This window comes from Phytoactinopolyspora mesophila (assembly GCF_010122465.1).
GTDB lineage: Bacteria > Actinomycetota > Actinomycetes > Jiangellales > Jiangellaceae > Phytoactinopolyspora > Phytoactinopolyspora mesophila.
Map to the genome: position 1 here is coordinate 118,729 of NZ_WLZY01000009.1, position 57,671 is coordinate 176,399.

General features: G+C 67.4%; 44 protein-coding genes, 1 tRNA gene and 1 pseudogene (1 of these 46 running past the window's edge). 8 read left to right on the forward strand and 38 right to left on the reverse strand.

Translation table 11 applies throughout. The annotated features are described in order from the left end of the window. Positions 1-161: 161 nt before the first annotated feature. Positions 162-2,245, forward strand: a pseudogene (gene pta / locus F7O44_RS23100) (phosphate acetyltransferase). A 131-nt stretch (positions 2,246-2,376) separates the two neighbouring features. On the opposite strand, the gene F7O44_RS23105 reads toward pta, so the two are convergent. After that, positions 2,377-3,333 (reverse strand): LLM class flavin-dependent oxidoreductase, encoded by a 957-nt coding sequence (locus tag F7O44_RS23105; protein WP_222851621.1) that lies wholly within the window; start codon positions 3,331-3,333, stop codon positions 2,377-2,379. 105 nt (positions 3,334-3,438) lie between these two features. On the opposite strand from F7O44_RS23105, the gene F7O44_RS23110 reads away from it, so the two are divergent. Beyond that, positions 3,439-4,650 (forward strand): acetate/propionate family kinase, encoded by a 1,212-nt coding sequence (locus F7O44_RS23110; RefSeq protein WP_162452669.1) that lies wholly within the window; start codon positions 3,439-3,441, stop codon positions 4,648-4,650. Here the strand turns inward: F7O44_RS23110 and manA are convergent. The 11 genes from manA to F7O44_RS23165 form a co-directional block, all read right to left on the reverse strand. Continuing rightward, entirely contained in the window at positions 4,637-5,818 is a 1,182-nt protein-coding gene (manA, locus tag F7O44_RS23115; protein ID WP_162452670.1) for a mannose-6-phosphate isomerase, class I, read from the reverse strand. The two genes, F7O44_RS23110 and manA, sit on opposite strands and share 14 nt — an antisense overlap. 87 nt (positions 5,819-5,905) lie before the next feature. Continuing rightward, entirely contained in the window at positions 5,906-8,824 is a 2,919-nt protein-coding gene (locus tag F7O44_RS23120) for a TIM-barrel domain-containing protein (protein ID WP_162452671.1), read from the reverse strand. A gap of 13 nt (positions 8,825-8,837) precedes the next feature. Then, positions 8,838-12,170, reverse strand: a complete 3,333-nt coding sequence (locus F7O44_RS23125) for a TIM-barrel domain-containing protein (RefSeq protein WP_162452672.1) — start codon at positions 12,168-12,170, stop codon at positions 8,838-8,840. Positions 12,171-12,256: 86 nt separating this feature from the next. After that, entirely contained in the window at positions 12,257-13,270 is a 1,014-nt protein-coding gene (locus F7O44_RS23130) for an SIS domain-containing protein (RefSeq protein ID WP_162452673.1), read from the reverse strand. A 2-nt stretch (positions 13,271-13,272) separates the two neighbouring features. Further along, positions 13,273-13,515 (reverse strand): Trm112 family protein, encoded by a 243-nt coding sequence (locus tag F7O44_RS23135; RefSeq protein WP_162452674.1) that lies wholly within the window; start codon positions 13,513-13,515, stop codon positions 13,273-13,275. A 64-nt stretch (positions 13,516-13,579) separates the two neighbouring features. Further along, the gene (locus tag F7O44_RS23140; RefSeq protein ID WP_162452675.1) at positions 13,580-15,025 is read right to left on the reverse strand and encodes a phosphomannomutase/phosphoglucomutase; all 1,446 of its coding nucleotides are present in this window, start codon (positions 15,023-15,025) and stop codon (positions 13,580-13,582) included. A 60-nt stretch (positions 15,026-15,085) separates the two neighbouring features. Further along, positions 15,086-15,541: a MarR family winged helix-turn-helix transcriptional regulator gene (locus tag F7O44_RS23145; protein ID WP_162452676.1), complete on the reverse strand. Its 456-nt coding sequence runs from the start codon at positions 15,539-15,541 to the stop codon at positions 15,086-15,088. 47 nt (positions 15,542-15,588) lie between these two features. Further along, the gene (locus F7O44_RS23150) at positions 15,589-16,608 is read right to left on the reverse strand and encodes a S1C family serine protease (protein ID WP_162452677.1); all 1,020 of its coding nucleotides are present in this window, start codon (positions 16,606-16,608) and stop codon (positions 15,589-15,591) included. Positions 16,609-16,754: 146 nt separating this feature from the next. Beyond that, entirely contained in the window at positions 16,755-18,170 is a 1,416-nt protein-coding gene (lysA, locus tag F7O44_RS23155) for a diaminopimelate decarboxylase (RefSeq protein WP_162452678.1), read from the reverse strand. Next, complete coding sequence (gene argS, locus F7O44_RS23160; RefSeq protein ID WP_162452679.1) at positions 18,167-19,825, reverse strand: arginine--tRNA ligase; 1,659 nt, start codon at positions 19,823-19,825, stop codon at positions 18,167-18,169. The genes lysA and argS overlap by 4 nt, the downstream gene beginning before the upstream one ends. Further along, positions 19,822-20,118: a helix-turn-helix domain-containing protein gene (locus tag F7O44_RS23165; RefSeq protein ID WP_162452680.1), complete on the reverse strand. Its 297-nt coding sequence runs from the start codon at positions 20,116-20,118 to the stop codon at positions 19,822-19,824. Before F7O44_RS23165 ends, argS begins: the two co-directional genes overlap by 4 nt. Positions 20,119-20,172: 54 nt before the next feature. Between F7O44_RS23165 and map the strand changes: the two genes are divergently transcribed. Beyond that, on the forward strand, positions 20,173-20,946 hold the full coding sequence (gene map / locus F7O44_RS23170; protein ID WP_162452681.1) for a type I methionyl aminopeptidase: 774 nt from the start codon (positions 20,173-20,175) through the stop codon (positions 20,944-20,946). A 74-nt stretch (positions 20,947-21,020) separates the two neighbouring features. Then, positions 21,021-21,096, forward strand: a tRNA-Arg gene (locus tag F7O44_RS23175). 167 nt (positions 21,097-21,263) lie between these two features. Here F7O44_RS23175 and F7O44_RS23180 read toward each other — a convergent pair. The 9 genes from F7O44_RS23180 to F7O44_RS23220 form a co-directional block, all read right to left on the reverse strand. Then, positions 21,264-21,848: a dihydrofolate reductase family protein gene (locus F7O44_RS23180; RefSeq protein WP_174255975.1), complete on the reverse strand. Its 585-nt coding sequence runs from the start codon at positions 21,846-21,848 to the stop codon at positions 21,264-21,266. 181 nt (positions 21,849-22,029) lie between these two features. Then, positions 22,030-22,671: a LuxR C-terminal-related transcriptional regulator gene (locus tag F7O44_RS23185; RefSeq protein WP_162452788.1), complete on the reverse strand. Its 642-nt coding sequence runs from the start codon at positions 22,669-22,671 to the stop codon at positions 22,030-22,032. After that, positions 22,668-23,897, reverse strand: a complete 1,230-nt coding sequence (locus F7O44_RS23190) for a sensor histidine kinase (RefSeq protein WP_162452683.1) — start codon at positions 23,895-23,897, stop codon at positions 22,668-22,670. Before F7O44_RS23190 ends, F7O44_RS23185 begins: the two co-directional genes overlap by 4 nt. Positions 23,898-23,916: 19 nt before the next feature. Then, positions 23,917-25,254 (reverse strand): FtsX-like permease family protein, encoded by a 1,338-nt coding sequence (locus tag F7O44_RS23195; protein WP_162452684.1) that lies wholly within the window; start codon positions 25,252-25,254, stop codon positions 23,917-23,919. Beyond that, a complete protein-coding gene (locus tag F7O44_RS23200) occupies positions 25,254-26,003 on the reverse strand; it encodes an ABC transporter ATP-binding protein (protein ID WP_162452685.1) in 750 nt (249 codons plus the stop codon). The genes F7O44_RS23195 and F7O44_RS23200 overlap by 1 nt, the downstream gene beginning before the upstream one ends. Before the next feature lie 124 nt (positions 26,004-26,127). Continuing rightward, a complete protein-coding gene (araA, locus tag F7O44_RS23205) occupies positions 26,128-27,636 on the reverse strand; it encodes an L-arabinose isomerase (RefSeq protein ID WP_162452686.1) in 1,509 nt (502 codons plus the stop codon). Between the two features lie 15 nt (positions 27,637-27,651). Further along, positions 27,652-28,311 carry an L-ribulose-5-phosphate 4-epimerase gene (locus tag F7O44_RS23210; RefSeq protein WP_162452687.1) on the reverse strand — a complete coding sequence of 220 codons (660 nt, stop codon included), beginning with the start codon at positions 28,309-28,311 and terminating at the stop codon, positions 27,652-27,654. Next, a complete protein-coding gene (gene araB / locus F7O44_RS23215; protein WP_162452688.1) occupies positions 28,308-29,978 on the reverse strand; it encodes a ribulokinase in 1,671 nt (556 codons plus the stop codon). Before araB ends, F7O44_RS23210 begins: the two co-directional genes overlap by 4 nt. 70 nt (positions 29,979-30,048) lie before the next feature. Further along, complete coding sequence (locus F7O44_RS23220) at positions 30,049-31,041, reverse strand: LacI family DNA-binding transcriptional regulator (protein WP_162452689.1); 993 nt, start codon at positions 31,039-31,041, stop codon at positions 30,049-30,051. Positions 31,042-31,318: 277 nt separating this feature from the next. Here F7O44_RS23220 and F7O44_RS23225 point away from each other — a divergent pair, with 277 nt between their 5' ends. Beyond that, positions 31,319-32,269: a LysR family transcriptional regulator gene (locus F7O44_RS23225; protein ID WP_162452690.1), complete on the forward strand. Its 951-nt coding sequence runs from the start codon at positions 31,319-31,321 to the stop codon at positions 32,267-32,269. A gap of 63 nt (positions 32,270-32,332) precedes the next feature. Here F7O44_RS23225 and F7O44_RS23230 read toward each other — a convergent pair whose 3' ends face one another. The 10 genes from F7O44_RS23230 to F7O44_RS23275 all read right to left on the reverse strand — a co-directional run bounded on the left by F7O44_RS23230 (position 32,333) and on the right by F7O44_RS23275 (position 46,304). Continuing rightward, a complete protein-coding gene (locus tag F7O44_RS23230; RefSeq protein ID WP_162452691.1) occupies positions 32,333-33,238 on the reverse strand; it encodes an EamA family transporter in 906 nt (301 codons plus the stop codon). A 220-nt stretch (positions 33,239-33,458) separates the two neighbouring features. Next, entirely contained in the window at positions 33,459-35,711 is a 2,253-nt protein-coding gene (locus F7O44_RS32070) for an LPXTG cell wall anchor domain-containing protein (protein WP_162452692.1), read from the reverse strand. Between the two features lie 380 nt (positions 35,712-36,091). Further along, the gene (locus tag F7O44_RS23240) at positions 36,092-37,684 is read right to left on the reverse strand and encodes a S1 family peptidase (RefSeq protein ID WP_162452693.1); all 1,593 of its coding nucleotides are present in this window, start codon (positions 37,682-37,684) and stop codon (positions 36,092-36,094) included. 3 nt (positions 37,685-37,687) lie between these two features. Further along, complete coding sequence (locus tag F7O44_RS23245; protein WP_162452694.1) at positions 37,688-40,045, reverse strand: Ig-like domain-containing protein; 2,358 nt, start codon at positions 40,043-40,045, stop codon at positions 37,688-37,690. Between the two features lie 243 nt (positions 40,046-40,288). Continuing rightward, positions 40,289-41,035 carry an aldo/keto reductase gene (locus F7O44_RS23250; protein WP_162452695.1) on the reverse strand — a complete coding sequence of 249 codons (747 nt, stop codon included), beginning with the start codon at positions 41,033-41,035 and terminating at the stop codon, positions 40,289-40,291. An 11-nt stretch (positions 41,036-41,046) separates the two neighbouring features. Then, positions 41,047-41,733, reverse strand: coding sequence for an ABC transporter ATP-binding protein (locus F7O44_RS23255; RefSeq protein ID WP_162452696.1), 687 nt, complete (start codon positions 41,731-41,733; stop codon positions 41,047-41,049). Further along, a complete protein-coding gene (locus F7O44_RS23260) occupies positions 41,724-42,743 on the reverse strand; it encodes an ABC transporter ATP-binding protein (protein WP_162452697.1) in 1,020 nt (339 codons plus the stop codon). Before F7O44_RS23260 ends, F7O44_RS23255 begins: the two co-directional genes overlap by 10 nt. Beyond that, positions 42,740-43,690 carry an ABC transporter permease gene (locus tag F7O44_RS23265; RefSeq protein WP_162452698.1) on the reverse strand — a complete coding sequence of 317 codons (951 nt, stop codon included), beginning with the start codon at positions 43,688-43,690 and terminating at the stop codon, positions 42,740-42,742. The genes F7O44_RS23260 and F7O44_RS23265 overlap by 4 nt, the downstream gene beginning before the upstream one ends. Beyond that, positions 43,683-44,636, reverse strand: a complete 954-nt coding sequence (locus F7O44_RS23270) for an ABC transporter permease (protein ID WP_162452789.1) — start codon at positions 44,634-44,636, stop codon at positions 43,683-43,685. Before F7O44_RS23270 ends, F7O44_RS23265 begins: the two co-directional genes overlap by 8 nt. A 78-nt stretch (positions 44,637-44,714) precedes the next feature. After that, positions 44,715-46,304 carry an ABC transporter substrate-binding protein gene (locus tag F7O44_RS23275; RefSeq protein ID WP_162452790.1) on the reverse strand — a complete coding sequence of 530 codons (1,590 nt, stop codon included), beginning with the start codon at positions 46,302-46,304 and terminating at the stop codon, positions 44,715-44,717. 104 nt (positions 46,305-46,408) lie between these two features. On the opposite strand from F7O44_RS23275, the gene F7O44_RS23280 reads away from it, so the two are divergent. Further along, entirely contained in the window at positions 46,409-46,759 is a 351-nt protein-coding gene (locus F7O44_RS23280; protein WP_222851623.1) for an ArsR/SmtB family transcription factor, read from the forward strand. Positions 46,760-46,822: 63 nt separating this feature from the next. On the opposite strand, the gene F7O44_RS29485 is transcribed toward F7O44_RS23280, so the two are convergent. Further along, positions 46,823-47,731, reverse strand: coding sequence for a DinB family protein (locus F7O44_RS29485; RefSeq protein ID WP_162452700.1), 909 nt, complete (start codon positions 47,729-47,731; stop codon positions 46,823-46,825). A 49-nt stretch (positions 47,732-47,780) separates the two neighbouring features. Here F7O44_RS29485 and F7O44_RS23290 point away from each other — a divergent pair, with 49 nt between their 5' ends. After that, positions 47,781-48,770: a helix-turn-helix transcriptional regulator gene (locus F7O44_RS23290; protein ID WP_162452701.1), complete on the forward strand. Its 990-nt coding sequence runs from the start codon at positions 47,781-47,783 to the stop codon at positions 48,768-48,770. Positions 48,771-48,861: 91 nt separating this feature from the next. Next, on the forward strand, positions 48,862-49,230 hold the full coding sequence (locus F7O44_RS23295; RefSeq protein WP_246221387.1) for an MmcQ/YjbR family DNA-binding protein: 369 nt from the start codon (positions 48,862-48,864) through the stop codon (positions 49,228-49,230). A 12-nt stretch (positions 49,231-49,242) separates the two neighbouring features. Here the strand turns inward: F7O44_RS23295 and F7O44_RS23300 are convergent, their stop codons facing one another. The 6 genes from F7O44_RS23300 to F7O44_RS23325 form a co-directional block, all read right to left on the reverse strand. After that, positions 49,243-50,271 carry a phosphotransferase gene (locus F7O44_RS23300; protein WP_162452703.1) on the reverse strand — a complete coding sequence of 343 codons (1,029 nt, stop codon included), beginning with the start codon at positions 50,269-50,271 and terminating at the stop codon, positions 49,243-49,245. A gap of 72 nt (positions 50,272-50,343) precedes the next feature. Then, on the reverse strand, positions 50,344-51,189 hold the full coding sequence (locus F7O44_RS23305; RefSeq protein WP_222851625.1) for an alpha/beta fold hydrolase: 846 nt from the start codon (positions 51,187-51,189) through the stop codon (positions 50,344-50,346). A gap of 93 nt (positions 51,190-51,282) precedes the next feature. Next, the gene (locus F7O44_RS23310; RefSeq protein ID WP_162452704.1) at positions 51,283-51,861 is read right to left on the reverse strand and encodes a TIGR03086 family metal-binding protein; all 579 of its coding nucleotides are present in this window, start codon (positions 51,859-51,861) and stop codon (positions 51,283-51,285) included. Positions 51,862-52,024: 163 nt separating this feature from the next. Then, entirely contained in the window at positions 52,025-54,583 is a 2,559-nt protein-coding gene (locus tag F7O44_RS23315) for a polynucleotide kinase-phosphatase (protein WP_162452705.1), read from the reverse strand. After that, positions 54,580-56,001: a 3' terminal RNA ribose 2'-O-methyltransferase Hen1 gene (locus F7O44_RS23320; RefSeq protein ID WP_162452706.1), complete on the reverse strand. Its 1,422-nt coding sequence runs from the start codon at positions 55,999-56,001 to the stop codon at positions 54,580-54,582. The genes F7O44_RS23315 and F7O44_RS23320 overlap by 4 nt, the downstream gene beginning before the upstream one ends. A 122-nt stretch (positions 56,002-56,123) precedes the next feature. Beyond that, positions 56,124-57,671 carry the 3' portion of an FAD-binding and (Fe-S)-binding domain-containing protein gene (locus F7O44_RS23325; RefSeq protein ID WP_162452707.1) on the reverse strand. It continues 1,290 nt past the right edge of the window, so only the last 1,548 of its 2,838 coding nucleotides appear in the window; the start codon falls outside the window, past its right edge — the gene reads right to left on this strand; its stop codon occupies positions 56,124-56,126.

Genomic DNA, 57,671 nt, shown 5'->3' on the forward strand with positions numbered 1-57,671 from the left:
GTCCCCCGCCCCCCCCCCCGGTGAGCGCCAGGGGGTTGGGGTTCCCACCCGCCACCCACAACCCACTGACGATCACCTGTGAGCAACCACAACCCACTGACGATCACGGGGAGGGGTGGGATGGTAGGCGGGCTTACCGCTCGCGGGCTAGCCTCGGGAACGTGGCCAAGAATGTCTATATCGCTTCAGTGACCGGCGAGACCGGGAAGTCCACGGTGGCGCTCGGCGTCCTGACCGCGTTGACGCGCAGAGTCGGCCGGGTAGGCGTCTTCCGGCCGATCGTGCGCTCCGCCACCCCCGCGGAGCCCGGCCGGCACCCGGACTACGTGCTGGAACTGTTGCTCGATCACGACGACGCCGACCTGCCGTACGACGTGTGCGCCGGGGTGACCTACGACGACGTCCACGCCGACCGGGACGCCGCGCTCAGCACCATAGTCGAGCGCTATCACGAAGTAGCTAGGCAATGCGATGCCGTGGTGATCGTCGGCAGCGACTACACCGACGTGGACAACCCGACCGAGTTCTCGTTCAACGCCCGGATCGCGGCGAACCTCGGCGCACCGGTGCTTCTGGTGGTGAACGGCCGCGAGCACACCCCGGAGAACGTCCGAGCGGTGGCCGACTCCGCCGTGACCGAGCTGAAGGCCAACTCCGGTCAGCTACTGGGCATCGTGGTGAACCGGGTGGATCCGGGGTCGCTCGATGCCGTACGCGACGCCGTGAGCTCGCCATCGCCGGTATACACCCTGCCCGAGGAGCCATTGCTGTCGGCGCCCACGATGGCCGATCTGATCGGTTTGGCGGCGAACTCTACCGGGGCGCGCCGGACCGGCTAGGCCGGGAAGTACGTGGGTTCGTCGTGGCGGGGATGACTCTGCCGCACGTCCTGGACCGGTTGGTCGAGGATGCCGTGGCCATCACTCCCGCCGACCGCTCAGACGTGCTGCTCGGCCTGCTCATGGCACATGCCTCGAGAACATTCCCGAGCCTGGCCGGCATTGTGCTCAACGGCGGATTCGAGCTGCCACAGCAGATCGTCCGGCTGATCGACGGACTCAACGTCAACCTGCCTATCCTCACCATGGATGGAGACACCTTCGCCACCGCCACCGCCCTGGCCGGGGTGCGGGGCCGGCTCACCAAGGACGCCACCCGCAAGATCGAGACCGCCCGCACCCTGTTCGACGAGCACATCAACGACATCGAACTGCTCGACCTGCTGGATGTCACCCGCAGCAATGTCGTGACACCGCTGATGTTCGAGCACAGGATCGTCGACCGTGCCCGCTCGGACCGGCGGCACATCGTCTTACCCGAAGGCGAAGAGGAACGGATCCTGCGCGCGGCCGATTCCGTGCTCCGCCAAGGCATCGCGGACATCACACTGCTCGGCCGGCCCGAACGCGTGCAGGCGATTGCCATCAACGCGGGCGCGGACATCTCCGCCGCGCAGATCGTTGACCCGCAGCTCAGCCCATGGCGGGAGCAGTTCGCGGAGAAATACGCCGAGTTGCGCGCCCACCGGGGTGTGACGCTCGAGGGCGCTCGGGATCAGGTCGCGGATGTCTCCTACTTCGGCACCATGATGGTGCTGATGGATCTCGCCGACGGCATGGTTTCCGGTGCGGCCCACACCACCGCGCACACCATCCGGCCGGCGTTCGAGGTGGTGAAGACCGACACTGGGGTCTCAACGGTGTCGAGTGTGTTCTTCATGTGTCTACGCGACCGGGTGCTCGTGTACGGCGACTGCGCCGTCAATCCCGACCCGGATGCCGAACAGCTGGCCGACATCGCGATCTCGTCGGCCCAGACCGCGGAAGATTTCGGCGTACCCCCGCGCGTGGCCATGCTTTCGTACTCGACCGGCGAGTCCGGTTCCGGCGCCGACGTAGACAAAGTGCGGGCCGCCACGGCGCTCGCCCGCGAGCGGCGCCCCGACCTGTCGATCGAGGGACCGATCCAGTATGACGCCGCGGTGGACGCCGGTGTGGCCCGCACCAAGCTGCCGGACAGCGAAGTAGCGGGCCGCGCTACCGTGTTCATCTTCCCGGACCTGAACACCGGCAACAACACCTATAAGGCGGTGCAGCGCAGTGCCGGCGCGGTGGCGGTGGGGCCGGTCCTGCAGGGATTGCGCAAACCGGTCAACGACCTCTCACGGGGCGCTCTCGTGTCGGACATCGTCAACACGATCGCGATCACCGGAATCCAGGCCCAGACCAGCGACGCGGAAGACTAGATGGGCGCGGCACATAGAGTCTCCCCTCGCCCAGCGGACTCGCTCGTGCCTCGCTCGCCGATGCCCGCCACACCATGGTGAGACTCTATGTGTCACGCCCAGTATGCCTTGCGCCTTCACGTCAGTGCTGGTCAGCGACTTGCGAGTGTGATGACGTCTTCAAGATCGTGTTTGGCGATATCCGGATCCGGCGCTGGGTACATACCGATGCTATGCACTCCGGCAGCTTCCAGCGCCTCGATGTGCTGCATGGCATCGTCCATGGTGCCGATGGGCGCGAGCTCGGTCCACCAGTCCGGCGGCATGGTCACCAGTCCGTCGACGCCGTGCTGGGCAAAGCGCGCCAGGAGGTCGTCGCAGAATGGGAGCGCCCGGATGCCCGGCGACGGGTCGTCGAGCAGCCCCGCCAGCCACGGCGCCATGGTCCGGTAGGCGCTGCGCCGCTCCTGCTGGACACAGATGACGGAGAAGACGGCCACGTGGAAAGGATCAGGGTGGCCGGCCTGCTCACGGGCCCACCGCACGTAGGACGGGCCGGCCGGTTCGGCGAGGACGACGCCCCCGGCGACACGCCCGGCCATGGCCAGGGACTTCGGCCCCCGCACACCGGCGAGCAGCGGCGGCACGGGGTCCGGCGGGTGGTACAACTGGACGTCGTCGAGATACACGTGCTCACCGTGCATGGTGACCCGTTCTCCGGCGAGCAGCCGCCGCACCGCGACCATCACTTCTTCAAGCGTGCGCACCGGCGACGAGGGACGTACGCCCATCTGCGCCATCCACGATTGGACGCCGTGCCCGATACCGGGCAGCACCCGTCCCGGCGCCAGATTGCACAACGTGGCGATCTCCATGGCCGTGACGGCGGAGGTACGGGCGACCGCGGGAAGAATGCCAATGCCTACGGTGAGTCGCTCACTCACCGACAGCGCCGAAGCCGCCAGACTTACCCCTGCGGTATAGAAACAATCCTCGATCACCCAGAGCTGGTCGGCTCCATGATCGAGGCGTCGGGCAAAATCGGTCACCAATGCGGCCGGGAAAGTCCGGTCGAAACACATGCCGATGCGGGTTCGTGTCGTCACCATGCCGAGACCGTATCGGGAGAGACTGACAGAATCGGAGAAAGACGCAGAGCCTCGCCATCAGGGCGGCGAGACAGCTGTTCAGAGACACACATTCGGGGTGTAGTGATGAGCGCAACCGTGCTCGTGCTCAACTGTGGATCGTCGTCGATCAAGTACCAGCTCATCGACGCGGACAACGCCAATGTTCTCGCCCGTGGTCTGGTGGAACGCATCGGCGAGGACGGCGGGCACGTTCGCCACGAGGCCGGCGGCTCCGTCGTCGATCATGACCTCACGCTCGCCGACCATCAGGCCGGCCTGAGAGCCGTACTCGATACGTTCGAGGAGCACGGCCCGGCGCTGGCCGACTCGAACATCGCCGCCGTGGGCCATCGAGTGGTGCACGGCGGCGAACAGTTCTCCGGCCCGGTGATCATCGACGACACCGTCGAGGACACCATCGACGGATTGTCATCGCTGGCTCCGCTGCACAATCCGCCGAATCTCGCCGGCATCCGGGTGGCCCGGCAGGTGCTGGACAACCTGCCGCACGTAGCCGTCTTCGACACCGCTTTCCACCAGAGCCTGCCGCCCGCGGCCTACACCTACGCGATCGGCCGCGACGTCGCTCGGCGGCACCACGTCCGGCGTTACGGGTTCCATGGAACATCGGTCGCCTACGTCGCCGGCGAGGCCGTCCGGTTCCTGGAACGCGATGCGCAGAAGACCAATCTGATCGTTCTGCACCTGGGGAACGGCGCGTCGGCCACGGCGGTGCGCTCCGGCCGCTCGGTGGACACCTCGATGGGACTCACCCCGCTGGAAGGGCTCGTCATGGGATCACGCAGCGGCGACATCGACGCCGGTGTGCTCCTGCACCTCGCCCGGGAAGCCGGCATGTCGTTCGACGACCTCGACGATCTGCTCAACCGCAACAGCGGCATGGTGGGTCTGACCGGCGAGCGGGATCTGCGCGAGGTTCATCGGCTGGCGGGAGAAGACGACGAGGACGCCATCCTGGCTCGCGATGTCTATTGCCACCGGATCCGCCGCTACGTCGGGGCCTTCCTGGCCGTTCTCGGTGAGACCCACGCCATCGTGTTCACCGGCGGCGTCGGCGAGAACGACGCCTGGGTGCGCTCACGCTCGCTGGCTGGCCTGCGCGGACTGGGAATCGCGGTGGACCACGTCCGCAACGCTTCCCAAGGTCCCCGGGCGCGTTACATCTCGCCGGACGGAGCCGGCACGGCGGTGCTCGTCGTTCCCACCGACGAAGAACTGGAGATCGCCCGGCAGACGTTGTCGACGGTGGGCGAGCTGACCATCAGCCCGGGGTGACCGTGAAGGCCGTACCGGTGCCGGAGACGACGACGTCCGGCTCCGAAGCGGGAACGAACGCGGCCTGCCCGGAGCGCAGCTGGAGGCTATCGCCGGCGTCTTGCGCCGAGCCCGCCCGCACGGCCACCGCGCCGTCGACGACGAGCACAACCCGGGGCCCGCTGCCACTCGGGCGGATCTCCTCAGCATCGAGCTGGAGCCGGGCCAGGCGGAACTCGTCGAGCCCGGGAACCGGGTAGACCTGCTCACCCGCCTGGGTGTCCTGAGGCACGATCAGCATCCCGCCGTCGGGCTCGTAACGCAGAATACGCAACACCTCGGCCGCGTCCACGTGTTTGGGGGTCAAGCCCGCGCGAAGGGTGTTGTCCGAGCTGGCCTGCGGTTCGACCGCGAACCCGGACAGATACGCATGCGGCACACCTGCCGCCACGAAAGCGGCCTCACCAGGATTGAGCCGAATGCGGCGCATCAGCAACGCCAGCAAGAGGCCGCGGTCGTCCGGATACGTCGCCGCCAGTTGGTCCACCACCGCGAACGGCTCATGACTCGAGTGCGCCCGGGCTTCGTCGGCGAGTGTGCGTGCTATCCGGACAGCTTCGGACTCGGGCAGGCTCAGCCAGGCCGTTACCAAGCGCCGCAGCCCGTCGCCCTGCCTGAGCATGGCGATGGCTTGGGTGAATTCTTCCCGCCCGCTGAGTTCCAGCGCGGCGGCGACCTCGGCCGGGTCACGGAACCCGAGTAGGGCTTCGAACTCGGTGAGCGCCACGACCATCTCGGGTTTGTGGTTACGGTCCTGGTAGGAACGCTTCGGCGACCCCAGCGGTGTACCCGCGGCGTCCTCGGCGTCGAACCCCTCGGCGGCCTGCGCGATGGTGGGGTGAGCCTGGATGGACAGCGGACGCTCGATGGCGAGAATCTTCAGCAGGTAGGGCAGCGCGGCCCCGAACCGGTCGAGGACACCTGGTCCGAGCGCGCCAGCCGGATCGGCGGCGATGTACTGGTCCAGCGTGCGCCCGTCACCCGCGACGACGGAGGGCGAGCCCGGGTGCGCGCCCACCCACAGCTCGGCTTGAGGGTCGCCGGTCGGGTCCAGCCCGAGCAAATCGGGGATGACCGTCGCCGATCCCCACGCGTACGAACGCACCGGATTCTCGAGAAGTACAGCCACGGTCTGCCACTCTACTTTGCGCGCTGAGGCCCGCTACCCTCGAATCCCACGCCGGGCGCGAAAAGGCTCGCGCCCGGGGCCGTGACACTAGAACTGGCCGGTAGTGGTTCCGCCGCTGCCGGAGGCCGGGGTGATCGCGACGTTGTTGGCTCCTGGTTGCCACTGGTCAGCGACCTCCGGATAGCCGTCCTCCGCCCGCTTGATGCACTTCCATTCGACGGTGGTGTTCGGCGGGAGATTGCCGATGGTGCCGGTCCAGGTCGGATACGAGCTGGGCTCCAGCTTGACCGCGCTGGCCGGGGACCACGCGCCGAGCCGTGGCACGCCGCCGACGGCGTACACCGACTGGCCGATAGTGGTGGTGCCGTTCTCGCAGACGAAGTCCAGCGTCACCGGCTGCTCGCCGAGAGTGAACTCGAAAGTCTTCGATGACGCCACACTCGTTTCGCCGGACTTGGCGACCACCAGATTGCCCCCGGCGTTGAACCAACCGCTGGCCGCCGCGTCGAAATCGGCCTGGTTGTCGTGCCGGGTGAGAAGTGAACCGTTGAGAGTGACCGACGACGCCTGAGTGTCCTCGACCACCAGTTCCACGATGTTGTCCCGTGCGGACGGAGCACCGGCGTAACCGCCGTCGGCCGCCCCTATCGTCACGGTCGCGGTCGATCCGCTGACCTGCTGGCCCAGCACCGTCGTTCGCACCGCGCCGTCCGCGTAGGCCACGGTTGCGCCGTCGTCCTCGTACAGCGTGAAATCGCTCGCGGTCTCGTCGGCGTAGACGCGGGTGACGAGCTCGTCGCGGGTGCTCGAGTCCAGCCGCCGGCCGTCGACGTTCATGCTCTGCTCATCGACGTGCATCCGGGGAATCACCGCACCGGCCCGGGCGAACGCGGGCAGCCGGAAATCCCCGTTCACGTACAGCGGGACGTCCTCGATCCACTCGCCGTCGCTGTGGAACCACTCGTTCGTGTGGTAGTTGATCCACGAGCCTTCCGGCAGGTAGATGTTCCGCTGCCGCTCACCGGACCCTGCGACGACGCCCACGAGCAGGTCCCGGCCGACCAGCTTCTGGTGGCCCATCTCGCGGACCTCCGGATCGTCCTGGTGGTAGTACACCAGCGGCGGCACCACCGGCTCGCCGTACCGGTAGGCCCGGTGCGCGAGTGAATAGTAGTAGGGCGTCAGCTCGTAGCGCTGCCGGATGTTGGCCAGGTTACTGTCCACGTCACCGATCTCGGCCGGCGAGGTGTGCTCGCAATTACACAGATTCTCCGCGTGCGGGCGCACCGGCACCTCGAACCACGAGCCGTTGGCGAACCATTGTGTGTACAGCTCATCGAGGTCGGAGTCGAGCATCTCACGCCGGAAACCGCCGATGTCCGAGCCGTAGTAGTCGACGCCGGACATGGACATGTGCATCTGGGTGTTCTGCTGTGCCGCGAGCGCGGTCAGCTTCGTACCGATGTCGGCCGACCACATCGCGGCTCCGTGCCGCTGGATGCCCGCCGCCCCGGACCGGGTCAGCAGGAACGGGCGCTGCTCCTCCTCCGCCGCCGCGTACCCGCGAGTGATGCTCTCGGCCCATTTGAGGTTGTACATGTTGTGATAGTCGGCGTGGGCGTGTTTGCCGGGTAGTACCCCGGCCGTCCAGTCGTTCGGGTTGTACATCTCCGGCTCGCCGAGATCGAGCCAGTGGCCCAGCACCCCGTCGTCTATCAGCGCCTGGCGTTTGGCGGCGTGCCAGTAGTCCCCGGCGGCGTCGCTGGTCCAGTCGATCATTCCGCCGCGGCCCCACCAGTCGTTGTCGGTCAGGTAGACCGGGCCGCAAGTGGAGCAGCCGTCCCGGACCAGATGACCGCGTGCTTCCATGTCGGCATGCTCGGCCAGCGCCCGGCCGATATAGGACTCCTCGATGGTCATGATCCCGACGCCGTCGTCGGCTTCGTAGTCAGCAATCCGGCCGGCCGGATCCGGGAACGACGACGTATCCCAGGTCATCGACCCCATCGCGGTGTGGTCGGATCCGGAGCTGACGCCACCGAACCAGTACAGGTCCAGCACGAACCCGTCGACCGGGAACTCCTCGGCCCGCAGCGCGGCCAGCCGGTCGTCGACCTCGGCCCAGCTCTCATAGCCGAACTCCGACACCCAGAGCCCGAACGCCTTCTTCGGCGGCACCGGCGGGTGACCGGTGAGTTCCATGTAGTCCTGACGCAGGTCGGGCAGATCCGCACCCGTCATGGTGTACCAGCGGATCTCGTCCCCCCACGTGCGCACCGACCACGGGTCACCGGTGAGATCCCACTCGGTCTTGTACACCTGGTCGAGAAACAGCCCGTAGCCGGTGCTGTCGGCCCCAACCGCGAACAGCACCGGGATCTGGGTGTTGCCCACCGGGCCGTTGTCCGGGTCGTAGACCATGGCGTTTCCGAACTGACCACCCGGTGAGCGGACCCGGCCCACCCAGTCGCCGTCCGCGCTGCCACCCTGGAAGAACTGCTGGCCGAGACCGTAGGCGTTCTCCATCCCTTCCTTGGTGATGGAGAGGCCCTTCCAGTCCTGGGCCAGGTCGAGCGGGCAGACGGTGTGCAGCACAACGTCGGGGGTGTGCGTGGTGTCGGTGACGGTGGCGCACAATGTGGAGCTGTCCACGTCGATGCGCATGTCAGCGGTCGACAAGGTGGTGCCGTTCTGCTGGAAGGAGCTCGGGCCGGCGTAGTCGGTCTTCGCCACCTGGTCGGTGGTGAACAGCGGCGAGCCGGTTCCCGGGCTGGGGCTGACCCCGGAGACCTCGAAGTGCGCGAGGTCGTCGTCGAGGATCTCGACGATCAGGTAACTGTTCCCGGCCGTGAACTCCACCCGTTCGACGCCGGACTGTTGTGTGGTCGCCGGAGTGGTTCCAGCCGGCTGGGCCGAGGCATCGGTCGACGACGGCGCCAGCGACACGGCCAGCACGCCGGCTGTCGCGAGAATTGCCAGCGACGACGTCCGTCGTAGTGCACGCATCTGGGCTCCCCTCCTACGGCCGGGCGAGAACGAGGTGGTCGAGGTTGATCGCGCCGGTGTCGCCTGACTCGTAGCCGATCCGCACGGTGCGGGATCCCGCGGCGAGGCTCACGTCCAGCGTCGCCTCTCCCCAGTCGCTCCAACTGCCCATACTCGGCAGGGACACCGTGCCCACGACCTGTCCGTCCACCCGAACCGTACGGGTGGCGGTGGAACCGGTCGCGTTGGCGTAGCGGAATCGCAGCCGATGCTGGCCGGTGGCGTCGGCGTGCACGTCGAACTCGACGGCGTCGCCCTGCGCCTCGAACTGGTCAACGAAGCCGGTCCCGGTGAAGCCAGGGTGGTTGTTGTTGGCCGCCGTGCTGACCTGCCCGGCGAACTCCGCCTCATAGGCGGCTTTGTCCACGCCGGACAGCACGACGTCGCGCACCGTCGAAGCGCTCGGCAGTTTGACGTGGGTCAACTGCTGCACCGGATCCCAGTACCAACCGTCGGCCGACGAGACGAGTGCGGCCAGGCTCGACCGCTGCGCCAGCGCACCGCCGCCAACCGTCACAGCGGCCGGTGTAGTGCTGGCGACCTGCAACGTCACAGCTTCACCCAGCGCGGGCACAGCAACCTCCACCTGCTGCGCGGCCCAGTTCTCGGCGGCTGTGACGCTCCGGTGCACACCCGCGTCGTCGTCGAAATACTCGTACGACGACGCACCCGACGGGTACACCCGGAACACCAGGTTGGTGTGTGTCTCGACGTCATTGCCGACTCCGCTGCCGAGCTGGTAATCATCACCCAGATCGAGCGGGATGATGGCGCCCGGCCGGGCGTAGACCGGAATGGTGTCCGTTCCCGCGTGATAGGTCTTGACGCCGGGGCCACTGAAGTGGCCACCATTCCAGAGGTCGTACCACTCGCCCTCCGGCACGTACAAGTCCTTCGCCGATGTTCCGGCGCTGGTGATCGGGGCGACCAGCAGCTGCTCGCCGTACATGTACTGCTGGTCCCAGCCGGCCGCGTCGTTGTCATCCGGGAACGCCAGGCTCATCGCCCGCATCATCGGCACGCCGGAGTCGGCGCTGCGCACCGCCTCGGTGTACGTGTAGGGCATCAGGTTCATCCGGACGTTGGCGAAGTGCCGGAAGATCGGGATCACGGAGCTGTCGCCGGTGCGGGCCTGCACGTTCCATGGGGTACGTGCCTCCGAGGGACTCGGGTCGGCCTTCTCCGAGTGGTACTGCATGATCGGCGAGAACGTGGCCTGGGCGGTGGAGCGTAGATACAGTTCCGCGCTGGGGAACGGACCGGTGAATCCGGCCAGGTCCCACGCCCAGAACGGCACACCAGACTGCCCGGCGCTGAGCCCCGCCCGGATCGCCTCCTGGAACGCGCCGAACGTCGACGTCTGGTCCCCCGCCCAGAAGATCGAGGATGTTTGTGCGCCCGACGTCCCGGCCCGGCTGAAGATGGTGCCGTCGTTGCCGGTCTTGGCCTGTACCTCGTCGTTGTAGGCGTCGAGGTACGAGTTCGGGTACGCGTTGTGCATCTCAGCGCCGTCCCGGCCGTCGGCGAACTCCAGGTCACGACCGAAGATGTGCTCGCCGCCGTCGGTCTTGAACCCGTCGATGCCGATGTCGTCGAACAGGTAGGAGCGTTTGCTCATCCACCAGTCGGTGGCGTCGGGATCGGTGAAGTCGGGGACCAGACTGTCGCCGAACCACTGACCGCTCGGCACCCGGTAGTCGCCGCCGTGACCGCTGCCGACCACAAAGCCCTCGCTCTGCGCATAGCTTCGGTCGTTGAGGTGCTGCTGCGGCGGTACGGGCGGATTGGTGTCGAAGTTCTCCTTGAGCACCGGAATCTGCCACAGCAAGACCCGGATGCCTTGATCGTGGGCGTCGGCCACCATGGCGGCCGGATCTCGCCAGGCGGTACCCGGTGGGAAGGTCAGATCACCGTAACTCAGGCTGTCGGCGCCGGGCGTCGGCTGGTACTCGGCGCCGTGCCACACGTAGAACGTGGCCTCGTCACTCCATTGCTCCAGCACCATCACCGAGTGGGGGATGTCGTGCTGTTCGATGGCGGCCAGCTCGGCCTCGATCTCGTCCTGGGTGTTCCATTCATTGGCCGAGGCCCACAGTCCGAATGACCACTTCGGCGGCAGCAGCGGCCGGCCGGAGACCTCGGTGTAGGCGTCGACGATGTCCTCCGGAGAACCGGTGAACACGTAATAGTCGAGGGTAGAGTCCAGCGCGCCCCCGGTGTCGAGGGTGAATCCGGCCATGTCGGCCAGGTGGGTGCCGAGGTTGAAGATCGAGTAGCGAGTGCTCGGAATGTACACCCCGTAGCCGGCCGAGTTCAGGAAGAACGGCTTGGACAGATAGGTCCGCCCGACGCTGCCCTGGTCGAGGTACTGGTTGTAGACGTAGTTGTGCACGTCATGACCGCGCTGGTCCAACCGGTCGTAGCGCTCGCCGAAACCCTCGAACCGTTCGCCGCTGGGTGTCAGGTAATGGTCTTCGATCTTGGTGACCGTGGTGGCGCCGTCGCTGGCCCAGCCGATGTTGTGAAAGGCGGCGGGGTCGTAGTGACGGGTGATCAGCGTGCTGCCGTCGCCCTCGTAGACCGAGAGGCGGAACGGGTTCTTCTGCACGCTGAGCACCAGGTCGCTGGTCGCCATACGCAGCTCACTCGCGGAGTCGGTCACCGTGTAGCCGGTGCCGCCGGAGATGTCGAGGCCGTTGCCGGTCGGAGCGACCTGCATGCGGAAGCTGTCCGGGCTGGGGAATGCGAACCGGATCTTGGGAGTGAAGTCTCCGGCGCTGTCACCGGTGGTCACGTCCACGGACGTGCCGTTGTCCGTCACGGCCGTGACGTCGGTGACGTGGCTCCATGACGTGACGGCGAACGAGAACGGCCCGGTGCTCTTCTGGTTGCCTCCGTTGACATCGGCATGGACCGTGTAGGTGATCTGGTCGCCTCTGTCGAAGCTGCCCAGATCCACTTTCCAGTAGCTGTTGTTCCCGCTGTTGTAGTCCCAGCTGGCACCGATGGGAGTCTGATCGGCGCCGTTCTTCGTCCAGGTGACCCATACCGATTGCCCGGTCTCGATGGGCCAGGTGGTGGCGTTGACGACCACGTTGTCCCCGGCCATCGGATCACGCGGCGCCCGCTCGGTGGGTTCGGCCGAGTAGAGGTCGTCGGTGCCGGTGGGATCGTGGTGGATTCCGTCGAGCGCATGGGCCGTCGTCGTCGGGACGAACATGGCCGCAGGGACGACCAGGGCGGATATGAGCGCGAGCCTGAGGAGATCGAGGGTTGTGCGGCGAGATCCACGCGGAGTTGCGGGCATCCGGACTCCCTTCGGAACTAAATTTAGTTATAAATTAATGAGCTGATGATCTCCCGTCAATAGATCAACCCAGAGAAATTCGTTCGTCAGGCCGGCCGGCCGAGCCCCAAGGCCAGATAAGCCGCCACGTACTGCCCCATCGCCAGCAGCGTGGCAAACCGCACGATCTCGGCGCCCTCTGCGGCATGAATCGGGAAGACCCGCACGGACGACGACTCCGCAACCTCCTCGAGCCGTCGCCGGGCGGCATCCAGCAGCGGCGCCTCCGCGCCGTCGTCGAGCACCAGCAGCACCGGACGCAGCGGGGCGGGGCCGTCCTCGAACGGGTCGGCGAACACGTCCACTTCCGGCGCATCCGCCAGCAGCGGCACCAGTTGGTCGTCGTCCCCGGCGATGGCCGGCCGGCCGCTGGCCTTACGCAGGTTCTCCGCGAGCCGCCGGGCCGCCCGGGCCGCCAGCGCCGAACCACCCCACACCACGGGGGTGCCCTCGGCCAAAGCCAGCGCGAGTTCTTTGGCCGGATTCTCGTCAACACCCACCGATGGGGCGCAACGCTTCGCCACGTCATCCAAGGCCTCAGCCACTGGCTCGGCCTCGACCTCCGGGCCCAACCCGAGCCGATGCAGCGCGATCAGCATGGGCACCGCGACGGCGGTCGGATCGGTGCTACCAGCCGGCAAGAAAATGGTGTCGCGGCTCGAGGCGGCCGAGTGCAGCTCCGAGTTCTCCGGAGCCGCGACCAGCAAGGAACAGCCCCGCCGGCGCGCCTCGGCCACCGCGGATATCTCTTCCGGGCCGGCGCCTCCGGCACACATGACCACGACGAGATCCAACGGCCCAGCCCAGGCCGGCAGCCCGGGATGCGGCCAAGCGACGAAAGGCACCGGACAGATGGGCTCGAGCACGGCCCGGAAAAGCCGCCCATCCGGGCCACCCGCAACGATGGCCCGCGGACGGTCATCGGAGTTCAACCCGTCCAATGTCTCGGCCGCAGCCGAGTACGCGCGGCGTACGTGAGCACCCCAGCTGGCCAGCTCACGCAAGACGCCGTCGATGCTGGCGAGCGCCTCGGGGTCATCAAGCGAGGTATCGAAGAACATGGTCACACCTTGGACGGGCCAGCACGGTGGTTGTTGTCGCGCTCGGATTCGGCGTCTCCGAGGGGTTGCGCAAATTCGGCGAGGAGAACCGGGATGCCGTCACGGACCGGATAGGCGAGCGCGCAGCTCGAACAGGCCAGCACGTTCCGTTCGGTGCCATCGGAACCAGCCACTTCGCGTGGTGCCAGCCCGCCATGACAAGCCGGGCACACGATCACCTCGGCCAGCATGGGATCAAGCCACATTTCCCCTCCTCCTTCCGCTGATCATGAACACTACGTGACCATATCGGTCGTCTAGTGTTCATGATCATGGGGAGCTCTCGGCACCGCGGACGACGCCAAGAACCTTGTCACGTACACGTTCCATGATGGACCAGTCGGCACCCTCGACGTTCAACCGCAGCAGCGGCTCGGTGTTGGACGGGCGCAGGTTGAACCACCACATCGGCGATCCGCCGTACTCCACGGTCAGCCCATCCATGTGGTCGACCTCGACGTCCTCGTACTCCGAGAACAGAGCCTCGACGGTTGCCAGCGTCGCGGCGGTGTCGTCGACCCGGCTGTTGATCTCACCGGAAGCCGCGTACCGGTCGTAGGGCGCCAGCAACGACGAGAGCTCCTGATCCGACGAACCCAGCGCGGACAGCGTGTGCAACGCAGCCAGCATGCCGGAGTCGGCCCGCCAGAAGTCGCGGAAGTAGAAATGGGCGGAGTGCTCGCCTCCGAAGACGGCATCGGTCTCAGCCATCCGCTGCTTGATCAGCGAGTGCCCCACCGGCGTACGCACCGGGCTGCCGCCGTGCTCGGCGACGATCTCGCGCACGGCACGAGAGGTGATGACGTTGTGCACGACGGCTGCTCCCGGCGCCCGCTGCAGCTCCCGGACGGCGATCAGCCCAGTCAACGCCGACGGCGAGACCACCTCACCCTTCTCGTCGACCACGAAACAGCGGTCCGCGTCGCCGTCGAAGGCCAGCCCGATGTCGGCGCCACGCTCGAGGACCGTGCGCTGCAGATCGACCATGTTGGCCGGCTCGATCGGGTTGGCCTCATGGTTCGGGAACGTGCCGTCGAGTTCGAAGTACAACGGGATGACCGTCAGCCCGGGAAGGTCCAGGACAGCCGGCACCGTGTGTCCGGCCATGCCGTTGCCGGCGTCCACGACGACGGTCACCGGCCGGATGCCGTCCAGGCTCACGAGCTGGTGAAGGTGCTCGGCGTAGTCAGCCAGCACGTCGCGCCGCTGAATTCGGCCGGGAGCCGGAGCGTCGCTGTGCAGGCCACGCTCGGCGAGGCTTGGCAACCGCGCCACCCAGGTATCACGACGCGGCCCGTCGGCCCCGGCGAGCGCCTTCTCGGCAAGGTCACGGATTTCGGCCAGGCCGGTGTCGCGGCCGACAGGCATGGCGCCCGCGCGGCAGAACTTGATGCCGTTGTACTCCGCCGGGTTATGGCTCGCGGTGAACATGGCACCGGGCAAGCCGAGTGCCCCGCTCGCGTAGTAGAGCTGGTCGGTAGAGGCCAGGCCGATGTTCACGACGTCTAGCCCGCGGGCCGTCACACCGTCGCAGAAAGCCGCGACGAGACCGGGGGATGTGGGACGCATGTCATGGCCGACGACCAAGGTCGCGGATTGATCACCGAGAACGTCCGCCGCCGCCGTACCGAAGGCCCGGGCTACGTCCACGTCCCATTGATCGGGTACCACGCCACGTACGTCGTAGGCTTTGACGACCGCTGCGAGATCGCGCACGTCACGACCATACCGCGAAGCCCGTACGGCACGAACACAGCATCTTCGCCGATCACGCGGTCACTCGGCGACCCGATGGAGAAATGCCGCGAACCGGTCGAGTTCGCCGTCGTCGAACCGACTGATCAAGTAGTCGCGCACACCGCGCTCATGGGTATCGGCCGCCTCATCGAGCCGGGCCAGCCCCGCGTCAGCCAGTGCGGCGTATGTGCCACGGGCGTCTTTCTCGGCCGGGACCCTGCGGATCAGGCCGGCATTGATCATCCGATCGATGAGCCTGGTCATTCCACTGGGCGACAACATCACCATGTCGGCCAGTTGCGACATCCGCAACCGGTGCTCGTCGGCCTCGGCAAGCCGGGCCAAGACTTCGTACCAGGCGAGCGGCAGCCTGTGCAGTTCCACCAAGTCTGTCTCTAGTTGCCGGGCCACACTCGCGTGCGCGCGGTCGAACGCCCGCCAGACCTCGAGCTGTTCGGGGCTGAGGCGCTCCTCGGAGCCGGGAGTGCTGTTCATCGCTAAATGATCATATGACCGATACTTCCAAGATCAACAGGGCGCGCCTAGGAGCCCTGCGCAGAAGTCAGCTCCGTCGGGTACGCGATGACATCGACCATGGCACCGTTGCGGAACGTCGTGATGGCCAGCGCCACGTCTATCGCCTCGGCGAACATGCGACGCTGCAGCGACTGAGCATTGTCAACCGGCTGCCCAGCGACGGTGACGATCAAGTCCCCGGCTCGCAATCCTGCCTTCTCAGCCGGGCTGCCGGGTTCGACGTGCGCTATGCGGACCCCAGTCTGCCGGCCGATCCGCTCGGCGAGTTCCGGGGGCACCGGTGCCGGTGACGTCGCGACGCCGAGAAAGGCTCTGCGCACCTTGCCGTCACGCTGGAGCGTCGCAACGATCCGGGTGGTGGTCGCGTTCACCGGCACCGCCAGTCCGAGGCCCACGCCAGCCACGGCGGTGTTGATGCCGACAACGCGTGCCGAAGCGTCGGCCAGCGCACCGCCGGAATTGCCAGGATTCAGCGCGGCGTCGGTCTGAATGACGTCCTCGATGATGCGCACCGCTTGTCCACTCTGCGCCGGCATCGATCGCCCAAGAGCGCTGACCACGCCCACGGTCACCGATCCGGACAACCCCAGTGGGCTTCCGACGGCCACGACCAGCTGTCCGACCCTCAGGTCATCGGCATTGCCCAGCTGAGCCGGCACGGGCGTCAACCCGTCGGCTTTGAGCACCGCCAGATCAGAGAGCCGGTCCCGGCCGACGACGGAGAACCCGGCCTCGACACCGTCGGAGAAGGACACGGTTCCGCCGGCAGCCGAGCCGACAACGTGGGCGTTGGTCAGCAGGAATCCGTCGTCCGTGAAGACGACCGCCGAGCCGGAGCCGCCCCGCCCACGCCGACCACCACGCTCCCCCGGCACAGCCACGCTGGCCACCGACGGCAGTAGCTGCTGCGCCACCGCGCTCACCACCCGCGAGTAAGCGTCCAAAGCTTCGCTGTCCGCGTGGTCGTCGCCGCTTGGATTGCCGTCGTGTGGCACCGACTCGTTGCCTGGCTTGTCCGCTGTCATGGTCTTCACCGTCCCGCCGCGCGCGGGCTGGCTCCGCCGGCCGCGCCGTTCTCTCGCAATGAAGGGTCAAACGCACAGCGCACCGGCTGCACTCCAACGTACGCCCACAGCGCAATCCGGCCGGTCTCCGGAGAAGCGCAGCCTCCTCAGCCGACGTCGAGAGCGAGCAGGTCGTCTTCGGTCTCGCGGCGCATGATCACCCGGGCCGCGCCGTCGCGCACAGCGATCACCGGAGGCCGCGGAACGTGGTTGTACGTGCTGGCCATGCTGCGGCAGTACGCGCCCGTGCCCGGCACGGCGATCAGATCGCCAGGACCGACGTCAGCGGGGAGGAACTCGTCTTTCACGATGATGTCGCCGCTCTCACAGTGTTTCCCGACGACGCGCGCCAGCACGGCCTCGGCATCCGAGCGGCGCGACGCCAGCGTGCATGAGTAGTCGGCGTCATAGAGCGCCGTACGGATGTTGTCGGTCATCCCGCCGTCGACGGAGACGTACCGGCGCACCGCTCCCCCGTCGAGTTCGACGGCTTTCACCGTTCCGACCTCGTACAGCGTGAACGTGCTCGGACCGACGATGGCCCGCCCGGGCTCGATGCTCAGCCGCGGGACCGACAGGCCGTAGGCTGCGCACTCGTGTTCGACGATGACCGCCATCCCGGCAGCCAGCTCTTCCGGCGGCTGTGGATCGTCCTGGCTGGTGTAGGCGATGCCGAAGCCACCGCCAAGATCAAGTTCAGGAAGTTCGATGCCGTGCTCGTCGCGGATCTCGGCCTGCAGCCCGAGGACCCGCCGCGCGGCCACCTCGAAACCTGATGTGTCGTAGATCTGCGAGCCGATGTGCGAGTGCAGCCCGATCAACTCCAGCGATGGCTCGGCGAGAATACGCCGCACTGCCTGGGCCGCTGCGCCGCCGGCGATGGAAAAGCCGAACTTCTGGTCTTCATGTGCTGTCGCAATGTACTCGTGGGTGTGGGCTTCTACGCCGACGGTGGTCCGGATCATCACCCGCGCCCGTACGTCGCGCTCGGCGGCCAGGGTGGTCAGCCGAGAGATCTCGTCGAAGGAGTCGACGATGATCCGGCCGACGCCGGCATCCAGCGCTCGCGAAAGCTCCGCGACGGATTTGTTGTTGCCGTGCAGCCCGATCCGCTCGGCCGGGAATCCGGCGCGAAGCGCGGTCGCCAGCTCGCCACCCGAGCAGACGTCGAGCCCCAGTCCCTCGCTGGCCACCCAGCGGGCCACCTCGGTGCACAGGAAAGCCTTGCCCGCATAGAAGACTTCAGCCTCACCGAACGCGCCGGTGAACGCGTCGCGGAACGCCCGCGCCCGGGACCGGAAGTCGAGTTCGTCCACGACATAGGCCGGCGTGCCGAACTCCGCGGCCAGGGCCTGCACGTCGATTCCCGCGATCCGGACCACGCCGTCGTCGCCACGATTCACCGTGGCCGGCCACAGGATGGGGACGAGCGCGTTGACGTCGTCCGGAACCTGCAACCAGGGTGGGCGACGACGATGTCCGGCTTCCGCGTGCAGTGTGCCTGCCTCGTGTGTGTATGTCACATCCGCTCCGGTGCGAAGACTCCGAGCATGCCTAGCCCGTTGGCAATGACCACCCTAGTGGCGTCGATCAGCCACAGCCGGGCGCGGTGGATGTCGCCCGCCGGTTCATCACCCATCGGCAGCACCCGGCACACGTCGTAGAACTTATGGAAGGTGGACGCGGTCTCTTCGAGGTAGCGGGCGATTCGGTGTGGCTGCCGCTGTTCGGCGGCGGTGGCGACGATGCGCGGGAACTCACCGAGCGCGGCGAGCAGCAGCGACTCACGCTCGTGGCTCAGCAGTTCGGGCCGGAGCTCGCCGCGCTCGACACCGAGTTCGGTGGCGTTGCGCAGGATCGACGACAGCCGCGCGTGCGCGTACTGCACATAGAACACGGGGTTGTCCGACGTCTGCTTGGTGATCTGCGCGACATCGAGCGTCAGCGGAGAGTCGGCCGGCGAGCGGCACAGCGAATAGCGCAGCGCGTCCACTCCCGCCGCGTCGACCACGTCACCCAGGGTGAGCATGGTGCCGGCCCGCTTGGACAGCCGCAGCTCCTGCCCCTCACGCACGATCTTGACCATCTGACCGATGGGGATCTCGATGTTGTGCTCGGGGTCGTCGCCGGCGCAGGCAGCCATGGCCTTGAGCCGGCCCACGTACCCGTGGTGGTCGGCGCCGAGGAGGTAGACACACACGTCGAAGCCACGTTCACGTTTGTTGATGTAGTACGCGGTGTCCGAGGCGAAGTAGGTATACGAGCCGTCCTGCTTGATCAGCACGCGGTCTTTGTCGTCGCCGAAGTCAGTGGTGCGCATCCACAGCGCGCCATCGGACTCGAAGATGTGGCCCTGCGCACGCAGCACGTCGATGCCGTGCTCGACCTTCCCGGTCTCGTGCAAGGTGCGCTCGGAGAACCACACGTCGAAGTGGGTGCGGAACTCCTCGAGCTGGCTTTGCTGCTCGGCCAGCTGGAGCCGATACCCCTCCTCCCGGAAAGCCGCGAGCTGCTCGTCCGCGGGAAGGTCCAGGATGGCCGGCCGTGCTTCGACGATCGCCTGTGCCAATTCGCCGACGTAGGCACCGTGATAGCCGTCATCGGGAACGTCCTTGCCATGCGCCCGGGCCATCAGGGAGGCACCGAAGGTGTCCATCTGAGAGCCGCGGTCGTTGATGTAGAACTCGCGGGTGACCTCGGCGCCGGCGGCCTCGATGACCCGCGCGATGGCGTCTCCGACGGCTGCCCACCGCACGTGCCCGAGGTGCAGTGGGCCCGTGGGATTCGCGGAGATGAACTCGATGTTCAGCTGAGTTCCCGCCAGCGTGTCGCTGCGGCCGTACGACGATCCGGCGGCGACGATCGCTTCGGCCAGCGTCCCCTGCGCGACCGCGGAGACGGTGATGTTGAGGAATCCTGGCCCGGCGACGTCCACCGCCTCGATCCCCGTGCTGCCTCGCAGCCGGCCGGCCAGCGTCTCGGCCAGCTCTCGCGGCGGCATGCCCGACTTCTTGGCCAGCCGCATCGCGATGTTGGTGGCGTAGTCTCCGTGCTCGCGGTTACGCGGCCGCTCGATCAGCACGTCGTCCGGCACGCCGTCGGCCAGCGTCACCTCACCGTCGTCGACAGCGGCGACGAGAACCTCGCGCACCACGCGGGAAAGTTGCTCAGGGGTCACCCGGAAAGCGTAGCCACTCCGGCCACGGCGCTGTCATGTGTGTCCGCAACCTGGTCGATGACGTGAGAGAGGACGTCGTCAAGGGACATCCCGAGCACATCGGCCACGGCAGCGACGGTGAAGAAGGCAGGCGTGGGTATCCGCCCCCGTTCGATCTTGCGCAGGGTTTCCGGAGAAATGCTGGCAGCTGCGGCGACGTCGGTGATGCTCCGTTCTCCGCGCGCCCGCCGCAACACCTCGCCGAGGTATTGCCCGCGCTCCCGTTCCGATCCGGTCAACGGCACTCTCACCATGTCCGTGATACTAATACCGGTATAGTTATCGGCACCACAGAGGGATGTTTCGAGATGGTCGAGCTGAAGACACCGGGTGAGATCGACGCCATGGCCGCCGCCGGGCGCGTCGTCGCCACAGTGCACGCCACGGTGCGCGCGCATGCCGCCGTCGGCGTGTCGCTGAAAGAACTCGACGACGTCGCGCACGACGTCATCCGCGCAGCCGGGGCGACGTCGTCGTTCCTCGGGTACCAGCCGGGCTTCGCATCCTCCCCATATCCCGGCGTGCTCAACACGTCGGTCAACGACGTCATGCTGCACGGGCTTCCCACGGCATACCGCCTCCGCGATGGCGACCTGCTGGGCGTCGACTGCGGCGCACACATCGACGGCTGGCACGCCGATGCCGCCACCACCTTCATCGTCGGGAATCCCGATCCTGCTGACGAGAAGCTGATCGAGACCACCGAACGGATGCTGCACGCCGGCATCGACGCCGCGCGGCCGGGCGGGCGGATGGGCGACATCAGCCACGCCATGGAGGTGATCGGCCGCGCCGCCGGGTATGGAATCCAGTCCGACTTCGGCGGGCACGGAATCGGGCGCGCCATGCACGAGGAACCGTTCGTGCCGAACGAGGGCCGGCCCGGGCGAGGCTGGCCGCTGCGGCCCGGCCTGGTGATCGCCATCGAGCCGAGCCTCATGGCCGGCAGCCACGACCACTACTACATCGCCGACGACGGCTGGTCGATCCGCACCGGCGACGGCAGCCGCGGCGCACACGTGGAGCACACCGTGGCGATCACCGACGACGGCCCCCGCATCCTGACCGCTCACCTGGACTGATACCCAAACATCACAACCGGCTCAGCCGATTCGGGATCCGTGCCGATGTCCTGGTAACCTTGAGCGCGGTCCCCGCCCTCGTAGCTCAGGGGATAGAGCGTCTGCCTCCGGAGCAGAAAGTCGCAGGTTCGAATCCTGCCGAGGGCACCAGCAGGTCAGAGCACATGTCGATCATAATTTCAAGATCAGACAACGACTTTACGACCATGATCCACTTCGTCGCGCCGAGGACAGATACGGCGCAGGTGCGCTTGTTCAGCTCTCGGACGGTGGCCCCGTCCGGGGCGACGAGCAACGACACGAGCCCGGCACTGTGCTCAGCGCCTGGTCTCGTACCTGGTCAGCAGCACGCCGCCGGGAAACGTCCGGGTCTCCGCCAGGCTCAGGTTCACCCAGTTGTCCAGGGCGGTGAAGAATGGCGTGCCGCCGCCCACCAGGACCGGATGGGTGACGATCACGTACTCGTCGATCAGCCCGGCCCGCATGGCCGCCGCGGCGAGTGTGGCGCCGGCGATGTCCATGGGGCCGCCGTCGTCGGCCTTGAGCCTGGTGATCTCGGTGACCGCGTCGCCGGCGACCAGACGGGTGTTCCAGTCGACCGTGCTGGTCGTCGAGGAGAACACCACCTTCGGCATGTCCCGCCAGCGGCGGGCGAACTCGATCTCCGCCGGTGTGGCGCCGGGCTGCTGGTCGGCGGTTGGCCAGTGGGAGCTCATCGCCTCCCACAGCTTGCGCCCGTACAGCGCTAAGCCGGTCGCCCCCACCCGGTCGGACCACCACTGGAACAGCTCGTCGTTCGGCGACGAGTCCGGTCCATCTCCCCCACTCCAGCCGAGGTCGTCGCCGGTCGCGGCGATGTAGCCGTCCAGGCTCATGTTCATGGCGAAGGTCAGTTTCCGCATGGCGTCAGCCCCTCGTGAGTCGGTATTCGGTGTACAGACCAGCACGGCGCGCAAAACTCATCGGTCAGGCCACACCGAGGGCCAGTTGACCGCCACGCCAAGCAGATGCTCCGTACGGAAAGGAGACCTTCGACGTACCGCACACATGACAGAGGATTCCGCGCCCCGCTTTCGCAGCGTGTCACACATTGTCGAGCCAGGCCAGGACAGCGAGGACGCGGCGGTTGCTGTCGAGAGCTGGTGAGAGGTCGAGTTTGGCGAAGATACGGTTGGTGTGTTTGGCGACGGCTTTCTCGGAGATGACCAGCTTGGCTGCGATCGCGGCGTTGGAGCGGCCTTCGGCCATCAGTATGAGCACGTCTCGTTCACGGTCGGTGAGGCGGTCGAGCGGGCCTTCGCGGCGGGTCACGAGCGCGGAGACGACCTGGGGGTCGAGCACGGTCCCGCCGGTGGCGATCTGACGGACGGCCGCGAGGAAGGCGTCGACGTCGGCGACGCGGTCTTTGAGCAGGTAGCCGATCGAGCCGTTTCCGGAAGCGAGGAGGTCGCGGGCATACAGGGGTTCGACCCATTGGCTGAGCACCAGCACCGGCAGCGCGGGACGTTCATGCCGGGCATCGATCGCGGCTTGGAGGCCCTCGGTGGTTTGGGTCGGAGGAAGGCGCACGTCGACGATAGCGATGTCGATGTCCTCGCGAGCCAGACTGGTGGCCAGGGATTCGGCGTCGGTGGCCGTGGCGACGACGTCGATGTCGCCGGCTTCGAGAATCCGGGTCAGGCCGACGCGTAGCAGTGCCTGGTCTTCGGCGACGAGTGCTCTCAGGTCGGGCACGGGATCTCGATCGTGACGGTGGTGGGGCCGCCGGCCGGGCTGTCGACGCCGACGACGCCGTCGAACGCCGAGAGCCTTCGGGCGATTCCGGACAGGCCCGAGCCAGCGGCGTCCGCGCCTCCGCGGCCGTCGTCGCCCACGACGAGTCGCAGCCGGGTGCCGTCATGGGAGCCGGTGACGTAGGCGCGGGTGGCCTCGGCATGTTTGACGGTGTTCGCCAGACCTTCGGCGACCGCGAAGTAGGCAGCCGACTCGATCGGGTCGGGGAGCCTGCCGCCGACGTTCACGGCCACGGTGACCGGCAGCGCGATCGACATCGCGAGCGCCTCGATCGCGCCGGTGAGTCCGCGGTCGGCAAGCACCGGAGGGTGAATGTCGCGCACCACCGAACGCAGGTCATCGAGCGAGGCCATGGCGGTGTCGCGAGCTTCAGTGAGCAGCGCGTCGGCAGCCTCGGGGTCGCTCGCGAGCAGCTTCTTGGCCAAGCCGACCGTCATCCCCACCGAGGCCATCCGCGCCTGGGCTCCGTCGTGAAGGTCACGTTCGATCCGGCGGATCTCGGCTGCCGAGTGGTCGAGGCCGGCGGCGCGGGTCTCGGTGACCTGCTCGACCCGGCGTTCGAGCTCGGCGACCCGAGACCCGGCGAGAACGCGGTGATCGGCGCGGGCGCGGGCGCGGACCAGCGCCGGCGTCGCCAGCCACCACACCGGCAACCCCAGCCCGAGTGCTCCGAGGAACAACACCACCCAGACCGGCCCTGGATCGACGATCAGGCCGGTGAGGTAGACGATCGGCAGGGCGAGCAACACCGGTGGGATCACCGACACGAGGAACCCGCCGGTCGCCGAGAACAACAGGAACCCGACATCGCGCCACCGGGCAGGATCGGCGACCCAGCGCAACGGGCGGGCCCATACATCTACGCCGGTCGTGTCCGCGTAGGCGGCCGGGACACGGCGGTCCAGAAGTTCGCCGCTGACGCGACGGTGCACACCGGTGACCGCCGCGGTGGCCGGCACCACAGCGAAGGCGAGGACGAAGCCGACTCCCACCACCCCCAGCACAACGGCGAGCAGTGACAAGACCGCCAGCGGCACAGCCGGCAGGAATGCCAGCACATACCCGAATGACACCCCGGTCAGCCGGAGCCGCTCGGCCAGCCCGGCCCCGCCGAGCGGCCCGGGCCGAACGCCGCGGATCGGATCGAGCATGTTCATGACACTTCCTCGATTCCGATCAGGCCGCTTGGGCCAGTGCTGAGCCCACGACCCTACGGACTGCCCGGCGTGCCGAGAGCACAGTCAGAGCAATCACTGCCGCCGCCAGCGTGGGCGGTAGCCAGAGTTGACCATCAGGCACCAGCCCCTCGCCCCGGGCAATCGCGAACGGAACCATAGTAGTCAGTGAGGCGATCAACCCGCTGACGATACCGACAGCCGCGACCACCACGGCCTCGGCCACGACCGAGCCGCGCACCTGGGCAGGCGTCGCGCCCAGCAGCCACAACCGGCGCAGCTCGGCACGCCGATGCTCGACGAGCACTGCGAACGCGTTGACGACCATGATTGCTGCGAACAGGCACAACATCGCCACCACGACGTTGTTGAGCAGGTTGATCGTCCGCCCGTCGGGCGTCGACACCGCGAGGGTGCGCCCGTCAATTCCCACCAGCATCAGCGTTCCGACCGAGACCGATGTCAACACGATCACCGGTGCGAGAACGCCGGCCAGCAGATGCGACCGGCGCGCGGTGTTGTACGCGGCGAGATAGGTCTCGACGCTGCGACCGCCCGCCACCGGCCGAGCCAAGGCTGCGCCGACGCGCAGCAGCAGTGGCGCCAACACAGCCAATCCGATGCCGACCATGATCGAGTTCGACCCTGACGTCGCCATCGCCTCATACGGATCGGCGGAGTTCTTGGTGACGGTCACGGTGACGATGGCTGGTGCGATCCCACATCCGATCAACCCCAGTGCGACGGCGATCCGCCACCACGGCATGGCCCCCTGGCTGGCCGAGTCTTCGCGGCCGGCGACCGATGGCGCACCCCGCGTCGCACGCCACCCGGCTATCGCCGCGGCGCCCAGACACACCACCAACACGCCCGCTACCGTGATCGCCAACGACACGAACCCGCCACGGTACTCGGCCGAGGCGACCAGACCACTCGATCGCAACGCCGACAGCAACACTCTCCCAGCCACCGAAGCCACGAGCGCCCCGAGGAGCGCGGCGACCAGACACACCACCAGGGTCTCGACCCGCACCAATCGCCGTGCTTGGCCCGGGGTCGCACCGATTGTGCGCAACAACCCGATCTCGACTCCGCGGCGCTCGACGGTGATCCCGACCGTCGAGGCTACGGAGTACAACACGATCAACGCTCCCCAGCCACCGACCACTGCCCCCATGATCCGCAACGCCTCGGCGTCATGCGGCGCCACCGGCCCCGCCGCGACCTCAAAGAGCGTCGCGAACGCCCCGATCACCGCAGTGCCCAACAACACCGACACGAACGTCGCGCTGAACGCCGCGGAGCGGTACCGCAACGACCGCAAAGCCAGAGCCGGCATCACGCCGCCACCAGCTCGTCCAGCCGGCTCAGCTGCCCGGCGACCGACTCGGCCGTCGGCTGTGCCATGCGTCCGACTACCCTGCCGTCAACCAGGAACACCACGGTGCCGGCGTATGCGGCGGCGACCGGATCATGGGTGACCATCACAACCGTCTGGCCCAGCGAGTCGACGCAATCACGCAACAGGCCCAGCACCGAGGTCGCGTTGACCGAGTCCAGCGCACCGGTCGGCTCATCGGCCAGAATCACCTCAGGCTCGGCGACCAACGCCCGCGCGATCGCCACCCGCTGCTGCTGACCACCCGACAACGCCGACGGCAGACGGTCAGCGCGATCACCCAACCCGACACGATCCAGCAGCCTGGCCACGCGCTCGTGGTCCGCGGGCCGACCGGCCAGCCGCAACGGGAGAGCGACGTTCTGGGCCGCCGTGAGATACGGCATCAGATGGAATCCCTGGAACACCAAGCCAATCCGCTCGCGACGCAACCTGGCACGACGAACCTCGTCCCAACCGGCGATGTCCTCGCCCCCGACCAGCACGCTGCCCGACGACGGCGCCTCCAACCCGGCCGCGCACGCCAACAATGTCGACTTCCCCGACCCCGAGGGCCCCATCACCGCCGTGAACGTCCCCCTGGCGAAGGCCGCATCGACACCGGCGAGCGCCAACACCGATCCGGCCCCCGCGCCATAGCTGCGCGCCAACGCGCGCACCTCCAGCGCAATCGCGTCGTCAACTGTCATCGGAGCACTCCTCACCTGGGAAAACGTGAACAGTACGACCGTATGAACCCGGCGACGCTGGGTCGATGGCACCAGGAAGCCTCTTCGAGGTAGACCTAGCACCCCCCATGCGGCGGTTCGTGAGTCAGAAGCCCAGTGCCAGCCGGTGGTAGGCCTGATTCCAGCGGATCTCCTTGGCGAACTGCCTGGTGGTAGTGTCCGCGTCGATCACCAAAAGTTCCGTGCGGAGCATCTCGGCCAGATCGTAGAGCTCTTCGGTGCCCACGGCGCTGGAGAGCACGGTGTGGTGCGGCGCACCGGCCATCAGCCACGACTCCGCCGACGTCCGCAGGTTCGGCCGCGGCGTCCACACCGCGCGCGCCACCGGCAGGTTCGGCAGCGGATGGTCCGGAGGCACGACGTCGATCTCGTTGGCGACCAGCCGGAACCGGTCTCCCATGTCCGCCATCCCGACGACGGTGGCCGGGCCGGGCGTGGCATCGAAAACCAGCCGGACCGGGTCTTCCCGGCCGCCGATGCCGAGCGGGTGAATCTCACAGCTCGGCGTGCCGGCGGCGATCGTCGGGCAGACCTCGAGCATGTGCGCGCCGAGAATGCGTTCCTCGCCGGGAACCAGGTGGTAGGTGTAGTCCTCCATGAACGACGTGCCGCCGGCTCGCCCAGCCGCCATGACCTTGAGCGTGCGCAGCAGCACCGAGGTCTTCCAGTCGCCCTCACCGCCGAAGCCGTAGCCGTCGGCCATCAGCCGCTGAACGGCGAGCCCGGGCAGCTGCCGCAAGCCACCGAGGTCCTCGAAATTGGTGGTGAAAGCGGTGAACCCGCCGTCCACAAGGAAAGTGCGCAGGCCGGCTTCGATCCGGGCCGCGTATCGCAGCGACTCGTGCCGGTCACCACCAACGCGCAGCGGCTCGGCGATCCGGTACTGGTCCTCGTAGTCCTTGACGAGCGCATTGATATCCGCGTCGGGCACCGCATCGACGACATCGACGAGGTCGTTCACCCCGTAGGTATTGACCGACACTCCGAGGCGCAGCTGGGCTTCGACCTTGTCGCCCTCGGTGACCGCGACGTCGCGCATGTTGTCCCCGAACCGGGCAAGCTTCATCGTGCGCAGCGCCGCACGCCCGCTCGCGGCTCGGGCCCAGACACCGATCCGCTGGGCGACCGCCGGGTTGCTGACGTGTCCCGCCACGGTAGTGCGAGGCACTCCGAGGCGAGACTGGATGTAGCCGAACTCCCGGTCGCCGTGAGCGGCCTGGTTGAGGTTCATGAAGTCCATGTCGATGTCGGCCCATGGCAGCTCGACGTTCGCCTGCGTGTGCAGGTGCAGCAGCGGCGTCGTGAGCGCCTCCAGCCCGGCGATCCACATTTTGGCCGGCGAGAAGGTATGCATCCACGCGATCACGCCGACGCAATGGTCCGCGGCGTTGGCTTCCAGACACATCCGGCGGATCGCGTCCGGGTCGGTCAGGACCGGCTTCCAGACGACGAGCGGATCGATCTCGGCAGAGTCTCCGAGCGCGGCGGCGATCTCTTGGGACTGCGCCGCTACCTGGCGCAGAGTGTCCTCGCCGTACAGCCCCTGGCTACCGGTGAGAAACCAAATCTCGGGGGACGCTCCTGTCGAGCTCATCTTTGTCTCCTTGGTTCAGGGCTGACCGTACGCGTTCTGGTAGCGGTCGTAGAGGCTGTCGATGTCTTCTTGAGCGATCGGCACGACCGCACCGCCCGAGCGGGCGACGTGCACGGTCCGGGCCACGTCCTCACACATCACCGCGGCCTTGACCGCGGCCGTCGCGTCCTTGCCGATGGTGAACACGCCGTGGTTCTGCATGAGCACCGCAGGCGAACGATGACCAGTCAGCGTCGAGACGATGCCCTTGCCGATGTCGTCATTGCCGATCAAGGCGAACGGCCCGACCGGAATCTCGCCACCGAACTCGTCGGCCATGGCGGTCAGCACACAAGGAATCGGCTCGGCACGCGCCGCCCAGGCCGAGGCATACGTCGAGTGGGTGTGCACCACGCCGCCGACCTCCGGCATGTGCCGATAGACGTAGGCGTGGGCGTCGGTATCGCTCGATGGAGAGAACTCACCGTCGACGACGCGGCCATCAAGGGCGCAGACCACCATCGACTCCGGCGTCAGGCCGGTATAGGCGACGCCGCTCGGTTTGATCACGAACAGATCCTGATCCGGCACCCGCCCGGAGACATTGCCCGCAGTCCATGCCACCAGCTGATAACGGACCAGCTCGTCGTGTAGCCGGCAGACGGTCTCCCGGACCGCATCGACGGCGGACGTCATGTCGTCACCTCGTTTCTCAGCGTGCGCAAGGTGTGTAAGATCTCGGTGCCACCGCGACTCGCGCCGGCGAAGTGATCGTGGAGTTCGGTGTAGACGTCGAAGAGCCGGTCATAGGCATCGGCGCGGTCCGGGTCCGGCACGTAGGCGGCTTCGGTGCGACGACCCATTGCTTTGGCTGCGACGTTGATGTCCGGATAAGAGCCCGCGGCCACCGCGGCGTGGATTGCCGAGCCCAGCGCCGGACCTTGGTCCGAACCGATCACCGACAGCGGACGGCGCAGCACGTCGGCATACACCTGCATGACGAATCGGTTCTTGAGCAGGCCCCCGGCGACGACAAGTTCCGCGACCGGCACTCCCGCATTTTCGAAGGCCTCGACGATGACCCGCGCGCCGAACGCCGTTGATTCGATCAATGCGCGATAGACGTCCTCGGGCCGGGTCGAGAGCGTCTGGCCGACCATCACCCCGGAGAGGTCGTGGTCCACGAGCACCGACCGGTTGCCGTTGTGCCAGTCCAGAGCGACGAGCCCGTGCCCGCCGACTGGTTGTTCGCTGGCCAGGGAGGTGAGGTACTCATGCACCGTCTGGCCCCTGCGGTCAGCTTCCGCGACGTAGGCGGCGGGAACAGCCGTATCGACGAACCAGGCGAAAATGTCCCCGACGCCGGTCTGGCCTGCCTCATATCCCCACAGGCCAGGCACGATGCCGTCGCGGACCACGCCGCACATGCCGGGAATCTCAGCTAGCTGGTCCGACGGCATCACGTGACACGTCGACGTGCCCATGATCGCCACCATCTGCCCGGGACGCACGGCGTCGGCGGCCGCGGCGGTCACATGGGCATCGACGTTGCCGACGGCGACCGCGGTCCCCTCGGACAAGCCCGTCCAGGCGGCCGCCTGGGCGGTCAGCCGGCCGGCGAGTCCGCCCAGCGGCGATAGCGGATGCTCGAGTTTGTCCACGAAGTCGGCAAATCGCGGATCGAGCGCCGCCAGATAGTCCCGCGACGGGTAGCCGTCGTCGGTATGGATGCCTTTGTAGCCCGCGGTGCAGACGTTGCGTGTCTCCACCCCGGTGAGCTGCCAGACAATCCAGTCCGCCGCTTCGATCCAGCGTTCGGTGCGAGCGTAGATCTCGGGGTCTTCGTCGAGAATCTGCAGCGCCTTCGCGAACTCCCACTCCGACGAGATCTTGCCGCCGTAGCGAGCCAGCCAGGACTCGCCACGTTGCTCCGCGACCGCGTTGATCCGGTCGGCATGTGCCTGCGCGGCGTGATGCTTCCACAGTTTCGGCCATGCATGCGGCCGGTCGGCCAGCTCGTCGATCTCACACAACGGCGTGCCGTCGGAAAGCACCGGCAACGGCGTCGAAGCGGTGAAGTCCGTGCCGATACCGATCACCTGCTCGGCGGGCACGCCGGCCGCCGCCAATGCCTCCGGCACAGCTCTACGAAGCACCTCACGCCAGTCGTCCGGCGACTGCAGGGCCCAGCTCGGACCTAACGGGACGCCGCTACCCGGGAGGCGGTCCTCGATGACCTCATGCTTGTACTCATGCACCGCGCTGCCGAGCTCCGCGCCGTCGGAGATCCGCACCACGACCGCACGCCCCGACAGGGTGCCGAAGTCGACGCCGATCACGTAGGCATCTTTGTTAGCGTTCACATTCCCTCCAGCGCAAGTTCTGTGTTGCTGTCGTCATCGGGACACCTCAGGTTCAGGTTACGGCGTTCTTCTATGGCCCAGGCGGCCCAGCTGTGCTTTCTCGCTGCACGAACTCCGGAGGGACGACGACACGCTCCAGGTCCGCGCTGCCGCTCGAATCCATCTGCCGAAGCAATACATCCAGGCTACGGCTGCCGACCTTAGCAAAGTCCTGGCGCACGGTGGTGAGCGGCGGACTGAAGAACTCCGACTCCGGAATGTCGTCGAAACCGGCGATACTCACCTCACCCGGGATGTCGCGGCCTGCCTCGGCGAAGGCCCGCAGCACACCCAGCGCCATCTGGTCGTTGGCGACGAAAACGGCGGTGACATCCGGCATCCGCAGCAACTGACGGCCCGCCTCATACCCCGAGCGAGGACTCCAGTCACCGGGCAGCGGTTTAGGCGCCGCTCGCCCAGCGGCCTCGAGGACCTCCCGCCAACCCAACAGCCGCGCCTCAGCTTCGAGCCAATCAGGCGGGCCCGCGACATGCCAGACGGTCTCGTGACCGAGCTCGAGCAGATGCTCGACCACCGCGGTGGCCCCTGCGACCTGATCGACGCACACGACCGACGCGCCGGGCGCGTGACCGCCTTCGACAGCCACCACCGGTATGCCGTCGGGGATGTCGGCGATGGCTTGCGCCGCGGAGCGCTGCGGCGCCACCACGATGATCCCGTCGACGCCTTGGTCGGCGAGATGGTCGATCGCTTCCTGGACGTTGGCGCGGGTGATTTCCTTCAGGCTGACGATACTGATGAAGTAGCCCGCGGCCCTGGCGGCTTGCTCGATGCCGTAGACGGTACTGGCCGGCCCATAGAGAGTGGTATCGAAACACACCACACCGAGCATCCCGGAATGCCGCGTCACGAGCGCTCGGGCGGCTGAGTTCCGGCGGTACCCAAGGCTCTTGATCGCCTCCAGGACCCGCTCGCGCGTCTCCGGGCGCACATTCGGATGATCATTGAGCACTCGCGAGACCGTCTGATGCGACACGCCCACGGCGCGCGCAACATCGGTCATCACAGGAGACCGCCGCGCCTGGCTCAAACTCATCGACCTTCCAGCCTCTATCCCACTCGCACCCATGAGAATAGCGGGCGTGGGCACCCATCCGGGAATGTTAACGTTAACACACGTCCGCGCGTCTCACCTCCCGGCTGGCATCGGGGCTGGTCCGGTCCTCCCCGCACCTCCACGCGGATAACTCCGCAGGTCACAGGTTCTGGGCATGACGTGGCGGAAGTAAAAACCGCCATGATGACTAGCGGTCATCCCACATACACCGTACATTCCCTCTATGGATCTCGAGCTGAGGCATTTGCGCATCGTGTGCACAATTGCCGAGACCGGCAGCCTCACCAAGGCCGCCGCCGCCCTCGGACTGGCCCAACCCGCAGTGACGTCCCAGCTCAAGAGGATCGAGCGACTCTTCGGTGGACCAATCTTCGTTCGTGATCGGCTGGGTGCCAGGCCCACCGCCCTGGGGGAGATCGTGCTGGCGCGCGCCCGGATGTTGCTGCCGGCCGCGCAAGAGCTTCAGAACGACGTCACCCGCCTGGCCAACTCCCCGGCGATCGGCCACCATTGCCGGATCGGAGCCACCAACAGCCCCATCTTCGGCCCGCTAGTGCATCGCCTGGCCACCGAGAGCCCGACCGCCTCGGTCACCACCCACGCCACGTGGTCGGCCGAGGAACTTGCCGCCATGGTCGCCGAAGGGCGCCTTGACTATGCGCTGACCGGCGTATGCGGCGACGCAGTGCCGCCAGGCGACGACATCACCTGGAAGACCATCGCCACGGACGCGGTGTTCGTCCTCCTCGACCACTCCCATCCGCTGGCCGCAGCACCGGCGGTGGAGTTATCCGACCTAGCCGACGCGCTCTGGGTGGCCATCCCCGGCGACGGCTGCTTCGCCGAGTGCTTCGCGGCCACCTGTGCTCGCGCCGGCTTCACGCCCAAGGCACTACATGAGATGGACCCGCCGTCATGTGTGTACATGGTGCAGACCAGCCGTGCCGTCGCGCTGTGCCAACCGACCTTTCGACCGCCTCCGGGTCTGGTCAAGGTTCCCATCGCCGGGACGCCGTTGCGCTGGCGGCAGCTGATCGGGCACCACTCCTTCAACGCCGTGAACGCAGATGCCGTCGTCGACCGCGCTCGAAGCGCCTATCTCGACGTCATCGGCGACAGCACTCGTTACCGCGACTGGCTGCAGCGGCACCGGCAGTTCGGGCTCGCCGCCTAGCGCACCCGTTCGGGCACCAGCGCACAACACCACGTGGACTCGGACCGGCCCATCCGGTCGCAGCTATGGTTGGGTTCTCAGCTGCGCGGAGTCACGCGGCGGAACCTCTCTGGCCGCGCCCCGATTACGTGCGGTGGCCAGGACTGAACCAGCGAGAATGAGCGCGAAGCCGACCCCGGTGATTGCCGTCGCGGATTCGTTCAACACCACGATCCCCAGCACAAGTGCGACAGCTGGATTCACGTAAGTGATGACCGTGGCCCGGGCCGGCCCCACCTCGGCAATGAGCCGATAGAAGACCAGAAATGCCGTAGCCGTGCAGATGAGCCCCAGCCCACCGGCGGAGAGCCACACCGGGGTACTGAGCGGCTCGGCCGGCCATTGGGCGACACCGACCGGCAGATAGACGACGGCGGCAACAGTGATCGACACCGCCATGACACCCAACGCGGGCAGAGCGGCCAAGTACCGGGCCAGAATCACCGGCCCGACGGCATAGCTGACCACAACGCCGGCGACAGCGGCGACCGACCACAAACTGGACGCCTCGACATCGAAGCCGACCAGCGCCGCCACACCCGCGAAGCCCACCAACAGTCCGGCCACCCGGCGGCGATCGACCCGCTCCTGTCTCGTCGTCACCACCAGGATCGCCCCGACCAACGGCACGGCGGCGATCAACAGGCCGGTGAGGGAGCTAGAGAGCTCGTGCTGGGCGTAGCCCAGGAGAAGCCAGGGAACGCAGATCTCGATGGCGGTGAACGCCAGCAGCGGGCGCCAGTGCTTCAGGACCGGGCGGATCTGATCCTTCGCGATAGCTATCGGCAGCAGAAGCACGGCCGCTATCGCCGTCCGGGCGAGCACCAACGAAGCGGGCGTGAGCTCGTCGATGGCGACCTTGATGAAGAGATACGGCACGCCCCAGATGAGGCTCATGGCGATGAACAGAACCCACCCGCGACGCGACACTATGGCCCTCCTCGGCCTATGGCCGACGGACGGCCTGCACAACTACTGCTGAATCATGCACCCACTGGCCCCGTCGCGGCCATGACGGCCGTCACACAGGGACTTCTTCTGGGCCGCCGGAGCTCAACCATGCCTGTAACGCGAACGAGGTCCGCCCCGGACGAATCCGGGGCGGACCTCGTTCTCTTAGTGCGTTGAGTCAGCGCCTAAACGCTGGGCTTCACACCGTGGTAGCACTCCGACGGCCACGGATGGCGAACGCAGCGCCACCGGCGGCCAGCAGGCCGACACCCACGAGGATGAACAGCATGCTGCTCGAACCGGTGTCGGGCAGCTCGTCGCCGTCCTCGTCATCGTCATCGTCATCACGGGTGACAACGGTGAAGTCGACGGAGGCCTGCGAGTCGGTCAGCTCCGGGTCGCCGTCTTCGGCCGTGGCGAAGGCGGTCAGCGTGTACTCGCCGTCCTCCAGCGCCTCGTCCGGGGCGAACGACCAGTTGCCGTCCTCGTCGATCTCGAACTCGCCTTCCCAGGTAACCAGGTCCTCGTCCTCGTCGGCCGTGGCCAACTCGTCCGAGGCGGCACCGAGAGCGGGCTCGGCGTCGTCAGCGGTGATGGTGCCCTCGATCTGCAGACCGACGAGCGCGCCCGGGAACGAAGTCCCCTCGAAGACGACGTCGCCAGCGACCTCGCCACCGTCCTCAGGCACCGTGATGGTGACCTCAGGCTGGGTGATGCCCAGGTCGGACACCGTGACGCTCTGGGCGTCGTCACCGGCCACCTGGGTCACGGTGGCGTCGAAACGTGCACCGCGGGGAAGGTCGGAGTCGGGGCTGATCTCCCAGCTGCCTTCGTCGTCGATCGTGGCCGCACCGAACTCGTCGTCGCCGACGCTCAGCGTGACGTCCGCGCCGGGCTCGCCGGTGCCCTCGAACGGCGGGCGGGCGTTGCTGGTGGTCTGGCCGTCGGACGGAGAGTCGACAACCAGGTCCTCGACGTCCGGCTCCGGCTCGCCCTCTTCGATCGTGAAGGAACCGGGGGTGGCCGCGGACTGCGAGTGGTTGCCGTAGAACGCCTGCGCCGTGTAGTCGTACTCGGCGCCGACCTCGAGCTCCTCCTCGACCTCGATGACGAACTCGCCGTCACCGTCGATCTCGACCTCGAACTCGCCCAGGCCCTCGATGTTCACCGTGGCGCGGTGGTTGGCACCGGCGTTGGCGACCGAGCCGCGGATGGTGGCGCCGGTCTCGTCGCCGAAGGCCTCATCGATGACCGGAGCGTTCACCTCGACGTTGAGCTCCCAGTCGGACCCGAACAGGTCAAAGGCGTTGTGGGTGTCGCTGGAGACCGCGTAGCTGATGCTGAAGTCGCCGCCGCCCCACGTGTCGCAGGTCGTCCGGCCACCATGCGTGGACGCAGAGTTGACGCCAAGCGCGTAGTTTCCTACCACTGTGGAGCCACCGCTGTCGCCGCCGAGCATGCAGGCCTCGAAGACAAACCCTGCGACGTCAATGCCACCGACATCGATGACCTCGTCGGTAGCCAGGATTTCGCCGCAGGTCCAGCCCGAGCTGGCACCAGACTTGCATGCCTGAGCACCGACCACGGCGTCAATGGAATCGTGAATGGTCACGGCGCCATCGGCCGGGTTGCCGGTGCCGCCTCCCCACTCCGAGACCTCGGGAACATTGTCCCAGCCGGCCTCGGTGACATCGATGAGACCAGCATCGTGCGGCTGGTGTTCGCCATCGAATCGGGCCGGTGCGAGGTGCGTGCCGATCGGGTCACCGAAGTTCTCCGGCCCCAGCTCGCCGTCCAGGACCGGCTCGTCAATGTCGAGGTGGAAAACACCCACGAGTTGTTCGTCGGTCGTCGGGTGCAAGGCACAGTGCCCGGCGGTCAGGTAGCGGTCGGCCCCGCCGGCGTCATAGCCGGAGAAGGCGAACGAGCAGCGGCTGGCTGAATTGCCGTCCTCATCCGCGGACACGTAGCCGTACCCGCCTCGCAGGTCCTCGGCTAGCTCGAACTCGGCGTCCCTGAAGTCGTCGTTCGACTGTGGCTTGCCGACCTCGACCTTGGCTCCGATGGCCGCGACTGCCTCGACGTCGGCCTCGGCCGCGACGTAGATGGTCACGTCCTGGCCGTCGATGGCAACGCCTTCGACACCCACGCCGGAGGCGCTGAGCGCCGCGGCCGCGTCAGCGGCTGCCTTGGCAGCCTCCGAGTTGGCCAGGTAGACCTCTGCGGAAATTCCGAGGTCGCGCTGGATGGCCTCGGTGAGGCCAGCCGGCAGCTCGGCTGCCTGTGCCGCGAAGTCCTCGGCGTTGAAGGTTTCTAATGCTGCTACAGGTGTGGATTCGTCTGCGTGCGCGATGCCGGTGAAGGCGATCGCGCCCGTACCGACGAGCGCGGAGGCAGCGAGCACGCTCGCGAACCTCCTGGCGCCGCGATAACGGCCGGTGGAGTTACTCACGCATTTCTCCAGTTCTTAGTCATGAACATCATGTCCCGGATGCCCTCGCCGCCGAAACGACGCCCTACTGTCTCGTTGCCAGTAGACCGGGACCGGAGTTACCGTACCGGACTCTGCCTGTGGATAGCACCTGGGCCCTCTGATCGATTTAGGTAAACATTTGGTAACGAAGGCCGAAGAGAGGGAACCTTCAGGCCTTGGCCAGGCAAATGATGCTGAAGTTGCTAAAATCCAACTTTGAGCGTTACGTACCGATATGTCCGGATTTGTTAACTTCCAGTAGGGTTCGACCCCGCCGCGAATGTCATGCCGGTGGCCGGGAGGCAAGATCGTCATCCCAGTTACCAGGCGCGGCCGCCGGAGGAACATGATCGACGCGACTACCGGGCAAGTCTCCGGCACATCACCGCCACTTCGTCCAGGCCCGCACCGTCGTGGCCCCCAAGACCCGCCGAGCCACTCGTGGCGCAGGCTCCCGGGACGACTGGATGATCTTCCCGATCGCCGTCCTGCGACCCGGTCACGGACACCGAGCCTGACGCCGGCTCCGACACCGAGTGCCGGCCGTAATGGGCCCGGACCGTGACGGGATGCGTGGTCCCAGCCGGGAGGTCGTGGTGGACCCGAACCGAGAACCGTCCACCCGCGGTGACGGCGCCCATGTGGGTGCGCCCGTAGACGGCCACGCTCACCCAATGATTCGGGCCGGCGCGATCCACCACACCCGACACAACCAGGGGCTCGCCTGCTTCCACCTCCAACGGCAGCGAGACGGCCGGCTCGCTCACCGCTACCGCGAGCTCCCACTCGCCGTCCCGGTAGAAGCTCTCGGCGCTGTGCGCGCCGCCCGCCAAAGCGTAGGCAAAGCTGAAGTTCGTGTCCGGATCCCAGTGATCACACAGGCCGGAGGCGGGCCCGGCCGCACCGCTCAGAATCCCTACCGCCGCCGTGCCCGAGACATACGGCCCGCCGCTGTCGCCCGGCGAACTGCAGGCCGACGTGGTGAAACCGGTGACCGCCGCGTGGCCGTGAGCTTCGCCGTAGTCGACCAGGTGGTCGACGGCGGTGACCTCTCCACACTGGTAGCCGCTGGTCACGCCCGACCGGCAGACCGGCTGACCCACTACCGGGCTGACGTGATCGGTGAGAGTGACCTCCCCACGTCGAGGATCCCCGCTACCGCCGCCCCACGTGGTGATGACCGGAACCGGCGTCCATGCCGCATCGTCGACGTTGAGCAGACCAACGTCGTGACCATTCCCGAACAGCCAGGCGCCGCCCACCCCGCGGCCCAGTGGTGCGCCAGGCGACGGCCATCCCGGAGTATCCGCCGTCCAGGGCTCGTCGATGTCGACGTGTGCCCATCGGGTGTCTTCGCCGGCCCGGGGAAAGCAGTGTCCCGCACTGAGTGCGACGGCCGAGCCGTCGGCGCCGTGACCGTTGAAACCCGCCGTGCAGTAGCTATGGAGTCCACCCGCGCCGTCAGGCTCACCGTAGCCGTAGCCCCCCTTGAAGCGCTCCTCATGCGGGATCACGGCCGCATCCAGGTCAGGTTCCGGCGGTGCGGCGGGCAGGACAACCGCGCCGGCGGCCTCGATCGCGGGATAATCGCCGGGGTCTGCTGAGAAGATCTCGAGGGTCTGAGTGGCACGATCGAACACCGCCGCCCCGACGTCCGCACCTCCGGCTCGCAGGGCATCGACGACGTGCGCCGCGGATTGACCAGCGGCAGCATCGGCGAGGTAGCGCTCCGCGGGCACCCCTAGGTCGCGTTCAACCGCGATCCGCAGCCCAGCCGGCAGCTCTAACGCTTCAGCACGAAACTCGGACGGCTCGTATGTCTGGAGGCCGAGCCCGATGTCAAGCAGCGCGTCCTCAGCGGTGGCCGGAGCGATCCCGCCGAACAAACCCGCCGAAACCAGACATGATGCGACGAGCGCGGCCGGCATCCGCCGGACCGCCGCACGCGCCACGGCTCAGCGCCACCTGAGCCCACGGAGCCGGAAGGCGACGATGCCCACGGTTCCGAGTCCGAGAAGGACGATTCCCACCATGACGGGCACGAAGACCCGGCTGCCGGTCTCGGCCAGGTCGTCGTCCAGCTCACCGGTGCGGGCATGACCGTCCGGCGGGCTGGTGACGTGGAGCTGGACTGTGGCCGAGCGCTCCGACGTGAGGTCGTCGACCGCTTGCACCGCATTGACCGAGTACTGACCAGGAGCGAGGTCATTCAGCTCGACTTCCCAGCGGCCCTCGCCGTCGGCCACAGTCACGTGCTCGCCGACGTTCGGCTCGTCCTCTATCGTGTCGGCGCTCTCCTCGCGCAGAATCCGCACCGCGACGGTGCTGTCCGGCAACGCCGACCCGGCAATCGCGTAATCGGCTTCCACGCCGCCCTCAGGAGCGGCCACCAGAGGTGCTCCCGGCACGATGCCGATGTTCTCGAGCACCACCTCGTCCTCGCCGCTACGGGTCTCCTGGGTGACCGTGGCTTCAAAGCGCCCGGCCCGCTCGGCCCCGCTGGGCGAGACCGTCCATGTGCCGTCGTCATCGACGACAGCCGAGGTGGTCGAATCGTCGAACTCAAGCGTGATTCGAGCCCCCGGATCACCCGTGCCGAAGAACCGGGGCTCGGTCGCGTTCGTGGTGTCTCCCTCGGCCGGCGTGTGAACCACCAGGGAGGCGACCTCCGCGACCTCGAAGGTGCCCTCGACGGTCTCGGACTCCGTCTCGCGAGTGGACGGTGAGGGCGTGTGCTGGGCCCTCACGGTGTAGTTGTGCCGGCCGGGTGGCAGCGCGTCCTCGATCGGCACTCGCCAGCTGCCGTCGGCTCTGACCACGGCCTCAACGGGTTCATGCCCGCCGACGGTAACGACGACGGTGGACCCAGCTGCTGCGTCGATGTTGCCCCGGAACGTGGGCTTCTTTCCGGTGACGTCGCCCTCGACAGGTGCGGTCACGGCTGGAGCACCCACGTGGACGGAGAGGTTCCAGTCATCGCCATACAATGACGCGACGTTCGTATCACCACCGGACAATCGATAGCCGATGGCCACCTGGGGGCTTTGACCGGCGTCGCCGCAGTCGGTTCCGGTCAGGGTAGAACCTGCGCTGACACCGAGTGCGTAATGGCCGACGACGACGGCCCCTCCCGAGTCACCGGAGACAGTGCAGGCGTCGAACATGAACCCGGTGACATCGTCGCCGCCGACCTTGACAGTGCTCTCAGCCGCGACCACATTGCCGCACGTCCATCCCGATGTGATGCCGCTTTTGCAGGCAGGCGCCCCCGAGATCGGCGCCATCGAGTCGTAGATGGACAGCCCCGCGCTCTGCTCCGGGTCACCGCCGCCAGCAGCGACCTCGGGCCTCAGCCGAGCCTCACCGTTTATCTCCACCAACGCGGCGGAGTCTCCGCCTCCGACAGTGAGACCGCCCACGAGCAGTTCTCCCGGCTCGTTCTCCTCGTCCTCGGGGTCTTCAGTGCCAAGAAGACCGTTGGTCAGATCATCGAGCAGCGAGCCATTGCCGTCATCGGCATGGGTATCGCCTTCGGTCTCGTGACCGGTCTCGTCGGTGGTGCCGTCTTGCAGCGACAGATCCAGCAGATTGATCGGTCCGTCCAACGGCTCCGAATCGGACACCAAGCAATGACCCGCGGTCAGCGACAAGGGCTGCCCGGCAGACGACGTGCCGCTGAAAGCCGCCGTGCAGCGGTAATAAGTGTCGGACTCCTCGATGACATATCCGAAGCCACCGCTGAGGGTCTGCGTACTGGAGTTGGCTTCCGGTGGCGCATCGCCGGATCGGGCCGGTCCGCCCACGAAGTCGGCCTCGATCGGAATGACCTTGTCATTCTGGCGGTCGGCGAAGGCGACCCTGCCTTGGGATCGAGCAGCCCGGACGGCATCGAACAGCGCGTCGCCCACGTGCACCTTGGCGCCGGTAGCGGCGACAGCCGCCTGTTCAGAGCGGTTGCCCACGCTGACGTGCAGCCTCTGCCCATCGAGCCAGGCCGACTTCACGACGTCTCCCAATGATGCGATGACGTCGTCCGCGGTCTTCGCGGCGGCAGCGTCGGCCAGGTACCGCTCGGCCGACATGTCGAGGTCACGTTCGATCGCCTCGACCAGGTCGGACGGGAGCTCGGCCGCCTGAGCGGTGAAGTCACGCGGTTCGAACTCGCGCATGACGACGTCGGGGACGGGTTGATCGCCCTCCGATGACTCGTCGTTCAACGCGTCCGCTGCCGTGGCGCCTACCGCCATGATGCAGACGAGCGACGACGCGAGTGCGGCGAACGTGAGACGCTGCCCGATCACTCGAGCACTCATGAACAGCTCCTGTGTCCCCGTAGTCGGCCCCCTGCGTATGCGACCGCGACATTACCGACTTGCTGAGCGCCGGTAGGTATCGGGCCGCTGCAAACCTGAGCCAGGCTACCCGTCTTCGGGCAGGCGCGCACCAAGAAGCCGGCAGGCCATCCCAGGCGCCTTCATCCCCGCAGCACACGGGCACGTCGGGCCCAGTCCGGAAAATCCGGCGGCGAGGCTCGAGTTCTGTGAGCCGTGTCACTGTCACGGATCGAGCAATCCGCGCTGAGTCATCTCGCTCCAGAACACTTCGGGAATCGGGTACTCGAGAAGCGACACGGACTCCACGATCTCCTCGGGCCGTCTCGCCCCGACCACCACGGAACCGCCGGACTGATCGAGCAGAGAGTATCGTCCGGCAAGTAAGACACAGTCCGGTCCAGGCGCCTCGGCCTCACGGAGAAACCGGGATGCCACGTCGGCATGGTTGACGCCGAGCGATACCGCGCCGACCACACCCTGCTCACGCAGGCCGGCGAGCGCACGATAAGCCTCGGTGACCGCGACCGGATAGTTCTGCTCCGGATCGTGGATGTGCAGCACATCGATTCGATCCAGACCCAACCGGTCCAGGCTGTCCGAGACCGACCGCAGCACAGCGCGGTGCCCGTAATCAAGGCGCGGCCCCATCCCCGGAGGAGTCTCGGCCCAGATCGGCTGGGTGTCGGTGCCTCCGGCCTCGATCAGCCTGCCGACCTTGGTACACAGGACGAAGTCCGCACGGGGCCGCGTGCCCAGCGCAAGACCGGCTCGTCGTTCCGAGAGCCCGTAACCGTAGACCGGGGCCGTATCGAACAGCCGCACCCCCAGCGACCACGCCTCGTCAATGGTGGCAATGGCTTGTTCGTGCGGTACCGCGGCGAACATGCCGCCGATGGACGCCAGACCGAGGCCCAGCTTGCTGACTCGCAGGTCGGTTCTGCCCAGCTGAACAAGATCGTCATCGTCCATGCCGGCCGACGTTAACGCCTGCCACTGACATCGCTGCTGGCGATGTCGTCGCCGAGGACGTCGACACGCTCGGCCCAGACATCGAGCAAAGCGTCGTCGTGACTGACCGCGAGTACCCCCATGTCGCGCTCGGCCACCTCGTCGTTGACGACGCGGACCAGGGCGGCCGTCGTCGAGGCGTCGAGCATGGACGTCATCTCGTCGCATACCAGGTATCGCGGCTGTAGCGCCAGCGCACGGGCCAGGCACGCACGCTGCAACTGCCCGTCGCTCACCTCGTGCGGCTTCCGGCTCATCAGGTCCGCGGTCAGATCTACCCGCGCGGCCAACGTCTCCACCCGATCCCGGACCTCGCGGGAAGAACGATGACTGGCACGAAGCGGCTCGGCCATGACTTCGGCCAGAGTGAACCGCGGATCGACAGAACGCCGTGGCGACTGGAAGACGACCCCGACGGCGGTGCGGAGCCGGCGCGGCGCCCGGTGCCTGGTTCGGTGCACCCGCTCCCCATCCACCATGACCTCGCCGGACCACGGCGCGAGCAACAACGCCACCACCCGCGCCAATGTCGACTTCCCACAGCCGCTCGGTCCGGCCAGGCCGATGACCCGGCCCGGATCGACCGACAGGGTGACGCCGTCCAGCACCGGGCTGCCTCTCCGGTACCCGACGGTGATGTCCGTTGCCGTCAGCGACATGCCACCGCCCGTTCTCCATACCAACTCAGTCCCACGTCCCCTGAGCACTCTCCCGGACAACGGCGATGAAAAGCGCAACCGGGCGGGAGATCGGTCAAAGACGGTGGCCGGCCTGGAATGGGCACGAGCCCGCCCGCTGGCAACGCCCTCATCAGACCCCGGGTGTAGTCGTGCCACGGATCGGACACCAGATCGACCGCCGGGCCCAGCTCGAGCAACCGGCCCGCGTACATCACCGCGAGATCATCCGCGACGCGCTCGGCGGCAGCGAGGTCGTGGGTGATCAGCAGGACCGTGCGGCCGTCGTCGGCCAAGGAACGCAACAGATCCACCGTCCGGTCGACGAGCACGCGGTCCAAACCCGCGGTCGGTTCGTCAGCCAGGATGACGGGAGGGTCACCGGCCAGGGCCAATGCCGTCGCCACCCGCTGAGCCATCCCTCCGGACAACTCATGCGGGTACAGATCCAGATCGGCAGGGTCCAGCCCCACCTGCTCGGCAAGCTGTTCGACGCGGCCCGCCTCGCGGCCCTGAAGAAGCCGCACCACCTCCGTGAGCTGGGACCGCGCCGTGCGCACCGGTGTCAAGTGAGAGGCCGCGGACTGCGGGATCAACCCGATCCGCCGTCCGCGAACGCGGGTGGCCAACTCGTGCTCGCTCGCTCGCAGCAGATCGGCCGGTCCGTCCTCGCTGGTCAGCATCACCGAGCCGCGTACCTGCGCGTTGCCCGGCAACAGTCCGAGAATCGCCGCGGCCAGCACGGACTTGCCGCATCCGCTCTCTCCGACCAGAGCGAGGATCCGGCCGCGCCGCAGCGCGAACGACACCTCGTTCACCGCCCGGACCGTGCTGCCGCTGGCCAACCGGATGCGTACGGACAGCGCCTCGACCGTCAGAACACCCCCACTCCCCTGTTGATCATGGGCACATGCCACCTTTTGGGGCCCGAGAATGGGAGCCTGCCCATGATCAACAGGCGTGGAGGCGTCACCGCGGGGAGCGGGGGTCATGTCAGCCCTTCCTCGCTCTGCCGCCTCGGCAGCGTGTGGTCTCGCCATGCGGCGCCGCACGCCGCGACGGCGAGCGTGGCGGCCACGAGCATCAGCGACGGAAAGACCAGCGTCCACCACGAACCGAGCAACAACGACTCGCGCGCCTCATCCAGCAACGTGCCGAGGCTGGCGCGATGCGGCGGCAAGCCCAGGCCGAGGAAGCTCAGCGCCGACTCATGCCAGACCGCATGCGGGAGCAACAGTACGGCTGCCAGGACGGCCTGCGGGACCACCGCGGGCAGGTAGTGCCGCCGGATCACCCACCGGCGCGAAGCCCCGCCGGAGATGGCCGCGTCGACGAACTCGCGCTGCCGCAACGACAGGATCTCCGACCGGATCAGCCGTGCTACCGGCGCCCAGTGAGTCAACGCGATCGAGGCGACGATCGCCACGACGCTCCCGCGGTACAGCGCGACGATCACGATGCCGAGCAACAGGTGCGGCACCGCGTTCACGGTGTCGACCAAACGCATCACGATCCGGTCCACCCAACCGCCCGCCGCGCCGGCGAGCGCCCCGACCGCCACCCCGAGCACCGTCGAGATAACCGCGCACAAGCCCGCGATCAGCAACGATATTCGCAGGCCGGCAGCGGTGCGGACAAAGAGATCCCGGCCGGCCTGGTCGGTGCCGAACAGGTGGTCGGTGGAGGGCGCGGAGCCGGCCGCTGCCAGGTCGATGACCCGTTCGTCGAGCCCAGCGAGCATCGGCACCAGGACGGCATACGCGACCAGCGTCACCAGCACACCGATGCCGAAGAACAGACGCTGCCGAGCCGTCAGCCTTGTGCGGCGGCGCCCTGGCCGGGCCCGAGTCCAGAGCCGGCCGGCATCGATCCACACCCCTGGTGGCGACGCCGATCCAACCGGGTCTCGGGTGGGCTTGCGGGTGCCTGTGTCAGCCATCGGTGGCCACCCTGGGGTCGAGCACCGCGTACAAGACATCAGCGATCAGCGAGCCGAGCAACACGACCACGGCGGCCAGCAGCGTCAACGCTGCCAGCAAGGGGAAGTCCACCTGCATCGCCGAGCGGACCACGGCCTCGGCCACACCGGGCCAGGAGAACACCGCCTCCACCAGGATGGCGCCGGTCACCAGTTCGGGCAGCCGGGCGCCCACCAGCGTCACGAACGGCAGCAAGGCCGTCGGCAGGGCATGGCGGAGCACCACGGTACGGGCCGGAAGGCCACGTGAACGAGCCCCCGTGACATGGTCGGAGCCAAATGCCCCGATCAGCGACTGCCGGACGTGTAGCAGCAGCCACGGCAGCTGGGCGATTGCCAGCACACCAGCCGGCAGGACGAGGTGTCGTGCGACCTGCCCAACACTGAGCGCTGCCCCGGCGTCGGTCAGCCCAGCGACCGGAAGCCACGACAGTCCCAGGGCGAAGATCCCGATGGCGGCCAGCGCGACGACGAACGGCGGCACCCCTTCCAACGCATGGGCCACGGTGGTCGCGACGCGATCGGTGAACCCGCCCTGGCGCCACGCCGTCCACACGCCCAGCACCAGAGCGACGGCGACGGCCAGTAGCATCGCCGTTCCGGCCAGCAGGACCGTCCAAGGCAGCCGTTCCAAGAGAACGTCGGCCACCGGCTGCCCGTACACCCGGGACGTTCCGAGATCGCCGGTCAGCACGCTGCCCGCCCAACGCACATACTGCGCATACCAGGGATCGTCGAGCCCCAGGGTCTCCCGGAGCTGTTCCTGTTCCGCCGCCCCGGCCGTCAGGTACCGATCCCCCAGGTAGCCAGCGAGTGGATCGAACGGCGACGCCGCCGCCAGCCCGAAGACCACCACCGACGTCAGCACCAGGACCGGCACGATCATGGCCAGCCGGCGTAGCGCCATGCGGCCGATTTCCCGGCGCCGATCCGTACGTGTCACCCGTCGCCTCGCCGTTCGCGCTCAACCGTCACGCGCGTCTCCTCACTCACTTCGCCGCCACTCGCGGATGTTCCACCACGGCCCCCACTCCACGCCGTGCGCATGGGGTTCGACGATCTGCGTGGTGCCGGTCCATCGGTCGTCGGCTTTCATGACATAGGTGTGGTCGAGGAAGGCGAGCATGACGTAGGGCGGGTCGTCGACCAGGCGCTGCTGGATCTCGTGATACGCCTGTACCCGCTCTTCTTCGTCCAGGCTGCGCCGCCCCAGATCGAGAGCCGCGTCGACGTCGTCGTCCCGGAACGCGGTGGGGTTGAGAAACGGATTGGCGTCGTCGTAGTCAGCGAACTGGGAATGCAACGCGTTGTACACCTGGGGATCGGGGTCAAAGGGGAAGTCCCCACCGCCGAGCACCCCGGCGTCCTGCGGAGTGCGAGGACGGAACTCCGGGCGGTCCACGGCCTCCAAGGTCACCTCGATCCCGATAGCGCGCGCATCGGAGGCGAATGCCTGTCCGAGGTCACGCCGGACCGTCTCCTCGGGGAAGTACATCACCGTGAACTCCGCCCGTTGGCCGTCCTTGACCCGGATGCCGTCGTCGGCCTCGTCCCATCCGGTGTCGTCGAGCAGCTGGCTCGCGGCCTCCGGATCATGCTGGAAGACGGCGGCGGGATTGTAGTACTGCCCGAACACCTCGGGAATGAGTGTGTGCGCGGGGACTCCGTGTCCGGCCAGCACCGTTTCGATCATCGCCTCGCGATCCACGGCGAGGTTGAGGGCCATGCGGATGTCCGGGTCGCCGGTGACCGGATGACCCGCGGGCATGGTGATGCCCCGCCAGTCGGCGCTCGGATTGGTGACCACTTCGGCGTCGTCAGCGTCGGCGAACGTAGCCGCGAGCTTGGGCGGCAACCATGCCCCGTCGAACTCGCCCGAGCGCATGCGCTGGGCCCGCGTGTTGTCGTCCGTCGCGGAGGCAATCGTCAGCCGCGTCACGTCTGGCGCGCCGTCCCAGTATTCGTCGTTCGCTTCGAGCACCACCCGCTCGCCGCGCCGCCACTCGTCCAGCCGATACGGACCGGTGCCGATCGGCTCGGTGTTGAGCGGCGATTCCTCGACCGGTGCCGGGTCGGCCACAGCGGCAGCGGGGACGATTCCGAGCAGCAGCCGGGTGTCGAACGGTGCGTATGAATACTCTAGGTGGAACCGGACCGTGTGGTTGTCCACCTTCTCAACCCGATCGAGCATGCCGTACGCCGACGCGAGAGGGGAGGCGAAGGCCGGGTCGATGATGGCCTCGAATGTGGCCACGACGTCGTCGGCGCTGAATTCAGAGCCGTCGTGGAATGTGACGTCGTCGCGCAATTCGAGCGTCCACTCGGTGGCGTCGGCGTTCACCTCCGGCCGACCGGTGGCCAGCGCAGGCTCCAGCTCGGGCGTTGCCTGTTCACCGGCAGCCAGCCGGAGCAGCCCGTCATAGATCTTCGACGAACCGTCCTCGCCGTGACCGGCGACCGGATTGAAGTTCTCCGGTTCGTACGAGTCGGCCAGCACGATGTGGTGGTCTTGTGCCTCGGCGCCGTCCTCGGCGGGCTCCCCACACGCCGCCAAGACCACGAGCGCAACGGGCATCACAGCTGTTACTCGAAGCTTCACGCTGAGCGACAATAGCTGAACAGTTGTTCAACTGTGAAGGTGTGGGTGCCCGGGTTCGAGCTGATGGCAAGATGGCGAGCGTGAACGACGTCCCGGCGATCGATCCCCACAAACGAGCTGAGGCAACCGCCGCGCTACGCGACGACCACACCATCGACGCCTGGGCCCGACGCTTCGCCCTGTTGTCCGACCCCAACCGGCTGCGACTGCTGTTCTGCCTGCACCGAGCCCCTGGGATCGCCGTCTCCGACCTCGCCGTCGCCGTCGGCATGAGCGACACGTCGGTCTCACACGCGCTGCGGCTGCTGCGCAGCAACGGGTGGGTGAGGTCGGAGCGGTCGGGCCGCACCGTTCTCTATTCGCTCGACGACGACACGATCCATGACATGCTGCACCGCCTTGGGGCCACCCACGCCGGGGACGACGCCTAGTGTCACTGTCGCCTGGCCTGTCGGGGCGACGGGGGTATCGGCGCCTGAATCGGGGACGCCGCGCTACCGCAGGTACCGGGTCACGGCGTCGTGCCCGAAGTACTCGGCCCAGCCGAGCGGCGCGAGCCCGAACTTCGCGTCCGTGGCGGCGGTATCGGCACCATGCTCCACCAGGAAGCGCACCTCATCCACGGCGCCGGCACCGGCCGCGTAGTGCAGAGCCGTCGGCGATCCGGCGTTGACGTCGAAGCCGTTTCGCACCAGAACCCGAACTACATCCCAGTGCCGCAACGCGGCCACTTCACAGACCAGCTCGGGACGGCTCACCCGCGTCTCGGCCGCATGGTCCTGGACTTCGCGGGCGCTCGCTTGCGCATCTCCGGCGAGACCGGCCGCCACCAGCGGATTCTTCCGAAGACCGTAGGCCCGATACAGATCGCGCAACAGGCAGATCTCCGCGCCGTGCGCCATGACTTCGCGGTTCACGTGCAGCACCAGCTGAGCCATCGAGAATTCGGCGAACTCCTCGCCCTTGGCGCCCAGTGGTGCGCGCAGTTCGCCGTCGCTCAGAGCGGCGACGCCGTCATGCCAGAGCGCGTACGTCTGCTCGAGGAAGGCCAGCGCGTCGTCCGCCGTATCCGCCAACGGCTCGGGCCAGTGCCGTAGGTCGTACATGCCGGCGTCGTCCGGTGCGGTGGTGGGACCGAAGAAGGCGCGCGCCCGCGTACCGAAGATGTCTCTGCCGACGTGGACGGTCCTCCAGGCGATAGTGGTCAGGGGCGGGATCGGTGGGTCGGGTGAGAGCTGTTCGAGCTCGTAGACGCCGTCGGGCCCCTTGCGAACGCTCCAGCAACCGGGCACCGGCTCCCAGAAGTACTCGTCGTCGGTCAACCCGTCGAGGCGAGGACGCAGATGGGCGTGCCAGTAGAACTCGAGCTGTTCGAGCAATTCGGTACGCCATGTGTTCGTCATGTCCTTCACCGTAGAAGCCAAATAGGACACCCTGTGTCATATTTGAGGAATGCGTGCCGACCGGCTCGTCCAAATCGTCCTCCTGCTACAGACCCGCGGGCGGATGACCGCCGCTGAGCTGGCGCAGCGGCTCGACGTCTCCGCACGCACTATCCAGCGCGACCTCGACGCGCTGAGCCTGGCCGGCATCCCGGTGTATGCCGACCGCGGCCGGGCCGGCGGGTGGTCACTCAGCGCCGACTACCGCACCCGGCTGAACGGGCTGAGCCCGGCGGAGTCCGCGGCGCTGTTCATCGGCACCACCGGGCACGTGCTCTCCGACCTGGGCCTATCCACCGCTTCGACCAGCGCGATCACCAAGCTGCTCTCTGCCGTACCGGCCAGCGCCCGGCGGGATGCGGACCTCGCCCGCGAGCGGATACTCGTCGACCACGCCGACTGGCAAGGCGCCGGCGAGGCCTCGACCTGGCTGCCAGTGCTGCAACAGGGTGTGTGGGAGGAGCGAAAGCTACGGCTGCACTACGGACGGGCGCGACGCGCCGTGACGATAGCGCCGCTGGGCCTGGTCGCCAAAAGGCGCTCGTGGTACCTCGTCGGCCTGCGTGACGACGGCGAGTTCCGCACCTACCGGGTGCAACGGATCAGCCAGGCGCTGCTGACCGACCAAACCTTCGACCGCCCTGCTGGCTTCGATCTCGCGGGCCACTGGGAGAACACCAATCGGGAATACTTCGCCAGCCTGCGCGACTGCCCGGTGCGGCTACGAGTGCGTGGCGAGGTGGGGCACCGGCTTCGGTGGGCGCCGAACGCGGTGATCGACGACGCCACGGAGCGGCCGGATGGATGGTGGGACGTCGTTATGACGTTCGAGCGGATATACGAGGCCCGGGTCTACCTGCTCGGCCTGGCCGGCGACGTCGTCGTTCTCGAGCCGGCCGAGTTGCGCGCCGACATGCTTGACGCTGCTCGCGCGCTTCTGGAGGCCCACGATGCTGACCATCTGCCGGGCCGACCATCAGTTGCGGGATTTTTCCAATGACACCGGTCGATGCGCTGTCTACGATGAGGACGTGGCGCATCAGAAGACCCGGCCGGCCCGGATCGAGGACGTACACGAACTCGCTCTGGCCATGCCACACGTCACCGTCGACTACCCGGACGGTGCCGACAACGCGGCATATCGAGTAGGCGGAAAGTTGTTCATCGTCTTCCGCACTCCGCGACCCGATGCCGTCGATCCGGACACCGGCGAGCGATACGACGACGTGATCGTCTTCTGGGTCGCTTCCGAAAACGACAAGGATGCGCTGGTCCGGGACGAGTCGACGCCGTTCTTCACCACGCCGCATTTCGACGGCCACAAGTCCGTGCTGGCGCGAGGCAGCCAGATCCATGAACTCACGCTGGACGAGCTGACCGAGGTGATCCAGGATGCCTGGCTGTGCCGCGCGTCGGCGCGCCGGGCGCGGGAATGGCTGGCCGCCCACGCTCCTTCGTGATCACCGTGCCGGTCAGCTAGTGCCGGTCAGCCACGTCTGGATGTTCAGCGCGGTACGGACGTGTTCAGGAACTTCTGCCATCAACTGCGAGATCATCGTGCGGCTCTCGTACTGTCGCTGCGCATCTGCAGCCCGCAATCCCGTGGCCCGTTCCAAGCACAACACCAACCAATCCACACCGAGCACCAAGTCAACAGCCAGGTCTTGCGGGGACACGGAGGCGGCTTCGCCGCCTGCCGACTGATAGGCCGTGATGACCCACCCGGCGACGTCGGGCCGCTCCCAACGCGCAAGCGACATCGCGGTTCTGGCCAGTTCCACTCGCCCGTCCCACGGCATCGCCACGTCCCAGTCACACAGCACTGGACCGTCGTTGCCGAGGAGTACGTTCTTCTGGTCGATGTCTCCATGGCTCATCGGCAGGCCGTCGACATCATGGTCGGCGGCGTCGAACAGCTCCCCTACGCGGCCGATCCATGGCGAGATGTCAGCAGCGACGCCGGCGAGGTCTGGATCCACCGCGCGGAGCCGCTCGACGAGTTCGGGCCAGCCGTCCACGTTGTCCCGGGATGGCCGCGGGAACACCTCCCGGCGTCGTGGGAAATGCCGCACAGCGTGCATCTTCGCCAAGTCCTGGGCGAGGCGTTCAGCGACGTCTTTGCGCACCGGCCCCGCTGGACAGGGCGTGGCGTCGGCCCACTCGTGCACCCGCACCGGCAGCAACCGTTCCGCGTCGTCGGACTCGACATCGGCGAGGCATCCCCCATCCGGGCCGGCAACCGGGCGGGGCATCGACACACCGGCATAGAACGCGGCGAGTTCGAACTCCCACGCCTCCGCCAGCCACAAGCGCCAGGACGGGTCCTCCCACGGATCCAGAATCTGCTTGACGGCATACACGTTCACCGACGTCTCCAGCCGGTAGACCCGGTGCGACCACGCACCCGCCACCCGAGTCATCGTCCGCGGAGTCCCGTCGAGGGAGAACGCGGAAACCACAGCCGTCATGGACGGCTCAAGCTGCTCTGATCGGGCACCCATGCCACGCAATTTTGCCTTCAGCCGATGATCATTGGCGGTTAACCCCTGCATGGCGAGGTGAAGTGCCAATGATCATGCGGGGCTTGCTGGTTCAGTCGGTGCGTCGAGGAACGTGGTCACGACGTCTAGAACGAGTGCGGTGCGGCTCAGCCCGTTGAAATGCGTCGTGCCAGGGAACACCGCCAGTTGCGAGGTGGGGACGCCGACGAAGTCGCCGTTGACGTCGCCACCGCGCAACCGCAGGAACCGCACGGCATGTTCAAGGGTCACGGCGTCGCAGTCGCCCACGGTGATCAGCGTCGGCGCGGCGATGCCTTCGATCTCCACGTCAGACCAGCCGTCGAAGCCGTCGTCAAACGCTCCGAGCTTGTCGAGCAGACCTTGCAACTGGTCCGGATTCGGCGATTTGGCCAGGTAGTCCTGTTCCATGGGCGTGCCGGCGATCATGTCGACCGACAACTCGCCGACAGCCTCTTTGTTCTCGGGCCGGTCCCCGTCCGGGTGGAACGACACCGACGACACGACCAGCTTGCGGACCATCTCCGGGTGCTTGATCGTCAGGTGCAAAGCGACCGCACCGCCCACGCTGAAACCGAACACGTCAACCTGGGGAATCCTGAGGTGTTCTAGTAGTCCGACGATGTCGGAGGCCAGGTTGGCGCTGGTCAGCGGGCGGTCGACATCACCGGTTCGCCCGTGCGCCTGGAAGTCCACGGCGATGACCTGACGAGTCTTGGCCAGGCCCGGCAGGACCTGGCCGAACTGCAGGTCGATGTTGAACAACCCGCCGTGCAAGAGGAGCAGCGGTGTGCCACCCGAGCCATGGATTTCGTAGTACATTCGCAGCCCGTTGACCGGCGCGTATCCGGTCTGGGGGGCGGAGGCCGTCTGCCGCGCTTCGTTCGATTCGTCGTTCACCGTTATCTCCTCATTTGTCGTGATTTGTCGTGTTCAACGCTGTCATCTCTGTTACACACTCGATGAGTCCGGCCGATGATCCGGCCCAGGTCGCTACGGCCGCCAGTCGGGGTCCCGGCCGGTGAGAGCGATCAGCCGGTCGAGGAGCGGCGCGTCGTCCGGCACCGGGACGGGCGGACCGAATAGGCCGGGGGTGCCGTCGGGACTCTCCGCGACGGACTGCCGCACGAAATCATAGGTCGCTTCGAGCAGTTCAGGGTCGCAGGTGAAGGTCTGTCCGGTGGCGACGGCGACGTCCCACCCATGGACCACCACCTCATCCAGGGCGACGACACCAGCGACCTCGCCGGGTAGGTCAACGCCACCTGCCTCGGTCATTCCGGCCCACGACGACTCATCCTTCCAAGCATCGGCCAGAGCCGCGAGACGCGCGGGGATCCGCGTGCGCCAGTCCGGCCCGAGCCGCGACGCGTCGGCGGATGGACCCGGGCTCCCGCCTTCCGGGGGTGTCTTCGCTGCGGCCAGGGTGAACGCCAGGGACAAGCCGTCGATGTGGTCGAGCAGATCGCCCAGGCTCCTGCCGGCGCACGGAGTCGGCCCGGGCAGCTGCTCGTCGCGGACCCCGGTCACGAGGCCGGCCAGCACACGGGTCGCAGGTTCCAGATTGAGCATGAATTTCCTTCCCCGATCGATGCACTCTTTCGAAGCTTCGACTTCCCCGGCGCCGGAAACTCATCGGCGCCGGCCGAACCGCCTCGAGCCGGTCGTCGGAAGGGACGTCGAGCACTACGGTGTCCACACCGGACGCCAAAACGTCGCCCATGGGTGCCGCGCGCTATAGCCGCGGGTCGACGGGTTCTGATTCCAGAGCGAGGACAGCGAATACCGGCTCATGCACGCGCCAGAGCGGCTCGCCGCGAGCCAGCCGATCCAGCGACTCCAAGCCGAGCGCATATTCGCGCAGAGCAAGCGCGCGTTTGTGGCCGAGGTTTCGATCCCGCAATCTGGCCAGGTGCTGCGGCTCGGTGTAGTCCGGGCCATAGATGATCCGGAGGTACTCGCGGCCACGCACTTTGAGGCCAGGCTGGACAAGTCCCCGACGCGTGCGGGCGAGGTTGGCGAGCGGTTTGACCACCATTCCCTCCCCGCCGGCCGCAGTGAGCTCCTCCCACCATGCGACTCCGGCCGCCAGTGACTCGGAGCTGGTGGTGTCCACCTCCAATCGCGTCGTGGTGCGCAGAACTCGCGGCGAGGCGGCGACCAGGCGATCGGCGATCCGCAGGTGCCAGCCATGGTCGCGGTCGTAGTAGGTCTGTCCCTGGGTAGCGAGCACCTGGAACGGTGCGATGCTCACGCCTTCGAGGCCGGCGGTGGGCCAGCAGTAACGCCGGTAGGCAGCCGTGAATGCCGCTGCGTTGCTGATGCGAGCGCCGGTACGTTCAAGGAGTTCACCGACGTCGATCCCGCGACCACGCGCAGCCTCGAGGCCGGCGAACGCGGCTGGAAGCGCCGAGCATGCGGCAGCGCCGACCGTGGCGTATTGATCTCGCAGCAATTCCTCGGCCTTCGCCGACCACGGCAACAGTTCACAGTCCAGCAGGATCCAGTCGGTGTCGAGATCGTCCCACAGCCCCGCTGCCTCGACCGCCGAGCGAACACTGGTGAGCAGATCCTCGGTCAGTGAAGGAGAGAAGAACGAACGGCCGGTGCGGGTGTAGACCGCTCCGGTCTCTCCGTCGGTCGCACCGAAGCGTGCCGAAGCGACTGACGCGTCGCGACACACCAGCAGACACGCCCGAGAGCCCATGTGCTTCTCTTCGCAGATCAGGTTCGTGACCCCGGCCGAGTGATACCAGGCGAAGGCTTCGTCCGGGTGCTCGAGCAGTTCGGGATGCTTCGACGTGGCGACGGGCGCCATCGTCGGAGGCAAGTAGGGCAGCCAGCGGGGATGAAGCGCGAACCGGCTCATCACCTCCAGCGCGCCGGCGGCGTTCTCCTCACGGACGCTTACCCGCCCGTGGTGGGCCGTCTCGACGACCCGCTTGCCGAGCACATCGGTGATGTCGAGCTGGTCGTGTTCGCGGGAAGGTAGGTCGGGCGCGGACTCGGCCGTGGCGGGGAACGGTTTCAGCGGCTCGTACCAGACCTTCTCGGCCGGCACGGAGACCACCTCTTTCTCCGGATACCGGAGCGCCGAGAGCCTCCCACCGAACACGCAGCCGGTGTCCAGGCACATGGTGTTATTCACCCACTCCGCCTGAGGGGTGGGGGTGTGCCCGTACAACACCATCGCCTTGCCCCGGTAGTCGTTGGCCCAGGGATAGCGGACCGGTAGCCCGAACTCGTCGGTCTCGCCGGTCGAGTCGCCGTACAGGGCGAAACTTCGCACCCGCCCGGACGCGCGACCGTGGTAGGCCTCCTTGAGGCCGGCGTGCGCGACCACCAGCCGCCCGTCGTCGAGGACCAGGTGGGAGACCAGGTCGTAGCAGAAGTCCGCGACCTCCTGGCGGAATTCCTCAGTCTCCTCGGCAAGCTGGGCCAGCGTCTCGGCGAGCCCATGGCTGACCTGAACCTGGCGTCCGCCCAGCGCGCGGACCAGCTTGTTCTCGTGATTGCCGGGCACACAGAGCGCGTTGCCGGCTCTCACCATCCCCATCACCAGGCGCAGCACGCCGGGGGAGTCCGGGCCACGGTCTACGAGATCCCCGAGGAAGATGGGCCGCCGGCCCTCTGGGTGCTCCGCATCGACCGGTCGCCCGTATTCGTCCCGAACGAAGGTGTAGCCGAGAGTTCCAAGCAGGGTTTCGAGTTCGGACCGGCATCCGTGGATGTCGCCGACGACGTCGAACGGGCCGTGCTCGTGCCGGAGGTCGTTGAGCATCTTCTCCCGCACCACCGTCGCTGCCGCGACGTCCTCGGCCGTCCGGAGTACGTGAACCTTCCGGAAGCCTTCCTTGGCGAGGTGCCGCATCGACCGGCGCAGCTGTTCACGCTGTCGCCGCACGACCCGCGCACCGAAATCCCGGTCCGGCCGTTGCTCGTTCCGCTCGATGCACAGCTGTTCCGGCATATCGAGAACGATCGCGACCGGGAGCACGTCGTGCGCCTTCGCCAGCTCGACCAGCTGGCGGCGGGCGTCGCGCTGGACGTTGGTGGCATCGACGACGGTGAGCCGGCCGGCCGACAACCGTTTCGCCGCGATGTAGTTGAGAACGTCGAACGCGTCCGCGGTCGCGGCCTGGTCATTCTCGTCGTCGGAGACGAGGCCGCGGCAGAAGTCGCTGGAGATCACCTCGAACGTTCCGAAGTTCTCCCGAGCGAAGGTCGACTTGCCCGAGCCGGACACACCGATGAGTGCGACCAGGCTCAGCTCGGGGATGGCCAGTTCCGTCATGATGCCTGCCGCTCCGTCTCGTCGTTGCGGCTGAAGACCGCCATCTGGGTGGGCGGTCCGACCTCAGGGTCGTCGTCGCCGATCGGCACGAACCTGACGTGGTACCCACTGCTTGCGCACACGCCCTCGGCCCAGCCGGCGAACTCGGCTCGCGTCCACTCGAATCGGTGATCGCGGTGGCGCATCGTCCCGGCCCGGAGACCCTCGTATCGGACGTTGTGCTCGGCGTTCGGCGTCGTCACGACGACGGTCCCCGGCCGGGCGTGGGTGAACACCGTCTTCTCCAATGCGGGAAGCCGAGCCGGGTCGAGGTGCTCGATGACCTCCATGAGCACTATCGCGTCGTAGCCCGCGAGACGCTGGTCGCGGTAGGTCAAAGAGGACTGCAACAGCCGCAGCCGGGCTCGCTGGCTATCCGGCATCCGATCCAGGTTGAGCCGCCGCTCGGCCACCTGGAGCGCACGCGGGGAGACATCCACGCCCAGGATCTCGCTGAATCGCGCGTCTTCGATCAGGTCCCGGAGGAGCGCGCCCTCACCGCATCCGAGGTCCACGACACGGGCCGCCCCGACAGTATGAAGCGCCTCCAAGACCGCCTGCCTGCGAAGGACCACGAGAGGCACGGTGTCGTCCGTCCTCGAATCGCCGTCGACTGCGTTGTCCAGCGCTTCCGGCGGCAGATCGTCCGCCTCCGCAAGACGGGCGACAGCCGCTGAGACGAGTTCTCGCTGATTCACCAGGAACCGACGCGTGATCAATTCCCGCCGCGGGTGACCGGCCAGCCAGCCGCTCCCGGACCGGATGAGCTTATCGACCTCGTCGGAGGACACCCAGTAATGCTTGGCGTCGTCCAGCACCGGCAGCAGCACGTACAGGTGGGACAGTGCCTGGGCGAGCACGACCGTTCCACGCAGCCGCAGGTCGAGGTAACGGGAGTCACCCCAGGCAGGCATGGTCTCGTCCAGCGGGATCGGGCTCGCTTCTACCGACCAACCCAGTGGCTCGAAGAGGTCCGCGACCATCGCGGCGCCGCCGACGCTGGGCAGTGCCGGAACGTGGATCTCCAGCGGCAGCGGCAGGTCGACCAGGTCGGGCCTGGCCGCACACTTGCCGGCCATCGCCGTGCGGAAGACTTTGCCAAGAGCTACCGCCAACATCGACGACGCGGCGTACGGCCGGTCATTGACGTACTGGCTCAGTGCGAACGCGTCACCGCCGTGCCTGCGACCACGGACCAGCCCAATCGGATCGACCTCGAGTACCAGCGCCACCGTGCACCGCTCGGGCGTCGCTTCGGGGTAGAACACGTGCACGACACCGGTCGAGACGGTGAACTGCTGAGCACGGTCTGGATGCTTGTGAAGCAGGTACCCAAGGTCAGTCGCGGACTCAGCTGTCGAGGTGATCGTCACGTACACCCGCCCTATTGTTCACGACTACGCCGGGGCCACGCGCCGGCTACGCCGTGGCGAAGATCGTTGAGGGGTTGGTGTCGCCCTGGCAACACCAATCCCTCATCCATTCGCGGTGAGGCGGGCGGTCACCCAGGTTCGCGGGTCGCTGCCTCGAGCAGTTCGAGCACGTGGTGGTACTCCTCGCCCGTGGCCGCTGACATACCCATCTCGCATGTGCGGTTCGACGACGCGTAGGCGTGGACGTCGTGCTGAGCCAGCTCGGCCGCCTCGGCCTCGGTCGCACCACTGGTCAGCTCCGGATAGAACATCCCACGGTCACCGGCGAAGCCACAGCAACCCCACGCCGCAGGCACGACGACGCGTTCCGCGGCCGCCTCAGCCACGGCACGCACGTCATCGACGGTGCCCATGTGCACGTTGGAGCACGTCGGGTGGATAGCCAGCGACCGCAGCCGGCGCCACACCGTCAGGTGCGGCAGGACCGCGTCACCCACATAGGTGACCGCGTCGAGTACGCGCAACCGGTCGTAGCGCTCCCGGTCCGCGCCGACCAGCGCGGAGCCCAGCTGTTCCAGGCCGTGGGCGCACGACGACGCGTCACAGACCACCGGCAGGTCTCCACCACGCGACGCGGTCCACACCGCCGCGAACACGCGCCGCGCCATCTCCTCATTCCCACTGGTCAGGCCCTTCGAAGCCCACGGCGTGCCACAGCACAGCCCGCCGATGCCGTCCGGGATGGCCACCGGCACTCCGGCCCGCCCGCACAACCGCAGAAACGCCTCCGTCGCCCCAGGCCCGGCCAGTTCGCCCCCGGCCGGACCGAAGGTCGAAGCGACGCAGGCGGGAAAGAACACCACGGCCGCGTCCGGAGGCGCCTGTGACCGCGGGCGCGCTGGTCCCGGGCCGGGCAGGCCGGAACCCAACTGCGGAACCGCGGCCGGGCCGAGCACCCGGCGACCGGCAGAGCTGGCTCCGGCAATCAGCCGGTCCGGTACCACCTCGGCGACTCGCAATCCGGCTCGAAGCCCACGTACCGCCCCGCCCCAGTGTCGCGCCGCGGTGACGCCCGCTCGCTGGCCCAGCGCACCGTGGCGATCGGCACGCATCTCCTTCATCACCTTGCCCGTATCGATGTTCACCGGGCAGGCCGTGACACACAGGGAGTCGGCCGCACACGTATCGACCGCCGCGTAGTCGTATTCCTCCTCCAGCCGCTGCCGCCGCTCGCCAGTGGCGGCAGCGATCTCGCGCATCAGCACGATCCGCTGCCGCGGGGTGGTCGTCGTGTTGCGCGAGGGGCAGACCGGCTCGCAGTATCCGCACTCGACGCAACTGTCCACCGCGCTGTGCACCGCCGGGACGACCTTGAGGTTCTTCACGTGGGCCTGGGGATCGTCGTCGATCAGCACTCCGGGGTTGAGCAAGCCGTCCGGATCGAACAGCCGCTTGATCTCACGCATCACGTCGTAGAGCTGATCACCGAACTGGCGGCGCACGAACGGAGCCATGATCCGGCCGGTGCCGTGCTCGGCCTTCAACGAACCATCCCGGCCGAGCACCAGATCAACCAGGCCTTCTGTGAACGCTTCGTAGCGGGCCAGCTCAGCGGGCTCGTCGAGCTTCGGGTTGATCATGAAGTGCAGGTTGCCGTCTTTGGCGTGACCGAAGAT

Coding starts and splice junctions, on each gene's coding strand:
- F7O44_RS23105 (WP_222851621.1), bottom strand. CDS start 3,333: ATGGTGACGACACGAACCCGCATCGGCATGTGTTTCGACCGGACTTTC.
- F7O44_RS23110 (WP_162452669.1), top strand. CDS start 3,439: ATGAGCGCAACCGTGCTCGTGCTCAACTGTGGATCGTCGTCGATCAAG.
- F7O44_RS23120 (WP_162452671.1), bottom strand. CDS start 8,824: ATGCGTGCACTACGACGGACGTCGTCGCTGGCAATTCTCGCGACAGCC.
- F7O44_RS23125 (WP_162452672.1), bottom strand. CDS start 12,170: ATGCCCGCAACTCCGCGTGGATCTCGCCGCACAACCCTCGATCTCCTC.
- F7O44_RS23130 (WP_162452673.1), bottom strand. CDS start 13,270: ATGTTCTTCGATACCTCGCTTGATGACCCCGAGGCGCTCGCCAGCATC.
- F7O44_RS23135 (WP_162452674.1), bottom strand. CDS start 13,515: ATGTGGCTTGATCCCATGCTGGCCGAGGTGATCGTGTGCCCGGCTTGT.
- F7O44_RS23145 (WP_162452676.1), bottom strand. CDS start 15,541: ATGAACAGCACTCCCGGCTCCGAGGAGCGCCTCAGCCCCGAACAGCTC.
- F7O44_RS23150 (WP_162452677.1), bottom strand. CDS start 16,608: ATGACAGCGGACAAGCCAGGCAACGAGTCGGTGCCACACGACGGCAAT.
- F7O44_RS23165 (WP_162452680.1), bottom strand. CDS start 20,118: ATGGTGAGAGTGCCGTTGACCGGATCGGAACGGGAGCGCGGGCAATAC.
- map (WP_162452681.1), top strand. CDS start 20,173: ATGGTCGAGCTGAAGACACCGGGTGAGATCGACGCCATGGCCGCCGCC.
- F7O44_RS23180 (WP_174255975.1), bottom strand. CDS start 21,848: ATGCGGAAACTGACCTTCGCCATGAACATGAGCCTGGACGGCTACATC.
- F7O44_RS23190 (WP_162452683.1), bottom strand. CDS start 23,897: ATGAACATGCTCGATCCGATCCGCGGCGTTCGGCCCGGGCCGCTCGGC.
- F7O44_RS23195 (WP_162452684.1), bottom strand. CDS start 25,254: ATGCCGGCTCTGGCTTTGCGGTCGTTGCGGTACCGCTCCGCGGCGTTC.
- F7O44_RS23200 (WP_162452685.1), bottom strand. CDS start 26,003: ATGACAGTTGACGACGCGATTGCGCTGGAGGTGCGCGCGTTGGCGCGC.
- araA (WP_162452686.1), bottom strand. CDS start 27,636: ATGAGCTCGACAGGAGCGTCCCCCGAGATTTGGTTTCTCACCGGTAGC.
- F7O44_RS23210 (WP_162452687.1), bottom strand. CDS start 28,311: ATGACGTCCGCCGTCGATGCGGTCCGGGAGACCGTCTGCCGGCTACAC.
- F7O44_RS23220 (WP_162452689.1), bottom strand. CDS start 31,041: ATGACCGATGTTGCGCGCGCCGTGGGCGTGTCGCATCAGACGGTCTCG.
- F7O44_RS23225 (WP_162452690.1), top strand. CDS start 31,319: ATGGATCTCGAGCTGAGGCATTTGCGCATCGTGTGCACAATTGCCGAG.
- F7O44_RS23245 (WP_162452694.1), bottom strand. CDS start 40,045: ATGAGTGCTCGAGTGATCGGGCAGCGTCTCACGTTCGCCGCACTCGCG.
- F7O44_RS23250 (WP_162452695.1), bottom strand. CDS start 41,035: ATGGACGATGACGATCTTGTTCAGCTGGGCAGAACCGACCTGCGAGTC.
- F7O44_RS23255 (WP_162452696.1), bottom strand. CDS start 41,733: ATGTCGCTGACGGCAACGGACATCACCGTCGGGTACCGGAGAGGCAGC.
- F7O44_RS23260 (WP_162452697.1), bottom strand. CDS start 42,743: ATGACCCCCGCTCCCCGCGGTGACGCCTCCACGCCTGTTGATCATGGG.
- F7O44_RS23265 (WP_162452698.1), bottom strand. CDS start 43,690: ATGGCTGACACAGGCACCCGCAAGCCCACCCGAGACCCGGTTGGATCG.
- F7O44_RS23270 (WP_162452789.1), bottom strand. CDS start 44,636: ATGGCGCTACGCCGGCTGGCCATGATCGTGCCGGTCCTGGTGCTGACG.
- F7O44_RS23275 (WP_162452790.1), bottom strand. CDS start 46,304: ATGCCCGTTGCGCTCGTGGTCTTGGCGGCGTGTGGGGAGCCCGCCGAG.
- F7O44_RS29485 (WP_162452700.1), bottom strand. CDS start 47,731: ATGACGAACACATGGCGTACCGAATTGCTCGAACAGCTCGAGTTCTAC.
- F7O44_RS23290 (WP_162452701.1), top strand. CDS start 47,781: ATGCGTGCCGACCGGCTCGTCCAAATCGTCCTCCTGCTACAGACCCGC.
- F7O44_RS23295 (WP_246221387.1), top strand. CDS start 48,862: ATGCCACACGTCACCGTCGACTACCCGGACGGTGCCGACAACGCGGCA.
- F7O44_RS23300 (WP_162452703.1), bottom strand. CDS start 50,271: ATGGGTGCCCGATCAGAGCAGCTTGAGCCGTCCATGACGGCTGTGGTT.
- F7O44_RS23310 (WP_162452704.1), bottom strand. CDS start 51,861: ATGCTCAATCTGGAACCTGCGACCCGTGTGCTGGCCGGCCTCGTGACC.
- F7O44_RS23315 (WP_162452705.1), bottom strand. CDS start 54,583: ATGACGGAACTGGCCATCCCCGAGCTGAGCCTGGTCGCACTCATCGGT.